This window comes from Caproiciproducens galactitolivorans (genome assembly GCF_026672255.1).
Classification (GTDB): Bacteria; Bacillota; Clostridia; order Oscillospirales; family Acutalibacteraceae; genus Caproiciproducens; species Caproiciproducens galactitolivorans_A.
Genome location: NZ_JAPOHA010000006.1, coordinates 57,672 through 115,342 on the forward strand (window position 1 = coordinate 57,672; position 57,671 = coordinate 115,342).

Sequence of the window (57,671 nt, forward strand, 5' to 3'; positions counted from 1 at the left end):
TGCACGGACAACCTTGCCGGCTTTTCCGATGCCATCGGGGCGGTATTCCCTAAAACGGAGATTCAGAACTGCGTGCTCCACCAGATCCGTAATTCCACGAAATACGTCTCCTACAAGGACCTGAAGGAGTTGATGGCCGGCCTGAAAGCGGTCTATGCCGCCGTGGACGAGCCCTCCGCTCTGGAGGCCCTGGATGCTTTCTCCAGCCGCTGGGATAGCAAGTACCCCAAGATTTCCGCCTCCTGGCAGGAAAACTGGCCGAACCTGAGCACCTATTTCAAGTATCCGCAGGAGGTGCGACGGCTGATCTACACCACAAACGTCATCGAAGGCTTCAACCGGCAGCTCCGAAAGGTGACAAAGTCGAAGTCGGTCTTCCCGACGGACGACAGCCTGCTCAAAATGCTGTATCTGGCCATGATGGACATCACGAAAAAATGGACCGGCCGGCGGCAGGACTGGAGCATGATCCACGCTCAACTGGCCATATATTTTGCCGACCGGATGCCGGATTAAACCCGCCGTATCTTGACATGCGGCCAGACTGCCGCTACTATGATGGCAAACGAAGCGGCAACTCTCATGCCGCTTCCCTGCAAATATTCTGCTCCACGTTACACCCGCATTTGACGTTTACACAGAATTCGGGAGACACCCAGTCCTGCCGCCGCGACGGCAGATCACGTCATCTGGCATACAAAAACACTCCGCTTTAGCTATTGATTATAGCTTTTCTTTGCCAGTCTTGATACTTGCGAGTATATCCAAATATCCCGTAATTGCTGAAGCATATACATCATAATCCACTTCATTTAGAAGCTGCCTCGGATCTTTTAACTCAATGATATTGGCCTGATCTCTTTTCTCAACGTCAAATGTTGAGTAGTCCATGGTGACCAGTATGATCTGTGGCAAGGTTTTTATACCAGAAATCATGTTAAGAATTTCAACGCTACTGGCAACACTTGGCTCCTTTGTCCGTGGGGAATCAACGACGAACGGGAATCGAATACTGCCTGCCCCAGTCGCTTCCATAGTTGAAAAAAGCGCAATATACTGAGCCAAAATAATCTTGCTGGAAAGCGTGCCTTGTCCCTTTAATGGCTTCAGCAGTCCTATCTTCCCCTCGTAGTCGTTGTCCCACGCTTCCAAGCGCATTATGTTTGCACGTGTATCGTCAATGTATCTTTGATCAACTTCTTTTTTATTTGGTAAATTTCTAAGGTCTTTATTCAGTTCCCTGTTTTCTGACTTATACGCATCTTGACTGGCCGTTGCCCCGCCGATAGTCTGGTGCATTCGGCTGATTGTGGTTGTCAATCCGCGCTGTTTGACGTAGGTTTCATATTCGTCATGCGCTTGTGAGGTTGTTTGTTCTTCTTTACTAAGTTGGCTCATTAGTTCAACATATCGTTCTTGTTCCCCGGTAAGTGATTTTTCAATGGAGTCAATAATAAACCGAATTTGCTGTAATAGATATTCGGAATTTTCAATATTGTAAATTTTTCTAACTCTTGCATTCAATTCAATTCCAAACTCATAACCGCACTTTGGACATGTTGTGAGTGCCTTTTCTTCTTGCATATCGGCATAATTTACGTGCGCGGTTACGGAATTAAGGTTCTTTTTATGTTGAAGGAGGTCGGATTGCAATTTTTGAATTCGGGTACGGGCTTCTGATAATTCACCAATAATGCGATTAATTCGTTCCTTCGATGGCAACAGCATCTGTTCGAGTTCCTCGACATTTTGTGCAGGGACAAGTTGCTGCACTTCAGGCAAAATTGTTTCTAGCGTTATTTTGGCACGATCAATAACACCTTGCAGGCGCTCAATTTCGGCTTTGTTGGCATCAATTTTTGCCTGAATGTCAACCGAGTGTTTATTGTACACGCCAAGGTGGTAATAAAGTGACTTTATACGGTCAGGTTTTTTGAACTGATCAAGGCTCGCAAAGCTTTCATAGGGTTCTGTACCCCACCCGTGATCCTGATCAATGTAGTATGGTAAATAAGTAAAAACCGGGGGTGCCAGTACATGTTTCTTTGTATTTTTATCTGGCAGATACACTGAGAAGCCAAAAATCTCTTCAAGTTTAGGCGCAAGTTCTTTGAAAACACTTGTGCATTCGGCAATTAAATCTGTGCCATTAAAAATGAGAAAATTATTTTTCTGGCGCACTATACTGTATGGTTTGTCGTTTACCAAAAATTCGAGGCAATATAACTTTGTTTTTTTGTCCCAATGTGGATCATAGTCTATTTCCGCGCCAAGACTGAAGTACAGCGATTTTGCCAGCGACGATTTCCCGACGTGATTTTCGCTGCTGGTGATCACATTCAAGCCCGGTAAGAATGAAACATATTTTGCTTTATGTTTATCGGTATCCACGATGAGGATACTCTTAAAAATAACATTTATCATCGGTTTTCCTCCTTGGCAAGATAGATACACATGGCAAGAATCTCGATATAATAACCATTTCTATAGACGACTATCATACGCTTCTTTTGCCGAAGTAATCCTCTTTTGCATCTGCAAGCGAAGTCCCACAGCGTTTCTCCGTCCGAAATTGAAATGCTAGAAACGACACTTTCGAGAGAATCGAACACATCTATAAAGCTGTCTGTATTCCCATTACTATCCGCAAGAACACTCGTATATGCCAGAGCAGCTTGATCTTTCTTCTCACTGGGTATTTTGCAATGATCTACAAGCCAATAAAACTCCGGAATATTTACCTTCATAGAAGCTCGGATAATACGATCAAACATAGTCCGCGAAAATCCTTTTTTATTAGCGACTTCCTCATATGACGCGTTTTCAGGAAGTCTTTCATACGCTTGCCGCCGGCCCAGAACGTCAAACACAGCTGCCACTATTGTCTTAACAACCTGCACTTTTATTTGTGGAAATCGTCGAACTAGAAAATCCGATGCCTCATCTGATACAATCCTTTGGTGAGCATCGATACTTAATGTTGTTCTCATATGTACCATTTTTGACAGGTCTACATCATCCAGAGCAATGCCTCTGCGCCGTGCAATATCTGTTTTGATCGCTTGAATATGGGTCTGCCCGAAGTCGCCGAATGGTGTTCTATCTGCAGAGAGCAGTTGCCTATCTAGCTTTAATGGACAATTTGTAATCAAGCCCAATTCTTTGACGAATACATCTGGCGTGTCCATGTGACTATATAATTTTTCAAGCCAACCTTCTGTAATAGCGGTGGTTAGTGATATTGAATCGTCTTTAGTTTTCATCTGGTAGAAACTTACCGAATCATGTAGAAGTTGGTCATCGTAAATAGTGATGTCATCCTCGTGATCAAGCACCATTAGATAATCGGATGTGTCATAGAGTTCTATCGCCAAGTGGAAAACTTGGCTTACTTGCATATCAAGCCTGTTGTATGCAAGACTTCCGGATTTTTTGTCCACCAACGCGATTTTCCCCTTTCACTTCTTATCCGATATTTATGTATTACAGTCACGCCGACCATTTTGCGATAATCCCGTCCACATCCGCCACATTGGTCGACATATCCGAAACCCACTCGCCGTAATCGCCAAGTTGATTCACTGCGGCAATCCATTCCTCAAGGGCCTTGCGCTTTTCGGTCACTTGCCGTGTCACTTGTCCCTTCGTTTCAAGAACGAGCATTTTTCCGTTTTTAAGGCGGATGAGAAAATCAGGATAATATTTTCTCACAACGCCGTCAAAGACATAAACAATCTCAAAGCCCAGATGGTCGTTCTTCACCCATGCCGCGACATTCGGATTTTTCTCCAGCTTAAACGCTTCGGTAGACTCCCAGCCGCTATCAAACACACAATGGCTGATATGGGAGTGCTGGGTAATATGGCACGGTTTACTGGTGTACCATGTGGGCATATCTCCGGTGGAGCGCACTTTTTTATTGACGTCAAAGATAGGAACAAGGCTTTCGGTCTGCTCCAACTTAATAAAGCTCCAGAGGTGCTGGACGATCTTGTTCATGTTCATCATCAGTACAATACGCTGGCGAACCGGATCGGTGTTGAAGAGCGGTGGATTTATGACAATTGCACCTGAAGCAAGATATTTTTCTACCAATCGGATCACCTGACCGAGCAAGGCAAACTTCGTCCCCTCGCTCTGCCAGGAGGCTTTCACCAGATCGTAAACCTGACCGGCAGTCTCGAAGATAATTTTTTGCATCCGGAGTTCCCGGTCAAGTTTTTCAAGATCAATATCGGTGCATTTCATAAGATCGGTTTTACCGTCGACTACGGGTGCGAGCTCAGCGCGGATGCGCGTTTCGGACGCTTCCAGCACGAGCGTATCCATTTTATCAATATCCAAATTTAGCGTAGGTTTGAACTTGCGGTCGATGCGGATGATATTGGGAAAGCTGATCTGATAATCAATCCGTTCCGGAAGAGGTTCAATCTGCGTCTTCGGCTTGGGAGGCTTTGGTATACCCGCCTCGTCCGATTCATGCGGCAAAAATGTAAAGGGTATCCCGAAAATGTTCACATACTCCGGCGTGAACATATCGCTTCCCTCTTCAAGATCGTAGGATGTGCGACGCAAACCGCGCCCGACCACCTGTTCGCAGAGAAGCTGGCTGGAGAACGCACGGAGTCCAAGGATATGGGTCACTGTCTTCGCATCCCAGCCCTCGGAAAGCATTCCTACCGATATTACATTCCGAATCTGCTCGCCGCGTTTGCCGCGCTGACCGACGGTATTTACCGTGTCGCGCAGGATGGCCGCGGCTTCTTTTTTACTAAGTTTGCGTTTACCAAAGCCTTCATCGCCATCCTTATTGGACGGAACGTCCTCCACATCAACGCCTTCCGCTTCATCCATCGTTTTGGAGTCGATATGCAGCAGATATTCCGGCTCGCAGAGCTCGTCCACCGGGATGCGATTGTGTTTAAACGCATATTCAATACGCGCTGCCGTTTCTGTTCGATTGGCAACGGTGATCATGACTGGCGGGATGGTCTGACCTGCATTCTGCCACTCTTTATAAGTTTCAAGCCAGTCTTTTCCAAGCAGATAGTACGCCTGCCTAAGTAAGTCTGGCAGGGGTTCCTCCGGTTTGGCGGAACGATTTATGTCTTCGCGTACGGTTTCGTCGGCGTAGATATGATATAGCTTGGAACGAAAAGTCACGGCATCGGGCGTACCGTCGTCGCGCACGACTACGCGAGGGGTTTTGACCAAACCGGATTCGATGCCATCGTTCAGGCCAAAATCACTGACGATCCAGCTGAAGAGGGCTTCTTCATCGTTCTTTTTTCCACTCGGAGCAAATGGCGTGGCAGAAAAATCGTAGCACGTTAAAATGCCGCGAGCCTTATGAATCCGGTCAAGGCCGCTCACCCAGACAGTAGCTTCTTCAGCGGCTTCTTTCGCTTCTTTGCCGCTTACTTTTACTTCCGGGTTTTTGCGCCATGCATGGTGAGCCTCGTCGTTTATGACAAGAATATTCCGGGCGTTTGCCATTTCGCCCAGCACTTCACGCGCATAGGCCTCATCGGATTTTACGCCGCGTTTGTCGACACTTTTTTTCTTTGCAAGGGCCTCCTCGGAATCCCAGGCCAGCGACTGCCAGTTGTTGATGATTACTTTGCCTTCGCGCAGGCGAGGCATCAGACCCACCGGGACAACATTAAATTGCGCATAGTAATTATCGTCTCCGCCCGTCATCAGGACCTGCAAACGGCTCTTGACCGTGAGACCGGGAGCCACGATAAACACATTTTTTGAAAAACGCTTGTCCTGCGGATAGGTTGCTTTATTGCACACCTGCCATGCGATAAGCATCGCCATAACCGTGGTTTTGCCGCCGCCTGTGCAAAGCTTGGTACATATGCGTTGGAACGGGCCGCCGTCTCCGGGAATGGTGATACCCACGCAATCTGCCTCCGGAGCTTCCACCAGCCAGATAATCGTTTCGATTGCGTCCATTTGGCACCAGAAAAACTGGTATGTCCGCGCATCCTTATCGTTCCAATGCTCAAGAAGTTTTTTCGTCACGCCTGTAACGCCGGGATACCCGACGGAACGCCACTGTGCAACACGGGTGCGAATCCTATTCACAAGCGGAAGCTCAACAAATTGCCCTACATCGTTATAGGCATTTGAGCCTTGCCCGGCGATAAAATATCCCGCCGGGCGGCGACCGGGTTCCTTTTCAAACGTCTGCTTGTTCAGGTTATATTTCCAATGGCATTCCGGCTCCCGAAAGGCGGAGTTTATAATAAGTTTGTCGATACCCGCCATACGTCAGCCCCCCACTTTCAGAACCTTCAGGCTCTCAATTCCGCGATCGTCAATGATTTTTACAGCAATCATTGCGCCGCCGTCAATCGAAAACGGAAGAGATTCCGTTCCCGCATATTGCTCGATGAGCTCCTGATCGATTTCGGCCTTCAATGTTTTGGCAAGCTTATTCCATCCGTCTTTTTTGCCGCCCAGTGGGAAAAACACCTGCATTGGTTCAATGCACATGCCGTCGTAATTGGTGTCCAGCATCCACATGGCGATCCGCCCGGAGTTGCCGCTTTCCACGGTGCCTTTTTTCACGTCATAATAGTCAAAGCCGTTCACCTTGACTTTATATTTACCCTTATCCTTGCCTTTTTCGATATGGATCAGTTCCACATCCGGCTGACCGACAAGCCAGAAGCTCTGGTTGCTGGAACGCTTTTTCTTAAGATCTTCCGTCATCAGGTCGGTGTTCATCTGCACTTTCAAGCAGGTGACGCCGCTCCAATTCGTATTATCGATATCTTTCGCCGCCTCGGGGTCAAATTGGAACGCCGCGAAGATGATCAGCTTTGGCGAGGGACGCAGGTCTTCCGCTTCCGTGAGCGCGAGCGACACAACGCGCGAATCCATCGGCTTTGTTTCGTCTGCAAAGCAAATGACAGCGCGGCGCGGAACATCCTCTTTCGTTTCGGCCTCGGCTTGCAGATAAGTGGTGCCGGAAAGCGGCTCCACACGGCTGAATTCAATTTTCGCGCCGCCGCGTCCGAGGATACCGGTCGCGAGAAGTTCATCCCGCCAGTCGCTCTGCTTGGCGGTATCGTCTTCAGTGATTTCAAAAGCATCGTCTAACGGCTTCACCACGGGCGCGGGCAGGGCTTCCACCGTAAACGGCCCGGAAATCCGTATTTTGGACTTATCCACTTCCGGCTGGTCATAAAGCGTTTCCGTCGCGGGCGGCTCGTTATTGGCGATGGATTTCAATGTGATATGCGGCACGGTCTTGTAGACGAAGCCTCCGGCTACGCCCTGCTCTTCGTGAGCCAGCTTGTAATAGTCAAACGTCGCGGTCATCAGCCTTTTTTTAGCGAGCGTAATCGCCACCCGCGAGGTGTCGCAGGTGATCCACCGCCGTCCCCACTGCTCGGCGACATAGGCCGTCGTGCCGCTGCCACAGGTGATGTCGAGGACAAGGTCGCCGGGATCGGTTGTCATGAGGAGACAACGCTTTATTGCTTCAAGAGACGTTTGAACAACATATATTTTGGTTTCTGTAAATCCTGTCATCTTTGTATCATTCCAAATATTTGATATTGGAACAACTGGAAAGTCATCAAGAAAACGCTTGTACATGAGAGAATTTCCAATTGCTTTTAGTCTTCCTTTTTCTGCTAATTTCTCCATTCCTTGAGGATACACAGGCTTCCAATGTGCGTTGCTACTTGGATAATATGTGATACCTTGATAGTCAAATGGTTGCTCTGAGTTTGCTTTTCCTGTGCTTGTGCAATTGTCTGCGGCAAAGACCTTTCCATTGCAAGGAATAGTAGAGGGTGCAAGAATTTCTTCTCGAGTTAATCTTCTATCTTCTCCATTTATATCAAGCCACACATATTGTGTTGCTCCTTCTTTTCCAAGTTCCTTTGCTTTGTAAAGTTGTCGATACTTAATGTCTTTTGTCTTTCCATACCACACAATATAGTCGTTTATTGTGGCTAGGTAGTTTGAAGAAGTCCCAGAAGTCTTTTCGACGCCTATAAGACATATGAAATTATCTTTTCCAAATATTTCATCGCAAATTTCTCGCACATGATGCACATTCTCATCGCTGATCTGCACAAATACGCTTCCATTTTCGGAAAGCAGTTCGCGGGTAAGCAAAAGGCGATTGCGGAGGTAGGTTAGGTAGGAGTGAATGCCAAGTTCCCAAGTGTCACGGAAAGCTTTGATCATTTCCGGCTCTTGTGTGAGATCATCGTCTTTTTTATCTTTCACATCCCGTTTATCCACAAACGGCTGAAAATTGGAACCGTATTTGATGCCGTACGGCGGGTCTATGTATACCATCTGCACCTGCCCGGCCATGCCCTCTTTTTCAAGCAGGGAGTTCATGATGACAAGGCTGTCGCCCGCGATCAGGCGGTTCGTCCAGTCCACGCCGTGTTTATAAAATTCGATGGATTCTCTGCGCCGACGCATGCGCTCTGCAGGAGTTTCGGCTTCAAACATTGACTGTTGCCCGACTAATTGGCCTTTTAATGCCTCACTATATTGATTTTGTACTCTCCCAATAATTTTATGTGGCTTGATAGATTCGTGAATATGGATAGAAGAAGTGGGTACATCGAAAGAAAGCCCTTCCTTCTTGCCCGCCCACTCCAATGTTGGATCGATATGCGGATCAAAAGCGTAGGTTTTCTTCGACTCCGGCGCAGTGTCGTGCTGCGCCATCCCCACTGGCGGGTTGTTTTTGCGTTTTTTGTCCTTATGTTCATATGTTTCGATGTCACGCATTTTGCTGACATCAATTTCCTCTTGTTTCTTACGTCCCCGTGGCATTTTTCTTCCTCCCCGAATACATTATATCTCAGCATAAATAAATCAGAACTGTTATTTGTTTTGTGTGTAAAAGGCCTTTCTTCGCAAATCGCCGGGCTTGGAGGCTCCCGGAGGCAACAGCCATGTTTTTCCCGCCTTTACAGCGCCCTCAATACGCCCCTGCTCGCATAAAATTGCGACGCGCCTTGCTGAAATTCCCCATTCTTTGGCGGCCTGTTTCGTTGTTTTAAATTCCATTATTGTACCTCACGGCGGAAATCATAATACTAAAATTTATTGTATTCTTTTATCTGAATAAAAGCAATCCTGAAATGTAAATTTCTTTGAAGCCATTTCTTTACTTGGACAACATAAGATTTTCCCTGAGTCAGCATAAAATTTATTCTGGTGTATTACTGAGGGGGAATTTTATGCCATACCGATCCATCCTGTCCCTGCCGGACTTACAAACCTATCTTTCCAGCACAGCCGTCGCCGCCTTCGACTTTGAGACCGCGCCGGACGACGCATACCGAAGCGACGACCGCGCCGCGCTGGACGCGCACAAATCGCATATCGCCGGCATCAGCTTCTCAGTGGCGGAGGGCGACGCCGTCTACCTGCCACTGGCGCACCGCGTCGGAGAGAACGCCGCCAAGCAGGACGCCATCTGGGCCTGGCTGAAGCCGGGCTTTTTCATGAACCCCGCCGTTATAAAGATCGCCCACAACCTGGCATTCGAGAGCGCGTTCCTGTACGCCAAAGGCATCGTCGTGCAGGAGCCGTGCTACGATACCATCGCGGCGGCGCAGTTGGTGTATAAAAATGAGAAGGAATTCCGCTCCCTCGGCGACTGCGGGCTGAAAACGCTGGTGCCGGAATACTTCGGCGAGCAGCTGCCGTCCTATACCGAAACGGTCGGCGGCCACCATTTCGACGAGCTCGACCCGCAGGCTGAGCGCACCGTCCGGTATGCCTGCGCGGACTCGGATTACGCCCTGCGGCTGTACCATTTGTTCAACGGTTGGTTCGACCGGTTTCTGCCGAAGCACCGGTTCATCACGGGAAAAATCGAATCGCCCACCGCCGTCTACGTCGGCCTGATGCGGTATAACGGGCTTCCCATCGATCGCCCTCTGATGGAACAGAAAGGCTTGGAAGCCGAAAAGAAGCTGGCGGAGCTGCGCCGGGACATCGCGTTCATCATCGGCGACGTCCCCATCGGCGCGAACGCCAGCACCGCAGCTTTTAAGAAATACCTGTTCGACCGCCTGAAGCTTCCAAAAGTGAAGCAGACGGAAAAGGGACGGGGGGTTACGAAACGCGCCGGTGGCGCGTTTCTCCCAGACCCGCCCGAGCGGGTCGCGCTGGATGACGAAGCCCTGATCCTGCTCAGGGAGTATTGTGAGAAGAACCGCCCGGAACTGGTGCGCCTGTTCGAACTGGTGCAGGAGTACCGACGCTGGGGGAAAATCAAGTCCACCTACATAAACGGATATCTCAAATATGTAAATACGGTCACTGGTCGCATCCACCCCGACCTGCTGCCGCTGGCCACCGAAACGGGGCGCTTCGCCTCGAAGAATCCGAACTGCCAAAACATGCCGCGCGCCGGCGCGGACGATATCGGTGTACGCAATTTTATCGTCGCGCCGGAGGGGAAAATCCTGCTGTCGCTGGATTTCTCGCAGATCGAGCTTCGTGTCGGCGCGTTCTACTGCAAGGACGAAAAGATGCTGGAAACCTACCGGTCCGGCGGGGATATCCACGCCCAGACCACCTCGGTCATTTATAAAATCCCGCTGGAGCAGGCCAAAGACAAAAACGCCCCGCAATACAAGGAGCGGCGTACCATCGCCAAAAGCTGCAACTTCGGCACCTTTTTCGGCCTGTTTCCGAAAGGCCTGCAAAAGACGCTGAAATTCAAGGCCGGGCTGGACGTTTCGCTCGACGAATGCGACCGGATCATCCGCAGCCTGAAATCCGGGTACCCGCGCCTGTCCCGCTGGCAGGAGGAAACGAAACGCCGGGCCGAGTTCCGTAAATACACCGAAACCTGGCTCGGCAGGCGGCGCTCCCTGCCCGGCATCACGTCCGCGAACTGGAACGTGAAATCTTTCGCCCAGCGCGTCGCCTTGAACACACCGATACAGGGCACGGCGGCGGACATTCTCAAACTTGCTCTCGGACGGATTGTCCGGGGCCTGCCCGAGCACCCGTGGCTTTGTCCTTTACTGCAGATTCACGATGAACTGGTCTTTGAACTGCCCGAAAACCAGCTGAAAAAGGCCGTACTTTTCATCAAAACCTGCATGGAAACACAGCCTTTTGAGGCGTTTTCAGTGCCGATTATGGCGGAAGCAGCCGCCGGAAAGCGCTTCGGCGAATTACATGAACTGGAGGGATGCCTGTGAGCGAATATTCCCTGCGCGGCGTCAACATCCCGCCGGAGGAATTCCTGCGCCCGTTTTTCGACCCAAAAGAAAAAGTCTGCCTGCGCGTGTTCAGCGACAAGTCCGACAGCGCGTTTTCCGGTCAGAAGCTGGAAACGGTGCTGGAGGATTTCGACGACCTCGCCGATTCGCTCAAAGCACATAACGATCAGGGGCGCGGCATTTATTTTGTCATCAACTACGGCGGGCATGAGGATTCGGACATCACCCGCGTCAACGCCCAGTTCATGGAATGCGACAATATTCCGCTGGAGGAACAGCTGGAAAAAATACGGGCCTTTCCGCTGGAGCCGTCTCTGATCGTCAAAACCCGGAAGTCGCTCCACTGCTACTGGCTGATGAAGAACGCCAAAGTCGAGCGCTTCCGGTCCATCCAAAAACGGCTCATCGCTTATTTCGGCGCGGACCCGGCTTGCGTGAACGAAAGCCGGGTTTTTCGCCTGCCGGGATACTTTCACTGCAAGGAAGAGCCCGTCCTCGTGGAATGCGTCAAATTCAATCCTGAACTGCGCTATACGCAGCGGCAGCTCGAGGCCGTTCTTCCGGAGCTTCCCGATGAAAGCCCGGCTCAATCCACTCCGTCCCCCGTCAGGGAGCGCGGCACCCAGAAGGGGCTGGTGCTGGTGGGCCGTCGCTGTGCGTTTATCCAGCACTGCAAGCGCAACGCTAAAACCCTGCCGGAGCCGGACTGGTATGCCATGATCTCCAATCTGGCGGTTTTCGAGGGCGGCGAGGCCGTGATCCATAAACTGTCGAAGCCGTACCCGAAGTATGATTTCAAGGTTACGCAGGCGAAGATCGACCATTTTCATAAATCAGGCACGAAACCCATGACCTGCCGGAAAATCGCGGAACACGGCTTCGTCTGTCCAAAAATGGAGAATGCTTCCTGTACCTGCAAATCGCCGGCGGGGCTGGCGTTCCGGCCCATGAAACTGACGGAACTCAAAAGAATCCTCGCCGGCCTGAAGTTGAGCCATGATCCTTCCACCGACCTGCGAACCGCCCAGCGCTTTATCAACGATTACCTGTATAACGCCGACGCGGGCCTCGCCGAAATTTTCCTCAAATACGACGTCCGCCAGCATTTCGGCTTCAAGCTGGATGACATTAAGCCCCTAACCGCGCTGTACCGCGACCTGTACCGCCGGTTCTCCGAAACGCGCGAAGCGCAGCGCGAGAGATCCGGCAAAGAGCTGCCGGACTGGTATGAGCAATCGGCGAAAGGCGGACTGCGCTTTTTACCGGGCATTCTGGCAAACCACCTCGCCGAACGGTTCCACGCGTTTTACACCGCCGAGCAGTATTATTTTTATAACGGCGGCGTCTACACGTCACAGGGCGACAAAGACGCGAAAGCAGCGGTGCGCACCTACTTGATTCCGCGCGACGCCACCATGAATCAGATCAACGACGCCGAAGGCCAGTGGCAGCTGATCATCCGCAAGCCCATTCGGGAGATCAACCCGAACCCGTACATCATCAACACGCAGAACGGCCTGTATAACGTACTCGACGACACCTTCCGCCCGCACGACCCGCAGTATTACTCGACCGTGCAGATCAAGGCGAAATATGATCCGGAGGCCGAATGCCCGCGCTTCATGGCGTTCCTGCGCGGCATCCTCGAGGAACCGGAAATCGAGCTGCTGCGGGAGATCTTCGGGTATTTCCTCGTTCCGATCACGAAGGCGCAAAAGTCCTTCATGCTGGTGGGACTGGCGAACGTGGGGAAATCCACAATTCTGCAGGTGGTACAGGATATCCTGCTGGGCGCGGAGAACGTGTCCAACATCCCGCTGCAGCACCTGTCCGAGCGCTTTCAGCCGGCGGAGCTTTTCGGCAAGCTGGCGAATATCTACGCCGACCTTTCCAACAAAAGCATCGACGACGCCGGCATGTTCAAGGCTGTCACCGGCGAGGACTATATCACCGGAGAGCGCAAGCATAAAGACCCGTTCAGCTTCAAGCCCTACGCCCGCTTCCTCTACTCCTGCAACGACATTCCCCGCAACTACGGCGACCGCAGCGAGGCCTTTTACCGGCGGCTGATCATCATCCGCTTCTCGAAACCGGTGCCGCCGGAGAAGCGGGACTTTCAGCTGAAGGAAAAGCTGGCGGAGGAGCGCGACGGTATCCTGGCGTGGTCGATCGCGGGGCTGAAGCGGCTGATCGCGCAGAACTACCAGTTCGGCGAAACCGAACGCACTCTCGCCGAGCTCAAGCAGTACAAGATCGAAAACAACAGCGTGCTGGCGTATGTGGAGGACTGCTGCACCGTCGCGGCGGGCGCGGCCTGCTTCCGGCAGGAGTTGTACGACAGCTATAAAGACTACTGCGAGGATGGAAACCTGAAAGCGGTCTCCCAACGGCGGTTCAACAGCGAGGTGGCCGGCTTGCCCGGCGTGGCCACTGCCGACGAGCCTGTGACCCGCCGTCGTATCTTTCGCGGTATTAAACTCCTGTAAGAGGATGCAACGGTTCTGCGCGTTGTCACGAGCGGGTTCCGGCTACCGGTTATCGGCATTGGAGCTGGTGGAGCGGGTTTTTCTCACATATTGCGTTACGCGAAGCCAAAAAGAGGTTTAGAGCGATTCCTTAATAATAAGAAAAAAATATATGGGCTTCCGCTCACTTGTTCCTTTCCGCTCATAAGCTGTCCCATATTTTCAACCGGAGGTGCCTTTATGCCACACAAGCCGAAGAAACCCTGCGCCTTCCCCGGCTGCCCGAACCTGACCGACGGCAGGTACTGCGAAGCCCACGCTTCGCAGGCGAACCGCGAGTACAACCGGTACCGCCGCGACCCTGACTCGAACAGGATTTACGGGCGGCGGTGGAAAACCATCCGCGCCCTGTACCTCGCGAAGCATCCGCTTTGCGAACGATGCCTCAAGGCCGGGCGCACCGTCCTCGCCGAGGAAGTTCACCATATCGTTCCCGTCGCCGAAGGCGGCGGCCATGAAGAATCCAACCTGATGGCGCTCTGCAAGTCCTGCCATTCCGCGATCACCATCGCGGCTGAAAACTCCCGCCGCTGACCCCCAGGGGGCGGTCTGATCTCTGTGATTCTCTCTCGCGGACAGCGCGGCAGGCCTCCGTACGCTATACGCGCGAATTCAAAAAAATCAGAAAAGCCCTGAAACGCTGATGTTTCGGGGCTTCTTTCATTTTGAAAAACAGGCCTGACAGGCTGTTTTTTCAAAGAGCCGGCTTTTTTCAAAACGTGTACAGGCTGTTTGCACGGAAAATCCCGGAGCTTTCCGTGAATCTGGCGGAAGCGGACGCGGACGGCGGCACGGCGGCAAAGGACAGGCCGCGACGAAAACGGCCAAACTGCGGCAGAAAGGTTGGAAAAATTGGGCACATTTTGAAAAAACGCCGCATATACATGCAAAGACACTGTCTGTGCGGAAGGAGTGACGGGATGCCCAGCGGAGGAGCGAGAAAAGGCGCGGGCCGCAAGCCGAAGCCGCTGGCCGAGAAACTGGCGGTGGGGAATCCGGGCCGGCGGCCTTTGAAAAAAATCGAGTTCAGCGGCGGAAACACCGGTCGACCGAAGATGCCGGAATACCTCCGGCACATGGAGAAGCCCGCGCTGAATTTTATCTCCATCGAGGAAATTTTTGAAAAAACCCTTGATCACCTTGAGCCGTCCGGGTGCCTGAACCTCATCCCGGTTGAAAATATATGCGACTACGTCATGGCCAAATATTATCTCATCGACGCGCAGTATGCCCTGTCCAAAACGGCCATCGTCGGCTACAACGAGAAGCATGAGCTGACGGTCACCAGCTTCACCGAAGCGATGCTCAAGCTGCAGAAAAACGTCGCGCTGACCTGGGGCGTGATCTGGGATGTGGTGTCCCGCAACAGCGAGCATATCATCAAAAACCCGGAGGAAGACCTGATTGCCGCGATTATGAGCGGGCGCGTCCGTAAGAAGCGCCCAAGGGAGGAGCCTGACGATGGACGCGATGAACATACGGAAAATCCCGGCGGCAAAACTGAATCCGGCGAAGTATAACCCCCGGAAGGATTTGCAGCCCGGCGACCCGGAATACGAAAAGCTGCTGCGCTCCGTGGAGGAATTCGGCTATGTGGAGCCGATCATCTGGAACGAGCGCACCGGGAACATCGTCGGCGGGCACCAGCGTTTTAAGGTGCTCGTCCAGCTGGGCTTTACGGAAATCGACTGCGTGGTGGTCGACCTTGACGGGCAACGCGAAAAGGCTCTCAATGTTGCGCTAAACAAAATCAGCGGCGAATTCGACGCACCGAAGCTGACGGAGCTTCTGCAGGAACTGGAGAAAAGCGGGTTCGCCGTGGAGCTGACGGGCTTCGAGGCACCGGAGCTCGATAAGCTGTACCAGCAGTACAGCCGCCAGACGGGCGGCATCGTCGAAGACGATTTTGACGGCGAGGCCGAGGTGGCGAAAATCACGGAGCCAGTGACGCGGGCCGGCGACGTATGGCTGCTCGGTCGTCATCGGCTCCTGTGTGGAGACAGCACGGATTTGGGCGCGGTCGCGCGGCTGATGGACAGCGCGAAAGCCCGGATGGTTTTCACCGACCCGCCGTGGAACGTGGACTACGGCGGTGATGCGAAACACCCCAGCTGGAAGCCCCGGCAGATTCTCAACGACAAAATGACGGAGGAGCAGTTTTACGCATTCCTGCTCTCGGCGTTCAAGGCGATGGCGAACGCCTGCGAACCGGGCGCGATGGTCTATGTGGTGATGTCGGCGCAGGAATGGGGCACGGTGATGACGGCGATGAAGGAGGCCGGCTTCCACTGGTCGTCCACGATCATCTGGGCGAAAGACACGCTTGTTCTGTCGCGGAAGGATTATCACACGCAATATGAGCCGATCTGGTACGGCTGGCTGGACGGCGAGAAGCGGCTCTGCCCCCTGCAGGACCGCCAGCAGAGCGACCTGTGGCAATTCGACCGCCCGAAAAAGAGCGTGGAGCACCCGACCATGAAGCCGGTCGCGCTGGCGGGGCGGGCCATTGCAAACTCCTCCCGCATCGGGGACGTGGCGCTCGATCTGTTCGGCGGCTCCGGCACCACGATGCTCGCGGCGGAGCAGTCCGACCGCGTCAACTGCTCCATGGAGCTTGACCCGAAATACTGCGACGTGATCGTGAAGCGCTATATCGAGTTCCGCAAAAGCGACGAGGGCGTATTTCTCCTGCGCGGCGGCGAAAAGCTGGCGTACAACGAAATTGAAGAATAAAGTCCATGTATTTCAACTTGATGTTTTCCCCGAAAAGAGTGATTACTATAACTGCGGAAACGCGAAAATCACGATTTTACGGAGGAAACGAAAATGGAAGTCAAATTCAATGTCACAGGCGCGGAGCGCAAAAAACTCGTCGGGGCAATCAGCGAAATCCTCAACACGCCGATGAAATATCTCGGCGCGCCGGGTTTTGCCTACAAAGTCGGCGGATACACGGTGGATAAAAACGGCACGGTCAGCGGCGAGCGCAACGACGCCCTTTTGACCGCCCTCGCCGCGCGAGGCTTTGAAGCCGAGTCGGCAGTCAACGCGCCCAGCGCGGATGAACCCGAGGTCGCTGAAACGTCGGAAGTGCCCGACCGCCTCGCCATTGAGATGCCGATGGACGGTTTCACGCCGGAAAAGCTGGAAAATCTCACGAAGCTGGTAGAGAGTAAGTCCGCGCTCATCAAAACGGCCCTCGGCACGGATGACCTGCCCGTCGAATCGACCGGGGGTACCCTCCGCTTCCCATGGTTCCCCGGCAACCTTGACAGCGGCACGGCGAAGGCCTGCGCGCAGTTTATCGCCGCCCTGTGCAAAACGGCGAAGGAGAAAAAGCGCGTGACCGCGAAGGCGCGGGACGAATTCGAGAATCCGCGCTTCGCCATGCGGGTGTGGCTAATTGGTCTCGGCATGGTGGGCGGCGACTTCAAGCTGGCGCGGAAGCTCCTGCTGAAAAACTTGAGCGGAAACGCCGCGTGGCGGTACGGCGCGCCGGAAAAAAAGGCCGCGAACGGGGCCGCTGACGGCGCGGACGCAGGCACGGAAACCCCGGAGGCGGTACCCGCCCCGGTGGGAGAGGAAGCCCCCGTCGGCAATACGGGCGCGAACTGCACCGGGGAAGCGAGTACCGAGCAATGAATAACTTCCCTTCCAAGGAAACGGTCGAGCGTCTCCGGCGGGAATATCCCGCCGGGACGCGGGTGGAGCTCATTGCAATGTATGACCCTTACAGCAAGCTGAAGCCCGGCGACCGCGCTATGGTTCGCGGCGTGGACGACGCCGGCAACATCCTCTGCAAATGGGACTGCGGCTCCACGCTGAGCCTCATCCCCGGCGTCGACCGGTTCCGGATTGCCGGCGCGTTCACCGAAAAAATACGGGAACAGATACTGGCAGTCCGGGCGACCGGAAAAGCGAATATGTTCGATATTTCCGCTGTCCAGCGCATTGCCTATGAGAACGGCTTTTATGAACTGGTGGACTACCTCGAAACCGACCGCACGGCTTATGCTCGGTTTATCCTGACCGGGGAATAGAGAAAATTTATACTTTCTTAATCTTTCGCAGATACACAACCATAAAAAACAGGCAGACGAGGCTGAAAACGGTAAACACGCCTGCCAGCGGCAGGCCGTTTGCACCCGATTTTACCATGGTTACAAGGGTCAGGCTGATGATATTCACGCTGGTGATCAGGGTAAAAACCAGCATCATGGGCGCAAGAAAATAACCGAGACGTTTTTTCCGGATCAGCAGCACACCCGCAATCACGATCAGCGGCAGGAAAAAGGAATAATCGAGCGCGTGGACAGGGTTTGTCGGCAGCGCGCCGCTGACAACGGAGGCGGGCACTCCGCCCGTGACTGCCGCCGGCAGCGACTGCGAAAGCCACAGGAAATAAAAGGCAGCCGCAATAACCAGCAGGAAAACACCGACCGTTTTCACGGGAACCTTCTGTTCAAACCAGGCCTTAAAATCAAGGCGGAACTGCTTTGCGCCGAAAACAAGCAGCGAATAGACCGACAGGCCGAGGATGATGCAATAGAAATGGAAGAGTTCGTTGAAATGCACGTCAAAGCTGTAGAGGACATAGGAATAAATATTCGTAATCATCGTTCCGGCCCAGATGATTTTGGCAATCCGGCCACCCTTTGCCGAAAGAAATGATGTAATCAGCAGAATGGGCGCGATAAAGAAAACATTTGAGAAATCCTGACCCACGCACTGCGCCAGCCAGTCGGCTGTTTCCCTTTTGTAAAAATCCGGCTTGAGGATACCAATCCCGCTGCAAATCAGGATCAATAGCACAATAGGCAGGGTGAAATATAGAAAATAGTTCTGGCGCTCTGTTCGTTCCCTCATGTGTTTTCCTCCCTGTGATCGATGGCTTCGATATTCACCAGCAATTTTTTCATCACGTTTCTTACGGTTCCCAGCTCCTGTTCGCTGATTCCGGCAAAGAGCTTTTCGTGAAAAGTATCCCGCTGAGCCCTCACCCTTTCCCAGAGCGAGCGGCCTTCCCCGGTCATCTGCAGCCGCGTCGCACGGGTGTCCCGCTCATCCTTCTCAAGCCTAAGCAGCCCCTTGCCGCTCAGCTTAAGCGCGAGCTGCTTGACATTCTGGTGCGAACTGCCCATTGCGCGCGCGGTTTGCTTGATGGTGGGAGGCTCATCGAAAAGCCTGTCAACGACAATGGACAAAAACCACTGCTTTGCGGTTACCCCGAACTTGCTAAACTCCCTCTCGAGGATCGTTTCAAGCCTGTTGGAAGCCACGAACAACGCACCGAAAAAATACTGCGTATCCGTCAAACGATCAAGCCGGCCCATAATACCCCTTCTTATGATCTATATAGGTAATGTGTTACCTATATAGATCATATACACTTTTTTTATTTTGTCAATAGCTATTCCTGCTCGTCTATCAATTTATATTTTTACAGTCTGTCCGGCGTGCTAATGGAAAAAAAGCCGCATAAAACGGAAACAGTCTGCCGGGAGCCCGAAGAGGGTTCCCTTTGTCTATTCGGAGGTGGTGCTATGGATGATTTCAAAAACCTGATGAATTACAAACTGCCCGGTTTTAGTGTGACCAAAGAACGCTGGTGCGGCGAGCCGTTCGAGCTCATCGACTGGCAGGAGCAGATCATCCGCGACCTGTTCGGCGTCGTCCGCAAATTTGACGAGTGCCGCCAGTTCAAAACCGCGTATGTGGAAATTCCGAAAAAGCAAGGAAAATCGGAGCTTGTGTCGGACGTTTGGGCGTATTTCCGGCAGCTTTCGGGCAAAGAATTCTATGCCGCCGCAGCCGTTCAAGCAACCGAGAAAGCATTATTCACTATCGGCTATCGGACGGACATTACAACGGCTAACTTTATCCGTTTTCGCGGCGTGGACTATGATATTACCCGCATTGACACGTTCGAGGGGTACAAGGCGGATTTGACGCTCTATTGCAAGAAAAAGGCGTAGGGTATCCGTAAATTGCGGATACCTACCTTACCATTTTTATATTGGTTTATTATCCTCTACCTTTTTATATTCTAGTATATCTCCCGGTTGACAGTCCAAAGCATCACAAATTCCTTCTAAGGTTGAAAATCGAATAGCCTTTGCCTTTCCATTTTTCAATATAGAAAGATTAGCCAATGTTATACCCACTCTTTCTGAAAGTTCTGTTACACTCATTTTCCTTTTTGCAAGCATTACATCAATATTTATTACAATTGCCATGCCATTCACCTCAGATCGTTAAATCATTTTCAGATTTTATATCAATGGCTTCTTGCAAGAGCTTTTGAAGAATGGCCGCAAAAGTCGCTATTACAATTGGTGTAAAGCCAATAACTAAACCCATTAAAACTAAGCCGGGGGCATCATCCAGCTTTGCAAAACAATATATGATTGGCATAACACCTGCCATATACAAGGCACAAATTGCGAGTGCACAGTATTTTATATTCTTCAATATCTTTACAGAAAGTTCTGAAAAGGCTTTCTTCTTGTCAATATAGCTTAAAAGTTTCAATGTTTGATACAGAGCAATGAAAAAAGGTATAGACGCAGCATATAAACCAATTGGAAAAGTAAAGTTTATAAAAGCGAACCAAGGTGATATTTGCAGTGATGCAGCCGCCGCTATAATTGCTGTTTCTCTTAATATTTCTGGAAATAGGAAAATACTGAATATAAGCACCACAATTCCAATGAATAAAACTACCGCTCTCATAAAAAATGTTGCTTTAGATAACATGAAAACACCTTCCTTAATATTATTGTGAGTTTAATTATAGCATATATTTATTGTTTGTCAATAAATAATTTCTGCAATACGATACATCTTTCATTTAAGCGTGTCAAAAAGTGGTCAAGCACAAGCATAATGCCAAAACGCAATTATACATTACCCGTCTGTTCGCTGTCTATCTCGTTATTTTAGTAGTGGTAGGTTGCTTCCATATGGACACTGCCCTTTCTCAATTATCTTAAAGTAACACTAAGCGGATTTAAGCGACAAATAAGCGATTTTAAGAGCATATGAAAAGCCAAAATTCCTTGATATTACAGGGGTTTCGGCTTTTCATATGCTGTGGGGGAACGCATACGCCCAGATCATCCGGGACGGCGGCGGGCGCGTGCTGGCGCTCTATCCTTTGCTCCCAAACAAGACAGATGTCTGGCGCGGCCCGGACGGGCAGATTTACTACACCTACTGGTGCAATACGGACGAAAGCCGCCCCGACGGGAAAAGCGGCGGCGTTACGCTCTCCAAGGACGACGTTCTGCACATCCCCGGCCTCAGTTTTGACGGGCTGGTCGGCTATTCGCCCATCGTCCTCGCCAAAAATGCCGGTTTAGAGTCTGTCCGGTGTGCTAATAGGAAAAAACGCCGCATAAAATAGAAGCAGTCTGCCGGGAGCCCCAAGAAGGACCCCCGATTTTTTATCCGGAGGCGATGCGGGTGGACGATTTCCGAAGGCTGAAAAACTACAAACCCTCCCGCTTCAAGGCGGCGGAGTCGGTATATAAAGAGCGGTTCGCGGACGCGGCGGTGTATTTCGTCAACAACCTGCGGCACACCAAGGGGCGCTGGTACGGCGATCCGTTCGAACTCATCGACTGGCAGGAGCAGATCATCCGCGACCTGTTCGGCATCGTCCGTAAATATGACGAGTGCCGCCAGTTCAAAACCGCGTATGTGGAGATTCCCAAAAAGCAGGGCAAATCGGAGCTCGCGGCGGCGGTCGCCCTGCTGCTCACCTGCGCCGATCTGGAGCACGGCGGCGAGATCTACGGCTGCGCGTCCGACCGCAGCCAGGCGAGCATCGTGTTCGACGTCGCCGTGGAAATGGTCGACCAGTTCCCGCAGCTCAAACGACTGATGAAGCTGAACCTCGGGCAGAAGCGCCTGACGTTCACGCCGCTCGACAGCTTTTATCAGGTGCTTTCCGCCGACGCGTATACCAAGCACGGCCTCAACGCCCACGGCGTGATCTTCGACGAGCTCCACGCCCAGCCGAACCGGCAGCTGTTCGACGTCATGACGAAAGGCTCCGGCGACGCGCGCGAGCAGCCGCTGCATTTTATCATCACCACCGCCGGCGTCGACCGCAACTCCATCTGCTGGGAGATGCACCAGAAAGCCGAGGACGTCCTGCGCGGCAAGCGGATCGACACGACCTTCTATCCGGTGATCTACTCCGCTGCCGACGAAGAGGACTGGACATCCGAAGAAGTGTGGCGCAGGGTCAACCCGTCCCTGGGCATCACGGTGACGATGGAAACCATGCGTCAGTCTTTTGAAGACGCGAAGCAAAACCCGGTCAACGAGAACATCTTCCGCCAACTGCGGCTCAACCAGTGGGTGAAGCAGTCCGTCCGCTGGATGAACATGGAGAAGTGGGACGCCTGCTCCTTCCGGTTCAACCCGAAATCTCTGGAAAAGCGCATCTGCTATGGGGGCTTGGATTTGTCCAGCACCACGGACATCACCGCGTTCGTGCTGGTGTTCCCGCCCGAGGACGAGGAGGATAAATATATCATCCTGCCGTTTTTCTGGATACCGAAGGAATCACTCGAAACCCGCGTCAAGCGCGACCATGTGCCCTACGACCTGTGGAAAGCACAGGGCTTTCTGCAGACCACCGAGGGCGACGTGATTCATTATTCCTTCGTGGAGCAATTCATTGAAGAACTCGGAAAGAAATACAACATTAAGGAAATCGCTTTTGACCGCTGGGGCGCGTGGGAGCTCACGCAGAATCTGGAGGGCATGGGCTTTACCGTCGTGCCGTTCGGGCAGGGTTTCAAGGATATGTCCCCGGCGACAAAGGAACTGATGCGCCTGACGCTGGAGCGGAAGATCGCTCACGCCGGGAACCCGCCCCTGCGCTGGATGGCGGATAACCTCTGCGTCAGCACCGACGCCGCCGGCAACATCAAGCCCAACAAGCAGAAGGCGACCGAGCGCATCGACGGCGTGGTGGCGCTCATCATGGCGCTTGACCGGGCCATCCGCAACGAGGGCGCGCTGCCCGGCAGCGTATACGATACGCACGGCCTGCTGATCTACGGAGAGGACGGGTGGGTGTGATGGGCTTTTTCTCGCGGAAAAAGAAAGAGAATCCCCAAAACAGCCTTTCCACCTCGAAAAGTTTCTTCTGGGGCGGCTCCACCTCCGGCCCCTTTGTAAACGAAAACACCGCCATGCAGAACGCGGCGGTGTACGCCTGCGTACGGGTAATTTCGGAGGCCATCGCGAGCCTGCCGCTTCATGTGTACCGCTATGAGGATACCGGCACAAAACTGCTGCCGGGGCATTATCTGTATAATCTTTTGCATAACGCGCCGAACCCGGAGATGACCAGCTTCGTGTTCCGGGAGACGCTTATGAGCCACCTGCTCCTGTGGGGGAACGCATATGCCCAGATCATCCGGGACGGCGGCGGGCGGGTGCTGGCGCTGTATCCGCTGCTCCCGAACAAAACGGACGTCTGGCGCGGCCCGGACGGGCAGATTTACTACACCTACTGGCGGAACACGGACGAAAGCCGCCCCGACGGCAAAAACGGCGGCGTTACGCTCTCTAAAGACGACGTCCTGCACATCCCCGGCCTCAGTTTTGACGGGCTGGTCGGCTATTCGCCCATTGCCCTCGCCAAGAATGCCGTGGGCATGGCGATCGCCACTGAGGATTACGGCGCGTCCTTTTTCGCCAACAACGCGAACCCCGGCGGCATTCTGGAGCATCCGGGGACGCTGAAGAATCCCGACCAGATCCGCGCGGCGTGGGAAACGCTCTACAAGGGCGGAAGCCGGTCGCACCGTATCGCCGTGCTGGAGGAGGGGCTTAAGTTTCACGCGATTTCGGTTCCGCCGGAGGAAGCGCAGTTTCTGGAAACGCGCAAATTCCAGCTGAATGAGATCGCCCGCATTTTCCGTATCCCGCCCCACATGGTCGGCGATCTGGAAAAGTCCAGTTTTTCCAACATCGAGCAGCAGTCGATGGAATTCGTGAAATACACGCTCGACCCGTGGGTAGTGCGGTGGGAGCAGGCCATGCACCAGTCGCTGCTGCTTCCATCTGAAAAGACCACGCTGGTCATAAAATTCAACCTCGACGGCCTGCTGCGCGGCGATTACGCGACCCGCATGAACGGGTACGCCATCGGGCGGCAGAACGGCTGGCTGTCGGCGAACGACATCCGGCGGCTGGAAAATATGAACGAGATTCCGCCGGAGGACGGCGGCGATCTGTATCTGGTCAACGGCAACATGGTGAAGCTGGCCGACGCGGGCGCGGCGTATACAAAACAATCCGCAGAAAACAAAGGGGGTTCCGGTTCATGAATGAACAGTCGCGGGCAGACGGCTCACAGAACGCACCAACCCTAAAGCGCGAATTGCCAGCGGCGGCTCGCCGCAAGTTTTGGAATTTCGTAAGCAACGACGGCGAGGAGCGCACGCTCTATCTGGAAGGCGCGATCGCCGATGAGACGTGGTGGGGCGACGAGGTCACGCCGAAGCTGTTCAAGGACGATCTGCTCTCCGGCTCCGGCGACATTACCGTCTGGATCAATTCCCCCGGCGGCGACGTGTTCGCGGCGGCGCAGATTTACAATATGCTCAAGGAGTATTCCGGGAAAGTGACCGTAAAAATCGACGGCATCGCGGCGTCGGCGGCCTCGGTCGTCGCCATGTCGGGCGATCAGGTGCTCATGTCGCCGGTTTCCTGCATAATGATACACAACCCCGCCACCATCGCCATCGGGGACGGCGGCGAAATGCTCCGGGCCAAGGCGATGCTCGACGAGGTCAAGGAATCCATCATCAACGCCTATGAAGCCAAGTCCGGGCAGACGCGCGCCGTGATCTCCCACATGATGAACGACGAAACGTGGATGAACGCCAAGAAAGCGGTGGAGCTCCGCTTCGCGGACGGCATCCTGTTTTCGGAGAGCGCGCCGCAGGACGCGGCGGGCGGCCTGATCTTTTCCCGTATGTCGGTTACGGCGTCGCTATTGCGTAAAATCCCGACGGAGAAGCCCGGTATTCCCGCCGACCAGTTGGAACGGCGGCTCAAATTAATCAAACGCTGACTGGAGGAAAAGTATGAGCACAATTTTAGAACTGCGCGAGAAACGCGCCAAGGCATGGGACGCCGCCAAGGCCTTTCTCGACAGCAAGCGCGGCGCAGACGGCATGGTTTCGGCGGAGAACGCCACCGTCTATGACAAAATGGAGGCCGACGTGATCGCGCTGGGCAGGGAGGTCGAGCGTCTGGAACGGCAGGAAGCCCTTGACCGGGAGCTGTCCGCCCCCACCAGCCAGCCGCTGGCGGCGAACCCCGGCGGCGCGGCGGCTTCATCCGGCAGAGCGTCCGCCGCGTATAAACAGAACTTCTGGAATGCCCTGTGCGGAAAAAAATTTGTGAAAGACTCTCTCAGCATCGGCACGGACGCGAACGGCGGTTATCTGGTGCCGGACGAATTTGAGCGCACCCTCATCGAAGCACTGGAAGAACAGAACATTTTCCGACAGTTCGCCCGGATTATACAGACAGCAAGCGGAGACCACATCATTCCGGTGGTGGCGACCAAAGGCACCGCCAGCTGGGTGGAGGAGGAAGGCGAAATTCCCGCCAGCGATAACACGTTCGCCCAGATCACGCTCGGCGCGTATAAGCTGGCCACGCTGATCAAGGTCAGTCAGGAGCTGCTCCAAGACTCCGTGTTTCCGCTCGAGAGCTACATTGCGAACGAATTCGCCCGGCGTATCGGGGCCAAAGAGGAAGAAGCTTTCTTCGTGGGCGACGGCGTAAAAAAGCCCACCAGCATCTTCGCCGCGACAGGCGGCGCGCAGGTGGGCAAAACGACCGCTTCCGCGACCGCCGTCACACTGGACGAAATTCTCGATCTGTATTACAGCCTGCGGTCGCCCTACCGCACAAAGGCGGTGTTCATCACGAACGACACGACCGTGAAAGCCATCCGGAAGCTGAAAGACGAAAACGGGCAGTACCTCTGGCAGCCGGCAATCACCGCATCCGCGCCGGACACGATTCTGGGCCGACCGATTTATACATCCGCCTACGTCCCGGCCATCGCGGCGGGCGCGAAAACCGTGGCGTTCGGGGATTTCAGCTATTACTGGATTGCCGACCGGCAGGGCCGCACGTTCCAGCGGCTGAACGAACTGTATGCCGCCACCGGGCAGGTGGGATTTATCGCCACACAGCGCGTGGACGGCAAGCTGATACTGCCGGAGGCGGTACAGGTATTGCAGCAGGCGGCGACGTGATATGTCGGATCTGCTTGACCGGGTCAAGAAGAATCTGATTCTGGAGCACGATCAGGACGATGCTCTGCTGGAAAGCTTCATCGCCGCCGCGACGTCCTATGCCGAGAAATACCAGCATGTGGCGGACGGATTCTACGCCAGCAATCCCATGCCGGCGACCACGGAGCAGGCGGTCGTCATGCTGGCGAGCCATTTCTACGAAAGCCGGGACGGCTCCACCGGGGGCTTCTTCGCCGACAATGTCCCGGCGGCGGCACAGGTCTGGGACACGGTCAACACACTGCTGCGCCTTGACCGCGAATGGAAGGTGTGACCGTGAGCTTCGGCAAAATGAACGCTTTTATAGACATCATCCGGACTGACCAGACCAAAGACGCCGACGGCTTCGTCATCTCCACCGACACAGTGCTGGCAAGCGTGCGCGCCTACCGGGAAGATCGCCACGGGAACGAACTATGGGCAAACCGGGCGGCGTGGTCGGAGGCGACCAGCCTGTTCCGTTTCCGCAAAATCCCCGGCGTGGAAATCCGCCCGTCACTTTTCATCACCTGCTCCGGCGAACGCTTCCGCATTCTCAGCGCGGAGGATGTGCGCGGGCGAGGCATGTATATCGAGGTTCTGGCGGAACGGCTGGAGCCGAGCAAGTATTGAGGTGGTTCGACGTGGCAAAGGTTAATTTTAAGATGCCGGACGATTTTCTGCGGAAAGTCTCCGCTCTCGGCGAGAAAACCGACGAGATCATTCCCCGCGTGCTGGAAGCGGGAGGCGAGGTCGCCCTTGAGAAGGTGCGGGATAATCTTCGGGAGGCCGTCGGGCGGGATACCAAGTTCCCCTCGCGTTCCACCGGGGAACTTGAAGCGGCGCTGGGCCTTTCCCCGGCGAAGATGGATAAGAACGGCAATTTTAACGTCAAGGTTGGTTTTTCAGAGCCGCGTTCAGATGGAGAGAGCAACGCAAAAATCGCCAACATCCTCGAATACGGGAAGCACGGCCAGCCGCCGAAACCGTTTCTCCAGCCCGCTAAAACGCAGGCACGCAAGCCAGGCATAGAGGCGATGAAACAAAAACTGGAGGAGGAAATCGGCGGCCTATGAATATTCTCGGGGAGCTGACCGCTCTGATGGCTGGACTGGGGCTGGCGGTGGAAACCGGCGTTTTCTCCGGCGAAGCTCCCGCCGAATACACCGTCATTACGCCGCTGACCGACTCGTTTGAGCTGTTCGGCGACAACCTGCCGGAATTTGAAACGCAGGAGGCGCGGCTGTCCGTCTATTCCAAAAGCAACTACCTGGATGTCAAAAACCGCATCGTCCGCGCGCTTCTGGACGCGGGGTTCACCGTCACCGACCACCGGTATATCGCGCACGAGGACGATACCGGCTACCACCATTACGCCATCGATGTGGCGAAACCGTATGCATGGGAGGAATGAGGATGGCCACTATCGGCATGGATAAACTCTACTACGCGAAAATCACCGAAGCCGAAAACGGCGAGGAAACCTACGCAACGCCGGTTCAGCTGGCGAAAGCGATCAAGGCCGATCTGACGATCGACCTGGCGGAAGCGACACTCTACGCCGACGACGGCACGGCTTATGTCGTCAAGGAGTTCAAGTCCGGCACGCTCTCCCTGGGCGTGGACGATATCGGCGTGACCGCCGCGCAGGATTTGACCGGGGCCATCGTAGACGACAACGGCGTGCTGGTTTCCACCAGCGAAAACGAAGGCTCTGCTGTGGCTGTTGGTTTCCGGGCGCTCAAACCGAACGGGAAATACCGCTATTTCTGGTTGTACCGCGTCAAATTCGGCATTCCCGACACCAATCTGGAAACCAAGGGCGATTCCATCACGTTCCAGACGCCCACCATCGAGGGCACCGTGATGCGCCGGAACAAGCCGGACGGCAAGGGAAAGCACCCGTGGAAGGCCGAGGCGACCGAAGGCGACGCCGGTGTGTCGGATACCACCATTTCCGGCTGGTACACGCAGGTTTATGAACCGGTTTATGAAACCACTCCGCCATCCGGCGGATGAAAAGGGGGATGACGTATGGAGAATGAACGCGGCGCGGTGATCGGCATCGGCGGCGAGGAATACGAGCTGATCCTCACCACAAAAGCGACCAAGGCCATCGCGGGCCGCTACGGCGGCCTAGAGAACCTGGGCGAGAAGCTGATGCGCTCCGAGAATTTCGAGCTGGCGCTGGATGAGATCGTCTGGCTCCTGACTCTACTGGCGAACCAGTCCGTCCTGATTTACAACCTCAAGCACAAAGACGCACCGAAGGAACTGCTGACCGAGGAGGAAGTGGAGCTGCTCACCTCGCCCCTGCAGCTGGCGTCATACAAAAACGCCATCACCGAAGCCATGTTCAAGGGCACCGCCCGGAACGTGGTCAGCGAAGGCGCAGAAAATGCGTTAAAAAACCCGCAAGCCGGGTAAGCGACGAAGAGCTTTTTACCCGGCTGTATTATTACGGAACCGTCCAGATGCGCATGGAGCCGGAGCAGTTCTGGCTCACGCCCATCGGGCTTTTTCTGGATTTATGGGCCTGCCATAAGCAGTTCCTGGGGATTGAGAAGCCGTATCGGGAAAATTCAATAGATGAAATAATACCAAATGGACTCTAACTATTTTCGGAAAGCATTTCGTAAAATACATTTTCTGAAATGATTTCGATATCCCTTCCAGAAGCCTTATATTTTTCGGCCTTCTTTTGTTTGGAGCTCTTGCCGTCTTTAATACTTGAACAATAATCGTTATTACCGAGGACTAAGTAATTTGTATCTTTCGTTACTCCATCTCCACATTTCCCGCCCATATTCACCACTAATTGCATGGCATCCTTACGAACCATTCTTTGTAATGCGCCCGTAAATACAAATATCTTTCCAAATATCGCATTGGTTTCGTCAAATTCAGAAGTGGTCGCTGTAATGTCTGAAGCTCTGACCCCGGTTTTGTGCAGAGGATAAAGAGATTCGAAAAGGATTCCAGAATTTTTTGCATAGCGTTTCATGTAGTCATAGCATTGATTTGTTTTAATTACATCGGATAGTGCTCTATGCTCAACACTCCCTTTAATGCCAAAACGTTCCGCTAGGTCTGACAATCGATGATGGCGTTCCTTTACGAACAGGCGGCGGCTTAACCGCATTGTATCAACAAAATCATTCTTAAAATACATCGAGGGTTTCAAACAGCCACAGGCATCATAAAGAAAATTTATATCAAAGTTTGCATTATGGGCAACGATTACGCTATCCCCGATAAAGGATAAAAATTGAGGCAAAACATTCTTTACACCAGGAGCGTCTTTAAGCATCTCGTTTGTTATTCCAGTTAGATCAGTAATAAAGTCATCAATTTCATAACCGGGATTTACAAGGCTTTGAAACTGATCAACAATGTTCTTATTTTCAACCTTGATAGCGGCCATTTCAATAATATCGTCATAATCAGGGTCAAGTCCAGTGGTTTCCAAATCAAGTACAACATAATCGTCTAACTCTTTTAATAAGCTTTTCCCTTTGAATTCACGCTGAGCGATACTCTTTTCGTTATTTCCAAATCCAAAACTTATGCGTATATCCACAGAAAATCACCATCCTTAAATCCTTTTTTTCATTATATATCGAAAGCTCGGCTTTTTCAATTTCCTTTGATTGGAGGTGACCGCACATCGCTGACGATTTCGGCCTGCGGATCGGCGTTGAAGGCGAAAAAGCTTTCAAGGACGCGCTCCGCGACATCAACCAGAGTTTCAAAGTCCTCGGTTCGGAGATGACGCTCGTCACCAGCCAGTTTGATAAAAACGACAAGTCGGTAGATGCCGTCACCGCCCGGAACGCTGTCCTGAATAAGGAAATCGACGCGCAGAAGGACAAAATCACCACTCTGAAAGCCGCGCTGGACAACGCCGCCTCCTCCTTCGGCGAGAATGACCGCCGCACCCAGAACTGGCAGGTTCAGCTCAACAAGGCGCAGGCGGAGCTCAACGGCATGGAGCGCGAGCTGTCCGGGAACGAAAAAGCCCTCGCAGCGACGGGCGGCGAGTTTCAGAATGGGGCGAAGGACGCCGACAAATTCGGCGACGAGGTGCAGGACAGCGGCAAACAGGCGCACGACGCGGGCGGCAAATTCGAGAAGCTGGGCGGCGTCCTCAAAGGCGTGAGCGCGGCGATGGGCACGGCTTTCGTGGCGGTCGGCGCGGCGGCCGTCGGGGCGGCGAAATCGCTGACCGACATGACTGTGGGCGCTTCGGAGTATGCCGACAACGTCCTGACGATGTCCTCGGTCACGGGCATGAGCGCCGACAGCCTGCAGGCTTACCAATACGCCGCCGAGCTGGTGGATACGTCGCTCGAAACACTCACCGGCTCTATGGCGAAAAACGTGCGCTCTATGTCATCGGCGCAGGCGGGCACCGGCAAAATGGCTGACGCATACAAGGCGCTCGGCGTTTCGGTAACTGATTCCAACGGAAATCTGCGCGATTCCGAAACGGTCTATTGGGAAGCGATCGACGCGCTGGGCAACGTTTCGAACGAAACCGAGCGGGACGCCCTTGCCATGCAGCTTTTCGGCAAATCGGCGCAGGAGCTCAACCCCCTCATCGAGCAGGGCTCGGCGGGCATCGCCGCGCTGACCGACGAGGCCGAACGCATGGGCGTGGTCATGAGCACGGAATCGCTGGAGGCTCTCGGCAAATTCGACGACAGCGTCCAGCGGCTCAAATCCGGCGGCGCGGCGGCAAAAAACGTCCTCGGCATGGTGCTTCTGCCTCAGCTGCAGGTGCTTGCCGACAGCGGCGTCTCCCTGCTCGGGACTTTCACCAGCGGGCTGGTTGAGGCGAACGGCGACTGGACGAAAATCAGCGCGGTCATCGGGACCACAGTGGGCAGCCTTGTTTCCACGCTGATGGCGCAGCTGCCGCAGATCATCCAGCTCGCGCTGAGCATCGTGTCTAGCATCGGCGGCGCGATCCTCGAGAACCTTCCCCTCCTGGTGGGCGCGGCGTCGCAGATCGTCATGACTCTGCTTCAGGGGCTGATCAGCGCGCTTCCGCAAATCACGCAGGGCGCTTTGCAGCTGATTTTGGTGCTGGTCAACGGGATCGTCGCAAACCTGCCGCAGCTGGTGAGTGCCGCGCTGACGATGGTGATTACGCTGGCAGCGGGTATCGGCGACGCGCTCCCGGAGCTCATCCCCGCGGTCATCGACGCGGTCCTCACGATCGTAAACACGCTTCTGGACAACATGGATCAGGTGCTCGCCGCCGCGTTCCAGATCATTGAGGGGTTGGCGAGGGGCCTGATCGGCGCATTGCCGCGCCTGATCGACCGGCTCCCGCAGATCATCGACTCCATCGTGAATTATATCGTCAACAACCTGCCCTTCATCATCGAAACGGGCGTCAGGATCATCGTCGCGCTGGCAGCCGGCCTGATCCGGGCGATCCCGACGCTGGTGGCGAAGCTGCCGCAGATCATTTCCGTGATGGTGAGCGGGTTCGGCAGGCTGCTCGGCGCGTTCACGAACATCGGGAGCAATCTTGTCTCCGGCATCTGGCAGGGCATCGCCGGGATGAGAAACTGGATTTATGCCAAGGTGAAGGATTTCTTCGGCGGGATCGTGGAGAGCGTGGAAGGCCTGCTCGGCATCCGCTCGCCGTCCACCGTGTTCGCCGGGATCGGCGGGAATATGGCGCAGGGCATCGGGCAGGGGTTCAGCAAGGCGATGGACGGCATTTCCGCCGATATGCGGGCCGCAATCCCGACGAGCTTCAACCTATCGTCCGCCGTCAATCAAAACGGCGCATCGAACGGTTCCACCGGCACTTCTCCTGCGGGCGGCGGCTTTACGCTGCACATCGAAACTTTCGTCAACAACTCGGAAAAGGACATCCAGCGCCTTGCCTACGAATTCGAGTTCTATCGGCAGCAGGCAGCGGCGGCAAGGGGGAACGCGTGATGCTGAGTTTCGAATTCGGCGGGAAAGACAGCTTTCGGGATTTCGGCGTCTATGTGGAAAAGCGCCCCAACATTCCGTCGCCGGAGCGCCGGGTAACCTACATCGACGTGCCGGGGATGGACTCGAGTCTCCGCCGCGACGAGGGCACCTACGGGGATATCACGCTCTCCGTGGAATGCTCGCTTCTCGGCGACCCCGTTTCCAAAATCAGCGCCATAAAGGGCTGGCTTCTGGGCGCGGGCGAAGCCGATCTCATTTTCAGCCACATTCCGGGCCGGAAATACCTCGCGCAGGTGGTCAACAGCATCGACTTCGAGATCGTGCTGAAGGTCACCTCTCATTTCATCATCGTGTTCAGCTGCCGGCCGTTCCAGTACGCGACGGACAATACTCCCGTCACGGTCAGCGAAAGCGCGACGCTCACCAATCCCGGAACGGTGAAGTCTTTTCCCATGATAAAGGTAACCGGCTCCGGCGCGGGAGCTCTGACCGTGAATGAAAACAGCGTGTCTTTCAGCAACATTGACGAGAGTATCATCCTAAACTCTGAAATACAGGAAACGTATCAGAACGCCGGCGTGGAACTCATCAGCAAAAACTCCATCATGACAGGCGAATATCCGGCGCTCCTGCCGGGAGAAAATACAATTTCTTTTTCCGGCGGGATCACATCCCTTGAAATCACTCCGAATTGGCGGTGGCTGTAATGATTCTGGTCTACGATTCCAATGCGCGGGAATTCGATAACAACGGGCTGGGGACAGTCGCTCCCATCTCGTGCGTCGTTTCGGAAGAAATCAACGGTGCGTTCGAGCTGGAACTGACGCATCCGGTCGACTCGTTCGGCAAATGGAAACGCCTGCAGAAAAACAACATCGTCCGGGCAAACACCCACCGGGGCGCGCAGGCGTTCCGCATCTACCGGGTGGTGAAGGACGCGGTCGACGGCACTATCAGGGTGAACGCCCGCCACATCTTCTACGACCTGCTGGCGAATTTCGTGGAGGACGTCAGGCCGACCGGAAAAATCGGCGCGGAGGCCGGGCAGCAAATTCTGGACGGCTGCCAGTACCCGACGCCGTTTACTTTTTCGAGTAATATCATGCATACTTCCACCGCGTACTTCATTCGGCAGTCGCCGGTGCAGGCTTTCCTCGGCGACACCGATCAGGCGTTCATCTCCCGGTGGGGCGGCGAGATCGTCCGGGACAACTACAATATTGCGGTCAACACACGGCTCGGCGCGAACAACGGCGTGCGGATCGCCTACGGGAAAAACATGGCGGGGCTGGAATTTCAGGAGGACGCTTCCGGCGTGGCGACGCGGATTCTGCCGACGGCGCTGACCGAAGACAATCAGGTTCTCCTGCTCCCGGAAAAGTATATCGACAGCCCGCGTATTTCCGATTACCCGTTTCCGGTCATCACAGCAATGGACACTGGATACCAGGTGGGCAAGGAAGTTGACGGCGCGGTCCCATACCCTACGGTTGAATCCTGTTACGACGCCATGCGGCAGTTTGTAACCGACCGGTACCTCGCCGGGGCCGACATTCCGACGCTCTCCCTATCCGTGGATTTCGTGGACTGGAAAGACATTTCCGGGTATGAAAAATATAAATCCCTGCTGACGGTGAACCTCGGCGACGACGTGACGGTCGACTACGCGCCGTTCGGCGTCAGCGTGAAGCTCCGGGTGTGCGCGGTTTCCTACGACTGCCTGACCGACCGGTTCGAAACGCTGACCATCGGAGAAAAGCGCATTTCCGTCGTCAATTCCATCAACTCCGCCTCCCGGCAGATCAGCGAGGTGAAGCAGGAGATCACGGTTACAAACCAGACGGTATCTGCCGTCACAGGCAGCGTGGAGGACATCAACAGCGACGACAAGCTGACCCCGGGCGAAAAGAGCGCCGCCCTGCGGGAATGGAGCGCCTTCGCCAATGAAAAAGAGACTCTCGCTGCGCAGGCGGCGGCGCTCGGCATTTCAGCCGAGCTTTCCGATTACAACGATGCGTTTCAGCTTCTGTCGAACTATCTGAACGGCGGCGCGCTCTATACGTCCGGCGTTCCGCTCTGGCTGGACGATGAACACCGGGATATTACCACCGATATCAGCGGCGAACAGTACCGGCAGAAATTTGCGGAGTATTACGCCGCCCGGAACACGCTGGTGCGGGCGATCACCGCAAAGCTCAAGGCGCTGGCCGACACCGCGCAGAACGGCGTCGATTCCAACGCCGGGGAAATCACGACGATCAATTCGACGCTCACCACCATCCAGACCGACGTCGGCGGCCTGCGGACCACCGTTTCCAGCATCGACAACCAGATTTCCAATACCGAGGACGGCATCGCGCTCCGGCTCTCCAACGCGGAATCGACCATCGAACAGCACGATTCCTCGATTCAAACAAAAGTCGAAAGCAGCACGTTCGACGGGTATGTCACGGACAACGATTCCAAACTGGAGGACGTAGAAACACAGATCACCGTCATGCGGCAGGCGGTGGACGGACTGTCTCTTTCGGTCAGCCGGACCGGCTACCGGAACCTGCTGAAAAACTCGGCGGGCCGGAACGGGCTGACGTTCTGGGACACAGCCGGCACGGTCGCCACCGTTTCCAATACGGACACCTCGAACAACACGGTCAGCAATTCGGCTTTTCTCATGGCTGCGGGCAGCGCCATCTCGCAGGAGTTCTCTTTGAAATTCAACGCGGCGCACACGGTGTCTCTGCTCTTCCGGTCCTCCGGTTCCGGCGGAGAAGTGAAAGTGAGCATCGAGCAGAACAGCGCCGAAGCCGTCCTATACGACAACACCGACACCGGCACGGACTGGACGTTCGTCACGTTCCAGTTCAATTCCCTCGATACGGTCTGCACCTTAAAAATTACCGCATCCGTCGAAATCCTTGCGTCCGACCTGATCGTTTCCGAAGGCACGAACGTCGCGCCGTGGGTGCAGTCCGACGAGGAGCTTTATACGACGAATTTCATCGCGGATGGCACGGGCCTGACGATCGGGAGCAATACGACCGACATGAAGGCGCACATCTCCACCTCGGCGTTTGAGATTTACCGTGGGGACGATCTCCGCATCAACGTCGCGCCGGACGGCACGCGGCTGCAGAAAACCATCATCGAGGACGATCTCACCGTCGGCAGCGTCAAAGAAATCGTGCGGGCCGGGGCCGGCGTCGATTTCGTGGTACTATGAGGGGGGATGTTTGAATGGCTGAAATCATCAGCGCCCTGAAAAACGGCTCGCAGGTCAAGGTGGTCTATTCCTACATGCAGAACATCTCCGCGAACACGTCGTCGATCACCGCTTCGCTGTATGTCCACCGCGACAGCTACGGCCCGTCTTACGACGATTCCTGCCTTGCCTATATCAACATCAACGGCTCGAGGGCCATGACGTATACTTCCGGCTTTACGGTCGGGTCAAGCTGGGTTCACATCGGCAGCACGGTAACCGTGACCGTTCCGCACAATTCCGACGGTACCAAGATCGTCAACATCGTCGGGTATTTCCATTCGAGCGTCACCTCGAAGCTGGAAAACCTCAGCGTTTCCCGGAACATCACGCTGACAACGATCCCGAGGGCAAGCCGGATCACGGCTTCCTCGAGCTCGTTCAACATCGGCGGCTCCATTACGATCTACACGAACCGGAAAAGCGCTTCGTTCACGCACGCGGTCAACCTGTATTTCGGGAGCTATGCCGCAACACTCAGCTACGACATCACCGACAGCTACGTCTGGGACACGTCCGGGTGGGCTTCGGCAATGTACCAGCAGATCCCAAACACGAATGTGGGGACCGGAACGCTTCGCCTGTATACCTACGATACGGATGGCAACGTGGTCGGGTACACGGAGCTTTCCATCACGGCCCGCGTCGTGAACAGCAACCCGTCGTTCACCGGCTTTTCCTATGAGGACGTGGACAGCAACACGGTCGCGCTGACCGGCGACGCTTCGCAGATCGTCCGGACAAAATCGAACCTCCGGATCACCGTAACCGGCGCGGCGGCGCAGAATTACGCGGCGGTCTCAGGCTACCGGGTGCAGTACGGTTCCAAGACGGTGACGAGCAGTTCCAATGTGATCAGCTTCGGAACCGTATCCGCAGACGACAGCCTGACCGTGACCGTCGTCGACAGCCGGGGCAACACGGTTCAGCAGAGCGCCGCGCTCACGACGATCCCCTATTCCCCGCCGGCGATTTCTTCCGTATCGCTCTCCCGTGTGAACGACATCGAAGCCGGAACCATCCTGACCTGCGCCGGAACCTACGCGGCCTACATGTTGACAAAGAACCAGTATTCCCTGAAATTCCGGTACAAGGCGACTTCGTCGAGCTCGTGGAGCGATTATGTCCCGATCTCTCCCGCCTTGGACGGCGGTTCCTTTTCGTTCGATGAAAACATCGGGGATTTCGATATCGACTCGTCGTTCAACTTTGAGATTGTTGCGTCCGATTACTATATCTCCACCACGCTGCCGGCCCTGCTGCCCACGGCAAAGCCGGTTTTTTCGATCCGCGACGGGCAGGTGGGCGTCAACAAAATTCCGGAGAACGGGGCGCTGGATGTGGGCGGAGACGTCTATATCAGCGGCTCCAAGGCTTACAGCGACGCCTACCATCCGAGCGCCGACGCCGTGGGCGGCCTGCGCCTTCTGCGGGGCGCTGTCTCCGGCACGACGGCCACGCAGACGGCGTACGGCTCGATTTACTACTCCCCGGAAATCAATATCAGTTTCGGAGCGACCCTGCCCGAGGTTCCGTATGTCCTGACCTCACTCAACACCAACGGGTTCGGCTACTGCAACATCAAAAGCATCAGCGCGACGGGGTTCAGCGTGATCATCACGAATGAAGTTTCCTCGTCGGATTTAAGGTGGGGAATCCACTGGGTCGCAATTTATGAATCGTAACGGCGAAAAATTCTCATCCGGCGATTCTTTCGCATTCACTTGATGTTCCTGCCTTTCAGAGTTATACTATCATGACAGGATTTTACGGTTTGCCTGGTTCTATCAATCCGGACACCGGGACTTCGGGCAATCCTCGTACGGACAATCTGTAAAAATTTTACTTACTTAGCAAATTTTTCCTTTATGGGACCGGAAGGACCGGGCAAGCATGGCAAGCGGGCTGGAAGTCCGCGTTCCCTACGCCGATCACCGAATCGTCCAGTACGTTTTCAATACGCCATGGGAATATAAAAACCATGACGGCGTCGTCAAAGGTTTGCTGCGTGACGCAGCAAAGGATTGGCTGCCTGAAGATGTTTTGGCACGCAAAAAAAGCCCGTACCCCAAAACCCATAATCCCGCTTATGAGCTGATCGTCAAGCAAAGGCTGGCCGCCGTACTTTCAGACAGCGACGAACCGATCCATCAGCTGATTGATAAAGCCGCCGCCGCGCAGCTTCTGGGCGAAAAATCTGATTACGGAAAACCCTGGTTCGGCCAATTGATGGCCGGTCCGCAGCTAATGGCTTACTTACTTCAAATCAATTTTTGGCTGAAAAAGTATGAAATTGTAATTAAATTGTAATGAAACTGTAATGATTGGAAAACACCGATAATTTCCATATAATAACAATAAAAAAGGCGTATTTGCGCGATGCAATGCGCTTTTTTTAATTTTTAACTTTTTTTTCGTTCGAATTGGGGTTAATTGACAAAAAGAAAAACGCTTACTATAATGTTGAAAGCGAATGGGATTTTCTTGAAGAAATTCCCAAATATATCCAAAAGGAGACTTTGCTATTGGTTAATATTCTTTCTTATTTAGAAAACAGCGCAAAGGCATTTCCTCAGAAAATTGCTTTTGCAGACGACGAAACCGAAATCACATTCAGCGGTCTGAAAAACGCCGCAATGGCGATTGCTTCCCGCATTCTGGAATTGACAAACAGCGAAAGAAACGTACCCGTTGTCGTTCTCCTGAAAAAGAGCGTAAACTGTATCACCGCTTTTATGGGAATCACCTATGCCGCTGATTTTTATACACCGCTGGACAGTACTTCCCCGCAGGCGCGGCTTCTGAAAATCAAGGATACGCTCCGGCCGCGTTTGATCATTACCACAAAAGAACTGCTGCCCGCCGCGCAATCCCTCGGGTTTTGCGAGGAGCAGATTATTCTGATTGAGGACGCGGTAAGCCACAGCATCGACAGCGGGAAAATCGAAGCGGCACTTTCCGGAAAAATCGACACCGACCCGCTGTATATTTTATTTACCTCCGGCTCGACGGGAACACCCAAGGGGGTCACCATCTGCCACCGCTCCGTAATCGATTATATCGAATGGGTCTGCAATACTTTTCATTTTGATGAAAACACCCGGTTTGGGAATCAGGCTCCTTTTTACTTTGACAACTCGATATTGGATATCTATTCCACACTAAAAACCGGCGCAACCACGTATATTATCCCGGAAAAGCTGTTTATTTTCCCCGTTAAACTGATCGAATACCTGAATGAGAAAAAAATCAACACCATCTTCTGGGTACCGTCCGCGCTTATCTACGCGGCAAATTCCAAAATTCTATCGAAACAGATTCCGCAGTACTTGACAAAAATTTTATTCTGCGGCGAAGTGATGCCCAACAAGCAGCTGAACATCTGGCGCCGGGCGCTGCCGGACGCGCTGTATGCAAACCTGTACGGGCCGACGGAAATCACCGATGTCTGCGCGTATTACATGGTTGACCGTGAAATGTCCGACGACGAACCTCTGCCGATCGGTTTTCCCTGCGCCAATACGGATATTATCGTACTGAACGAAAAGAACGAAGCGGTAAAAGGTTCGGAGATCGGTGAGCTGTGCGTCCGGGGAACATCGCTTTCCCTTGGATATTACAACAATCCGGAAAAAACAAGGGACGCTTTCGTGCAGAACCCGCTGAACCCGTATTATCCGGAACTGATTTACCGCACGGGCGATTTGGTGAAATATAACGAGCGCCATGAACTGATTTACCTTTGCCGGCGCGATTTTCAGATTAAGCATATGGGGCACCGGATTGAAATCGGAGAAATCGAAACAGCGGCGCTCTCTCTGCCGAACATGGAAAACGGATGTATCGTCTACGACGAACAGGCAAATAAAATTGTTCTGTTCTACCAGTCCGAAACACTGGATGACGCGGCGGTGCTCGTGGGAATGAGGGACTTGCTTCCGAAATACATGCTTCCGAACCGGCTTATAAAGCTTGACCGCATGCCAATGAACGCAAACGGAAAGATTGACCGGGTGACATTAAAGGAATCTCTAAAAAAATAAATGAAAGAAATGCAGGTTGAAATATATGGAAGAAATTATTAAAATACTGAAGCAGTTCCGGCCGGACATTGACTTTGAAAATCAAAAGAACCTGATCGGGGACGGCCTTCTGGATTCACTCGATATCGTCAGCATTGTATCCGAGTTCGATTCGGAGTTCGATATCGAGATTCCCGTAGAGGAAATCACCCCTGAAAACTTTAATTCGGTACAAGCCATGAAAGAACTGATTGAACGCCTGAAAGACGAGGCATGATGGTTTATGACATTTAACTCGCTGAACTTTTTTCTGTTTTTCCCGGCCGCCGCCATGCTTTATTTTCTGGTGCCCCAAAAATACCAGTGGGTGTTTCTGCTGATCTCCAGTTATTTCTTTTATTTGTTTGCCAACATGAAATTCGGCTTCTTTTTAATCAGCACCACGGCGACAACCTTTTTTGCCGCGAAAGCGTTAGGCGCTGTTTCGGATTACCAGAAAATCACCCTTTTGCAGAATAAGGGCGTTTTTTCAAAGGAGCAGGCAAAAGAATGCAAAGCGATCTGTAAAAGCAGAAAGAAACGGATTGTCGCTGCCGTTGTCATCTTAAACTTCGGCATACTGGCATTTTTAAAATACTTTAATTTCCTGTCGGCCAACTTTAATTTTTTTGCAAAATCCATCCACAGTTCAGCCGGCCTCCCTGTGCTGAAGCTGATTCTTCCTCTTGGAATTTCCTTCTATACCTTTCAGGCAATGGGCTATCTGATCGACGTTTACCGCGGGAAATATCCTCCGGAGCAAAACCCTGCGAAGCTGGCTCTGTTCCTTTCGTTTTTCCCCCAGATTATGGAGGGGCCGATCGGGCGATACGACGACCTTGCCCATCAGCTTTACGAACCGCACGAATTTGATTATGACAACGCGAAATACGGCTTACAGCTCATGCTCTGGGGCTATTTTAAAAAAGTTGTCATAGCGGATCGGGCGGGAATTCTGGTAAATACCGTTTACAGCAGCTATCAAAGCTACAGCGGTTTTCAGCTAGCGATTACGGCCGTTGTTTACGCTATTCAGATCTACGCCGATTTTTCCGGCTATATCGATATTGCAACCGGCGCGGCGCAGTTTATGGGAATCCGTCTTGCACAGAACTTCAACCGGCCGTACTTTTCAAAAACCGTCTCCGAATTCTGGCGCAGATGGCATATCACGCTTGGAACATGGTTTAAGGATTATTTATTTTATCCGCTCTCGCTGTCCAAAGCGGGACTGAACCTCGGCAAATTCGGCAGAAAGCATTTTCACGCGGACTTTGCGAAAAATCTGCCGGCCATCTTTGGCCTTTCGATTGTGTGGCTTACGACGGGACTATGGCATGGAGCCGACTGGCACTATATTGTGTACGGCGTTTATTACGGCCTTTTGATTATTCTGAGTATGCTGTGCAAACCGGTATTTGAAAAAATCAATAACCGACTGAACGTTCATCCCGAGCAGTTCGGATGGAAGCTGTTCCGGGTTGCCCGGACATTCTTCCTGGTATGCCTCGGGTTCATCCTCTTCCGTGCGGATAATCTGCCGACAGCTTTCGGCGTCATGCGTTCTATTTTCTTGATGAGCCGCCCGGCAGTGGGAACTTCTCTTCTGAACGGGGATTTTACAAAGACCGATCTGCTCTTCTTCGTCTTAAGCACCGGTATTCTGCTGGCAGTAAGCCTGCTGCAAAGGAAAATGAATCTGCGCGAAACGCTTGCGCAGAAGAGCACCGCCGTGAGGTGGGCTGTTTACTGTACCGCGGCCCTCTCGGTTGTTTTCCTCGGCGTTTTATCCAGCAACGACCCCACACAGTTCATCTATTTCCAGTTTTAAGATACGGAGAACTCTATGAAAAAATTTATTTGTAAAAGTATATTGTTTTGTTTTCTGATGGTGGCTCTGATAGGCTGCACGGCCGCTTTTATTACCTTCGGCCTGCCGATACAGTTCCATAATACCTATCAGCATGCGTTAAGCGTGCAGTACGATTCCCTGCGGAGGATGCGTTCCCCCAAGGTGGTCATTATGGGGGACTCCGCCGTTCCGTTCAGCCTGAACGCGTCTTTAATGGAAAAGAAAATCGGAATGCCGGTTCAGACGCTTGGCATCCATTCCGGGACGGGTCTCGAGTATATCTTAAATCTTTCAAAAGCCAATATTCAAAAAGGGGACATTATGGTTGTGGAACTGGAGCCTTCCACGGAGGATTCCTTTTCCCCCGGCATCGTTCTGACAGCCTGTGAAAACAATTTTTCCATGTACCGTTATTTTTCTTCCAGCGACTGGAGAAAGGTGGCTCTGTATTATCCTTCTTATTTGATAAAAAAGCTGAAATACTGCATGAATATCCGGGACGGGCAGACGCCCGCCTACAACGGCAATTCCTTTGACCGCAACGGGAATTATGATTATTACCGCGGAAGCTGTACGCTTCCCCGTCATTTGAGCCTGAATAAGGCAAACGAGAAAACCACATTCAACAGGAAAGAGTACAGCGGCCAATTTCTTTCCTTCCTGAACGATTACAACCGTTATTGCAGGGAAAGAGGCGCTACCTTCCTGATTTCCTTTCCGCCGTATCTGAACGAATCGCTTCAATCCTCCGCGCATGACATTGACGATTTACAGCGCAGTCTTTCCCAGCAGCTTGACGCGCCGATCATAACAAAGATTGCCGACCGGAAATATCCCCGCAGGTACATCTATAACAATATCGCCCACTGCAACTCGGCGGGAGCGGATGCCGCTACAAAACAGCTTGCGCGTGAAATTACGATTTATCTGCGCAAGCACAATCAGGAGAGAAAGCCGTTCCGTCAAAACGCAGCACCGGCGAATGGCAGGAAACCCCTTGGAAACGGTTGGCAGATAACCTTTCCGGTCTGAAACAGAGAGAATAAATCGGCGGCAGGAATCACCTGCCGCCGATCTTTATGATCAGGATTTATTTTTAATCATCCTGTTTAATTCTTCCATAAACGTATTGATATCTTTAAACTGGCGGTAAACCGAAGCAAAACGGACATACGCCACTTCGTCTATATCCTTTAGTTTCTCCATTGCATATTTCCCGATCAAGCTGGAAGGGACCTCGCGATCCAGCGAATTCTGAAGCATATTTTCAATTTCATCGACAATCCGCTCCAGCATATCGATTGAAACCGGTCTTTTTTCGCATGCGCGCAGCAACCCGTTTAAAAGCTTGTTACGGTCAAAGGTTTCTCTCGATTTATCCTTTTTAATCACCACAATGGGTACCGTTTCAATAACTTCATAGGTGGTAAAGCGTTTCGAGCATTTTAAGCACTCTCTGCGTCGCCGGATTCTTTCGCCTTCATCGGTCGGACGCGAATCGATTACCTTTGACTCCTCATGGCCGCAAAAAGGGCACCGCATCGTAGGATCACCTCAACAATTCATATTTTGTGTAATTATAACATATTTTATAATTCATTTTCAAGCATTTAATAACAATTATTAGTAAATCAGCGATTCTACTACTTTTTTTGCGGAGGTAAGTTCTTCTACATCCTTAAAATCGCGCCGGTAAACTTCGACAATCAAATCTCCCGCGTAATGATAATCCAGCATCATTCGTGTCAGCGCATCAAAATCCATGATTCCCTTTCCGGGCAGCAGGCAGTCATTTCCCGGCTTATTGTCATTGATATGAACATGAACCAGCCTTTCACCCATTGCGGCGCACATTTCAAAGGGGTCTTCCCCTCCCCGCACAGCCTGTTTAATATCGAGAACAAACGCGCACTCGTCTCTGAGATATTCCCGCATTCTTGTAATAAATTTCGGGTCGTCGCTTCGGAAAAGATTCACATTTTCCTGCGCCACCGTTACGCCGAAGGATTCTCCCAGTTCAAATAACCGGGCATAGTGCTCAAAATATTCATTTTCACTGATCCGGCTGCGCTTATCGTTGCGCTGACCGTGAAGGACCAGAATTTTCGCGCCCAAAAGGTTTGCCGCCTGAAAATACTGCTTATAAAATTCAAGGCCGTCGTTAAAGCGGCGCTCGTAGTCGGAAAACAACAGAAAACTTTCAAAACCGGAGGTGAATGGATGAATGGATTTCACGCAACTGCCGCTCTCTTCCGTCATCTGTTTTAGCTCCCGGAGATAACCCGGCTTTAATTCACTGCTTGTATTGATAAACACCTCAAAAAGGTGGAAATCGATTCCGATCAGCGTTGAGAGTGCCTGTTCCAAATTCATAGGATAAAGGCAAGCTGTTGAAATACCGGAACGCATAAAAAAATCACCTCAAATGAAATTATATCCTGCTAAAAAGGAAATGTCCAGTTTAATCGCGGAAGGACTGGAAACGATAATTGCAGGCAGAGCGCCAATACAGCTCATGGAGAGGATGTTATGCAAAGAAAAAATTTAGATGAAAACGCTTCTCTGCTCAATCACATTTACAAAACGACGCAGTTACGGCTGGATGCAGCGCAAATGATCCTTCCTCAGGTTTGGAACGAACCGCCGCTTCGCCGCCAGGTGGAACGCCAGAAGTCGGATTATCTTACCCTTGCCGAGAAAACAAAGCAAATGCTGCGTGAAAACGGAAGAATGCCCGATTCGGAAAAATTTCTGAAAAAAGCAGTTCTTCGGAGTTCTATCCGGATGAACACGCTTGCAAATAAAAAACCGACGCACATGGCGAAAGTGATGATTTCCAGCACTGCGGCGGGAATTTCGGAGATGACAAAAAGCCTGAACCGCCTTGACGGTGCCGAAATTTCAACGAAAAAGCTTGCGGAAGATTATATTTTGAACGAGCAGAAAAACATTGATGCGTTAAAGAAGCCCACCTGGTACGCTTGATTTCACCGCGTCATTTCATTATAATATGTGAGCGGGGCCTGTACGCTCCGCACTTTACATATAGAGGGGTAAATTTTCATGGGTTTGCTGAGCGCAAGCAATTTAAATAAATCTTTTGGCACGGATGTGATTTTCAGCGGCGTTTCTTTTGAGGTGCAGGAAAACGACCGGATCGGACTCGTAGGCGTGAACGGCTCGGGCAAGACCACCCTGCTGAAGCTTCTGACCGGGGAACTCCAGCCGGACGCGGGCGATATTTTTAAAGCGAACGCAACGGTGCTCGGCTACATGGAGCAGCACGTCTGCCGCGATCTTGACCGCAGCGCCTATAACGAAGTATTAACCGTTTTTTCGGATTTACTGCGGCTGGAAAAGGAACTGGAGGAAATCAACCTCCGCCTTCAGGCAAAGCCGAAGGATCTTGACCGGCTGGTGGAAAAACAGGCGCTCCTGAACGACCGTTTTGTTGCCATGGGCGGCCTTACCTGCCGCGGCAGGGCGCGTTCGGCTTTATTGGGGCTGGGATTTGACGACGAACAGATGGCAATGCCGATCGGCGTGTTAAGCGGCGGGCAGAAAGCGAAGCTGCAGCTCGCAAAAATGCTTTTGTGCGGCGCGAACCTTTTGCTTTTGGACGAGCCTACCAACCATCTGGACATTCCGTCCGTGGAATGGCTGGAAGACTTTCTGCGCTCCTATTCCGGCGCCTATCTTGTTATTTCCCATGACCGTTATTTTCTGGATAAAATCACCAACCGCACGTTTGAAATGGAAAATCAAAGGCTTACCGTCTATAAAGGGAATTACAGCACTTATCTTTCACAGAAAGAGGAAAATGACCTGGCGGCACAGCGAAAATACGACAATACGCAGAAAGAAATCAAGCGGATCGAGGGAATCGTTACTCAGCAGCGCCAGTGGAACCGGGAAAAGAATATTAAAACCGCGGAAAACAAATTAAAGATGATCGACCGGCTGGAAAAGACGCTGGAAAAACCCGATGAAAAACCGGACAGCATCCATTTTGATTTCGGCATCAGCCAGCGCGGCGGAAACGACGTTCTGTCGGCGGAAAACCTTGCGTTAAGCTTCGACGGCAAAAAGCTGTTCGAAAACGTAAATCTGGAAATTCACCGCGGGGAGAGGGTGTTTCTGATCGGGCCGAACGGCTGCGGAAAAACTTCCCTGCTAAAAACGATTTTAGGAATTTATACGCCGGATGCGGGGGAATTCCGCTTCGGCGCGGGAATCGACGCAGGCTATTACGATCAGATTCAGGCAGGCCTCCACCCGGAAAAAACCGTTATCGACGAAATCTGGGATTCCTACCCCCGCATGACGCAGACGGAAATCCGAAACGCGCTCGCCGTATTTTTATTTAAGGGCGACGATGTATTTAAATCGGTCTCGGCGTTAAGCGGCGGCGAGCGGGCCCGGGTGCTGCTGCTCCGGCTGATGCTCTCCCGCGACAATTTCCTGCTGCTCGACGAACCGACAAACCATCTAGACATCGGGTCCTGCGAAGCGCTGGAAGCCGCGCTGCAAAGCTATGAGGGCACGCTGTTTATTGTGTCGCATGACCGGTATCTCATTAATAAAATCGCGGACCGGGTCTATCATCTGGACGAAAACGGGACGCAGGAATTTATCGGCAATTACGACCAGTACATAGCGGCAAGCCGCGAAAAGACAGCAGAGGAAGCGGAAAACACCGTTGTTAAGCCGAACGAATACAAGCTGCAAAAGGAACGGAACGCGGCGATCCGGAAAGAAAAGGCGGAAATGCGGCGCCACGAAGCGCAGATTGACGAAATCGAGACGGAGATCGGCGAACTGGAGCAGGAGCTGTTAAAGCCGGAAGTGGCGAGCGATTATCAGGCCGCTATGGAAATTACGGAAAAAATCAGCGCGTTAACCCGGAAGAACGATGAATTGTATCAGCAATGGAGCATTCTCGCCCAAAAGTATGAAGAATAAAAAAGAGCCCGGCTTCCGCCGGGCTTGTCTCAAGCGATTCAGTTTTGTTTTACGGGTTTAAATTGATCAAGCTGGGCAATAAAATCTTTTCCTTCATCGCTCGGAACCTCAATGGTTACCGGCTGTGAAAGGTCCATGCTGAAAACGCCCATTATGGATTTGGCGTCGATCTTGTATTTATCTGTAGTCAGGTTTATCGGAAAGGTATAGCTGTTTGTCAATGTAACAAATTTTTTTACAGCCTCAATGCTTGACAATACGATAGAAGTTGTGTACATCAGATTACCTCCATATACAAAATTCGTATCTTATGATATAGCACTACGGCATTTTGGTCAATATCAATAATCACCAGACATTTTGACAAATAGCAAAATTAAATATTCAAATTTTTAAAAGGGGAAAAAATGAAAGTTTCTGTTATTACGCTCGGATGCAAAGTAAATCAGTATGAATCGCAGGCAATGTTGTCCCAGCTTACTTCCGCGGGTTTTTGCGCCTGCGACACGGAAGAGGAAAGTGACGTTGTGTTAATTAATTCCTGTACCGTAACGGCCATGAGCGACCACAAAGTTCGGCAGACGCTTCACCGCGCGCGGCGCAAAAACCCGGACGCCGTCATCGTGCTGACCGGCTGTATGCCGCAGGCTTTTCCCGAAGCCGCAGAGGAACTGCACGACGCGGATATTGTCCTTGGGAATTCCAACCGCTCCTCGCTTCTTCCGGACATTCTGAAATACCTCTCCTCGCGGCAGCGTATTGTGGATATTGTCCCCCACGAAAAGGCGGCCGGTTTTGAGGCGATGAACGTCAGCCGGTTTTATGAACGAACCCGCGCTTTTATAAAAATTGAAGACGGCTGCAACCGCTTCTGCTCCTATTGTATTATTCCCTACGCGCGCGGAAGGGTGCGCTCCAAACCCATGGACGAGCTGAAAAAGGAGATCGGCGAAATCGCCGCAAACGGATATCGGGAGGTCGTATTGACCGGAATAAACCTTTCCGCTTACGGACAGGAGATCGGAATGCATCTCTGCGACGCCGTAGAAGCCGCCTGCGCGCCCAAAAGCATTGCAAGGGTACGTTTAGGCTCCCTGGAGCCTGAACAGCTCAGCGAGGACGTGATCGCCCGTTTGAGCCGCCAGAAAAAGCTCTGTGCGCAGTTCCACCTGTCGCTGCAAAGCGGCTGCGACGAAACGCTGCGGCGCATGAACCGGCATTACAATACGGATGAATACCGTACCATCGTTAAAAATCTTCGCGCGGCATTTCAAAATGCCGCCATAACAACGGATATTATGGTCGGATTCCCCGGGGAAACCGAGGAGGAATTTCAGAAATCACTGGACTTTGCGAAGGAAATCGGCTTTGCGAAGGTGCATGTTTTCGCGTATTCCCGCCGCCCGGGAACCAAAGCGAACGACGCGCCCGGCCAGATAACGCAGGCGGTAAAGGAACAGCGCAGCCGCCGGATGATCGAAGTAACCCAAAAAACAAAAGAGGACTTTTTCACCCGGCAGATCGGTTTAACCGAACCGGTTCTCTTTGAGCGCGAATGTGAAAAAGGGGTTTACGAGGGCTACACGGAAAACTATACCCCGGTAAAAACGCACAGCGGCGAATCCCTTTCCGGGCGTATTGTCCCGGTAAAAATCACGCAGGCACTGAACGACTTCTGTATTGGGGAACGCTAAGACTTGTTTACAAAATAAACAAAACTGTGGCCGACAAGAAAACAGGAACTTTTTGTATTCGGGTATTTCGGACGAAAGCAGGATTTTAACCGAAACAAAATTCTGGATTTCATAAACAAAACTTATTTCAGCATTTTCATCACATTCTGAACTTCTTCCTTTGTCTGATCGGTATTCAGGTAATCCCAGGAATAAAACATAAATCCGTCACAGGAGGCCTTTCGGCCCGTTTCAACCTGCCGGGCCAGAATATTATTCGACTTTTTCCAGGTCCCGCTGTCCGCGTCGGAACCGCTTTTGTAAACGGCAAGCCCGAGGTACAGTTTTACATTTGTGTTCACCACCATCTTGCGCCAGCTCTGCGCGGCCGTATCGAACGGCAGAACCGGATTTTCGAAGTTCACATAAAGCTGGGGGCAGATGTAATCGACATATCCGCGCGCACTGCACCAGGAGACAACGTCGGCACCCATATTTTTATCGTTCTGAACGTTGCCCTGCGGCGCGATTCCGAACGGCAGGTTCGGCTTGACCGTCTTGATTTCACTGTACACAAGCGACACCAGCGCATTGATATTCCCCTGCCGCCATTCCAGAAGGCCGACCGGCGTACCGCTTTTGGAAGCGCCGGCGCAATAGGCGTCATACGCGCTTTTATCAAAGGAAGCGTCCTGCGTCGGATAAAAATAATCGTCGAACTGAATCCCGTCTACATCATAGTTTTTCGCAATCTCCTTGGCGCCGTCCGCAATAAGCCTGCGAACCTGCGGGTAGGCGGGATTGTAATATTTGCCGTTCGGGCAGTCCACCGTCCAGCCGGCTTTTGAAGGATCGCTCTTCCATGTATTATAATAGTTCCCCTGCGCCAGAATGGACGGCGTTGCCGACGTTTGTATACGCAGCGGATTCACCCACGCGTGAAGTTTCATGCCCGCCTTATGCGCCGACGCGGCCATTACCGCGAGCGGGTCGTAGCCGGGGTTCACCCCCTGTGTACCGCCGACCACATGGCTCCACGGATAATACGCCGACTTATACAGAGCGTCGCCGAACGGCCGTACCTGCACAATCAGCGTGTTCATTCCGCAGTTTTTCGCTCCGGATACGATCGCATCAAATTTCTTTTGAAAGGCCGCCTCGCTTTTATCGTCGCTTTTGCTCATATCCAGACTCATATACGGCACCCATACCGCGCGCATTTCATTGGCGGGCGCCTTTACCTCCTCGGTTGGAACAGATGCGGCCGCAGGCGCCGTATCCGGTTCCGGTATGCTTTGTGCTTCGGCGGAGGCCGTACCGATATTCGGCTGAAAAGCGGAAGGCGCGGCCTGCGAAGAAACAGCGGAAATCGCCCCGCCCTTTCTGTTTTCAATATTCAACGCCATGGAAACGGCAATCGCCGCCGCAAGCAGGCATACGCAGACAAAGATGCTGTGCCGGTCGAAAAGCTTGATTACCATAGAAACCCCGTCCTTTCATTTTGCTGTTCCGCTTTCTGTTTCCCCGGGATATTTGTTGACAGAAATGGCTCCATAGTGTAGGATACAATTTAATACATTCCGTTGGGGGCATGCTTATGTTTTTTATCGTTGGAATAACCACCGGTACGCACGATCTGGGAAGAAGAAAATGCGGATTTTTTTCCTGCTGTTCAACAACCGGAGCGATGGCGGCGGTTATCTGTACCTTTCAGCAGTTTACCTTTTTCTTCATTCCCCTGTTCCGTTTCAGCAAACGGTATTTTGTCACCTGCCCCAACTGCGGCGCGGTTTACGAGCTTTCGGTCGATGAAGGAAAACGCATTGAAAAAGAGTATACGGCCGAAATTGATCCGGGTAAAATGTATCTCGTGCAGGGCGCTTACCGAAGGACCTGTCCGCATTGCAACAGCCCTGTTGACCAAAGCTGCAAGTATTGCCCCAACTGCGGCGCAAGCCTGCGATAAAAGGGAGGAAAAGACATGCCTTATTATATATACTGGTGTACTTACCTGATTATTATTAATTTCATTGCGGTCATTGTAACAATCATCGACAAACAGAACGCGAAAAAGCAGCGGTGGCGCGTTCCGGAAGACGCCCTGCTTTTTCTCTCCGTTATCGGCGGCTCCGTCGGCATGCTGCTTACCATGTATGCGATTCACCATAAAACGCATCACAAAAAGTTTATGTACGGTATCCCGGTTATCATCACGCTGCAGCTGGTGGTAGCAATGTATCTGTTAATCCGTTGAAAATCCGTCCGGATTCATACATAATCTAGGGAATACGCTGGGAGTGTCGAAAAACTTGTCAGGCATCGAGAAATCGTGCAAGACAAGGCGGCAAGCGCGGCAAATGAGGGAGCATACTTGCTGTATGTGATCATAGCCACTACAAAGCAGTTTTTTTGCAGACCCCTCGCGAAGCCGTTTGGACGAGCAGAAGGCTCGATGTAACCGTCCCGTGGAGGAGCGCCGCTTTTGCGGCGCGGGGGAACGGCGAAAGACGCTGTGCGTCCGACTTTATCGACAGCCTGAGGAATACCCCGCCTCCGGATTTCATATACTGTTAGAAACGGCATCTGTTAACAGCCGTACGGTGATTATGAATGAAAAGGTGTGATGGGTTTGGTAATACATACTGTCCGACAGGGTGATACCCTATATGCTTTATCGAGAAAGTACGGTGTCACCGTTCAAAAAATCATAGCCGATAACAGTCTGGAGAATATCGACCATCTTGTAATCGGCCAGGCAATCGTGATTGACGTGGACAGTGTGCGCCACACGGTATTGCCCGGTGAATCGCTGTATTCCATTGCGCGGATGTACAATACGACGGTCTTCCGGATATTAAGCGCAAATCCGGGGATTACCGACCCTTCCGCAATCAGCGTTGGCCAGATTATCATCATTCCGTTTGCTACTGAAAAATTAGGAACGATGGAAGCAAACGGCTACGCGCTAACCGATATCGACAATGCTACGCTGGAAAAAACCCTGCCGCATCTAACCTACCTAAGTATCTTCAGCTATCGTGTCAAACCGGACGGCAGCCTGGCTCCCATTCAGGACGGCCCTCTTATCGAGGCGGCCCGGCGGCAGAGCGTTGCTCCTATGATGGTCATTACAAACACAAAAGAAAGCGGGGGCTTCGGAAGCGAACTTGTGAATACCATTCTGACGAGTGAATCCCTTCAGAACACCCTTCTGGATAATGTTGCAAGCATTATGAAGGAGAAGAATTATTACGGGCTGAATATTGACTTTGAATACATATTCCCGAGGGACAAAGAGAATTACAATAACTTCCTCAGAAAAACGGTTAACCGCATGCATTCCCTCGGGTATATTGTAGTAACGGCTCTTGCGCCGAAGACGAACGGAAGCCAGCCGGGGCTTCTGTATGAAGCGCACGACTACGCGACCCACGGAATCCTGGCCGACCATGTCATCCTGATGACCTACGAATGGGGATATCTGATGGGGCCGCCCCGGGCGGTTGCCCCTGTTAATCTGGTGGAAGACGTACTGGTGTACGCTGTGTCTGTCATGCCGAGCAAAAAGATTTTCATGGGAATCCCGAATTACGGTTATGACTGGACACTGCCCTTTGTCAGAGGTACCGCGGCGCGCCCGCTGACCAACGTCGGCGCGGTCAATCTTGCCGCACAGGTCGGCGCGCGCATCCAGTTTGACCAGACGGCGCAGACCCCGTTTTTTAATTATTACGACAAAAGCGGGCGCCAGCACATCGTCTGGTTTGAAGACGCCAGAAGTATCGAAGCGAAACTGAAGCTGGTCGGCAAATACAGTCTCGGCGGGGTAAGCTACTGGACGATCAACAGCTTCTTCCCGCAAAACTGGGTGGTACAGGACAATATGTTTGACACAAAAAAAGTTTTATAGCAAAAAAGGACTTGGCCGGCCGGCCAGGTCCTTTTTTATTTACAGCCACGAACGGTTGACTTTAATATAAATCATTTTCACAATTTGAGCAAGGGCAATATAACCCAGAATAATTGCCGCAAGCCAGCCGAAGTATGCCGCGGGAAGGCTTGCAAGCCCCAGGTAAGCACCGAGCGGCGTAAATGGAATCAGGATGCCGATTGCCATAATAACGGACGTCAGAAGCACAACAGGGGCCGCTGCGCGGCTTTGTATAAACGGAATCTTGCGCGTGCGGATCAAATGGATAATCAAAGTCTGCGACAGCAGGCTCTCGACAAACCATCCGGCATTGAACAGAGCAACCAAAGCGGGGTTCGACGCGGTATTGCAGCCGAACACGAACCACATCAGAAGATAGGTTGCAATATCAAAAACGGAACTGACCGGCCCAATCCAGATCATAAACTTGCCGATGCTCGAAGCATCCCATTTTCTCGGCACACGCAGGTATTCCACGTCCATGTTGTCCCATGGAATGGAAATCTGGGAAATATTATAAAGCAAATCCAGTACAAGAATCTGAACCGGCATCATGGGCAGGAACGGAAGGAATGCGCTCGCGACCAGCATGGACAGCATATTCCCGAAGTTGGAGCTGGAGGTCATCTTAATATATTTAATGATATTTCCAAAGATTTTGCGTCCTTCGATGACGCCGTGCTCCAGCACCATTAAATCCTTTTCCAAAAGGATGATGTCGGCGCTTTCCTTGGCGATATCCACCGCCGTATCCACGGAGATGCCCACATCGGCCTTGCTGAGTGCCTGCGCATCGTTGATGCCGTCACCCATAAACCCGACCGTATGGCCGATTTCCTGCAGCGCGTTGACAACGCGCGCCTTCTGAATCGGAGAAAGCTTGGCGAAAACAGTGGTATCCCCCGCCTGCCGCATCAGTTCTTCCTCGCTCATTTCCTCTATTTCCGAGCCGAGAAGAATTTTATCGACCGACAGACCAACGTCGCCGCAGATTTTCCGCGTTACGCCTTCGTTGTCGCCCGTAAGCACCTTTACTTCAACGCCGTATTCTCCCAGCGCACGAATGGCGGCAGAGGCGGATTTCTTCGGCGGGTCCAAAAGGCCGAGGTAACCCATCAACGTCATTTCGCTTTCATCCTTCACTCCGAAAGTGCCTTCGTCGGACGGGTCCCTTTTCTGTGCGACGGCAATGACCCGCATTCCCTGGGAATTCAGCTCCTGCGCCATATCGACAACCTGTTTGCGCAGTTCTTCGGTCAGCGGAAGGACTTCGCCCTGATATTCACAGTAGGAACAAATCTGCAAAATTTCCTCGACCGCGCCTTTCGTAATAACCTGCGTTTTCCCCTCGCGGTTTTTCAGCACGACGCTCATGCGGCGGCGCGCAAAGTCGAACGGGATTTCATCCACTTTGATATATTCATTATTTAAATACGTTACGCTTTCTTCCCCGGCTTTATCGATCACCGCCAGATCGATCAGGTTCTTCAGCCCGGTCTGGAAATAACTGTTCAGGTAAGCGTATTTCAAAACCCTTTGGTCTTCAATTCCCTGTACGTTCAGGTGGCGTTCAATAACGATTTCATCCCGCGTCAGCGTACCGGTTTTATCGGTGCAGAGGATGTCCATCGCGCCGAAATTCTGAATCGAATTGAGATGCTTTACAACGGTCTTCTGGCGGGACATGCTGACGGCGCCCTTGGCCAGATTCGTCGTTACGATCATCGGCAGCATTTCCGGCGTTAAACCGATGGCAACGGAAATGGCAAACAGAAGCGCATCAAGCCAGTTGTGCTTTGTAAGGCCGTTCAGCAGGAACACAACCGGAACCATAACCAGCATAAAACGGATCATCAGGAAGCTGACGGAATTTACGCCCTTGTCAAAGCTTGTGGGCGCGCGTTCCCCGGACAGCGCCTTGGCCATGTTGCCGAAATAGGTGTCGTCTCCGGTGGCAAGCACAACGGCAAGGGCCGAGCCGCTTACAACGTTGGTTCCCATAAAGCAGATATTCCGAAGGTCAAACAGGTTGTCGTCCTTTTTCGTTCTGTCCGGATCGGGGAATTTTTCAATCGGTTCGGACTCGCCCGTCAAGGCCGACTGGCTGATAAACAAGTCCTTTGCCTTTAAAATCCGCAAATCCGCAGGAATCATATCGCCGCCCGAAAGAACGACAATGTCGCCCGGCAGCAGGTCGGCCATCGGAATTTCTTCGCGTCCGTTTTCACGGCGTATGACCGTGGCCGTCGTTTTTACCATGGATTTCAGGCTTTCCGCTTCTTTCCCGGAACGGAATTCCTGAAAGAAACGCAGGCCGCCGCTGATCAGCACAAGAGTAAGAATCACGATCACCGCCGCCGGGCTTCGGTCTTCCGGCTTTGCAAGCTCAACTTCGGTGAAAAAGGAGATGGCGGCGATTGCCAGCAATACAAAGGTAAACGGATTTTCAAACGCCTTGATTAATTGGATATACCAAGGCTTCGGCTTTTCATGCGAAATTTCATTGCTCCCGTACTGTTCAGAGAACACCTCAACATCAACAATGTCCAGCCCTTTTTCCCTCGTCTTAAGGGTGGAGAGCAGAATGTATTTTTCCATGTTCGAGTATTCTTTGAGCTTTTTCGCAATGGTCTGCGCGCTGCTATCCGTTATTTGGTTTTTCTTTTTCTTCATTTTCAACACCTCCCGCGGGATCTTTCGGAAAAAAAGTCCCCCGCCTGATTTCTGTGAGGCAGGGGACGATTTCATTGCGTCTGCTATCACAGCCTGTTTCATTCCCGGCAGATGACAGCTCTATTAAACAAAGCAAGAGAATTTAAAAATCATCAGTTCTTTAGGTACACAGGCTGAGCGGGTGCTTCTTCCGCATAATCCGGCACAAGGGAAGGCAGGCGAAGCTGACTTTCCAGGCACTCCGAACCGATCCCCATCGCTGAAAACATGAAAATAAACAGTAAACCGGTCTGAATCCAGAAGATCGTCACATCGGTCATCCCATGTACGGCTGTAGCAACCAACGCCGCCGTAAAAAGAATATTCATATTGTTGCCGATATTGTTTTTGAAACGAAGCCATAAAAGCTTCAGCTGAGTAAGAACATAAACTCCGATTGCTCCAAAACCGACAAAGCCGAAGTTTAAAAGGGTATCCAAAACAAGATTGTGGCAATGATAGGTTTTGTAGCCGCCTAGCTGTTCACAGATCATCTGATAGGAAAGCGCACCCGTTCCGAAGATAGGATGCCTTGCAATGCCTTTAATCGCGGTAGTCCAAATGGAGAGCCTTTGCCCGCAGGTGCTGTCGATCGCTTCCAGCCCTCTTGGGAAGATCGAAGGGAAAATAACCCCGATCGTCAAAAAAGACGCCGCAGCGAAAACCAACCCCAGCGCAAGTGCGTACCGGTTCTTCATCACCAGCATGATCATTACGGCGCATGCGGTAGCAATAAAAGCGGAGCAGCTGGCCGCCAAATAAAGGCCAACCAGGTTGGCGCCGATTACGGCAAGATAAAACTTCTTTCCGCGTTTGTTTGTAAAGATGCGATACATGGCAATAATGATGATAAATTCAATCATCATCCCGTAGCAGTTTGCGTTGTGGAATACGGAAATCGGGCGGTATTTCGGCGCAGCGCCGTAAGCGGTTACTTTTTGGTAAACGGCAATTACCGCGCACCAGATACTCGCAACGCAGGAGAGATCCATCACTTTGTCAAAAAGCGGACGGGTCATCACGCTCCGGACGTAAAACGCGCAGGTCGCCACTGCAAGAATAACAATTGCGTACAGCATGCCCCAGTAGTTGCTGTAGATCGCGGATATAAAAAACGGAATAATCAGAAAACCGAGAAGAAACTTCGAATAGGGAGAAGAAAATGCCTTTGATCTTACTTTACAGTTAATCATCGTCATAATTGCGATACCGCTGGTTACAACAACGCTGAAGTAAAAGGGCACAAATATGGAAGCCGCCAGCAATAAAACAAGCAGACTGTCGATATCCTGAACCGGAAGTTTTGATTTTTGAAAGTCAAATTTTATCATATTCAACATACTTGATAAGATTCAGACCCCCTTTTTTCATTTTACGATCTGTGAAAAAGGTATACTCAGCATTTCACATTTTTTTATTATACCATAATGCCAATATGAAACAAGATAAATTATGATCGAATATGTGGTCTTTCCTATTCATAATCTATACGTTTTGACGAAAATTGTTATGAAATTTTAAAGTTTTTTACAAATTGAGTTTCGTTCTGTCCTATATAGTATAATGAATTTCAATGCGAATCATACACGAATGGGGATAAATACATGATACTTGATGAAATTTGCTCCAAAGGGCTTACACAGGAGCAGGTGGAATCCCGCCGTCAGCGGGGACTTGTAAACGGAACGGATGAAATAAAAACCAAGTCCATCGGCCAGATTGTGCTGGGCAACGTTGTTACGCCGTTCAATATTTTAAACGTAATCCTTGCTTCTTTGATCGTTATGGTGGGATCCTATAAAAATCTTCTGTTTATGGGCGTGATCATCTGCAATGCTCTCATTGGTACGATACAGGAAGTCCGGGCGAAAAAAACAATCGACCGGCTAAAGCTGATTGCGGCGCCGAAAGCCGGCGTAATGCGGGACGGGATAAAAAAGGAACTTCCGGTCGGCGATCTGGTGCTTGACGATATCCTGATTCTGACGAGCGGCAATCAGATCTGCGCGGACTGCGTGATCGTCGACGGCGAATGCGAGGTCAACGAGTCTTTAATTACCGGCGAGCAGGACGCTATCTTGAAAAAGGAAAACGATCACCTTTTGAGCGGGAGTTTTATCGCCAGCGGAAGCTGCTGCGCAAAGGTTGAACATATCGGTTCGGAAAATTACGCGTCAAAAATTACAAAAAGTGCGAAATATTTAAAAAAGCCGAACTCGGAAATCATGAACTGGGTCAATAAAATCATCAAGTACATCGGTTTTTCAATCATACCGATCGGCATCCTTTTATTTTATAAACAGTACTTTTTTTCCGGACATCCCTTCCAGCGTGCCGTAGTCGGCACCGTTGCCGCCTTGATCGGCATGATTCCGGAAGGTCTTGTCCTCTTAACCAGTGTCGTTCTGGCCGTCAGCGTCATTCGTCTGGCGCATCATAAGGCGCTGGTTCAGGAATTGTATTCCATTGAAACGCTCGCGCGCGTCGATACGCTCTGCCTTGATAAAACAGGCACCATCACGGAAGGAAGCATGCAGGTGGACGCCATCCTTCCGCTCTGCGATATCACAAAAGAAGACACCGAAGACGCAATCGCCGCGCTGATCACCGCTGTAAACGACGAAAACCCCACCGCAAACGCGATCAAAGGGCTTGGCCTTACCCCGCCGTCCTGGGACTGCACCCGGGCGGTCGCGTTTTCATCCGCCCGCAAATGGAGCGGAGCCTCCTTCCGTGACGGGGGAACTTATCTGTTAGGCGCGGGGGAATTTATTCTGAAAGATGAATTCTGTAAAATCAGCTCGCTTGTCGAAGAACACTCCGCCATGGGACAGCGTGTCCTGCTTCTGGCGCACTCGCCGAATGCGCTGGAAGGGAACGAGCTTCCGTCCGACATTACCCCGCTTGCTTTGCTTCTGTTAAGCGATAAAATCCGTAAAAACGCGAACCGGACACTTTCGTTCTTTGCCGATCAGGGTGTGGATATCAAGGTAATCTCCGGGGATAACGCGGTAACCGTCGCAAATATTGCAAAGAAGGCGGGATTAAAAAACGCGGATAATGTGATCGACGCTTCCCTGCTTCTGAACAATGAAAATTTGAAGGCCGCGGCGGAAAAATACACCGTCTTCGGGCGCGTAACGCCGCAGCAGAAGCTGGACCTTGTGAAAGCCTTAAAAGAACA

The 57,671-nt window shown here is 52.3% G+C and carries 50 protein-coding genes and 2 pseudogenes (2 of these 52 cut by a window edge); 37 read left to right on the forward strand and 15 right to left on the reverse strand.

All coding sequences use genetic code 11. From position 1 onward, the window contains the following. Window positions 1-516 carry the final stretch of an IS256 family transposase gene (locus tag OUY18_RS07085; protein ID WP_268058069.1) on the forward strand. The gene continues 723 nt to the left of window position 1, outside the view, so 516 of the gene's 1,239 nt are visible here — the last part of the coding sequence; its start codon lies beyond the left edge, outside the window; it ends in the stop codon at window positions 514-516. 207 nt (window positions 517-723) lie between these two features. On the opposite strand, the gene OUY18_RS07090 is transcribed toward OUY18_RS07085, so the two are convergent. From OUY18_RS07090 to OUY18_RS07105, 4 genes are read right to left on the reverse strand one after another with little or no spacing between them, the layout of a single operon-like run. Continuing rightward, window positions 724-2,424: a hypothetical protein gene (locus OUY18_RS07090; RefSeq protein WP_268058070.1), complete on the reverse strand. Its 1,701-nt coding sequence runs from the start codon at window positions 2,422-2,424 to the stop codon at window positions 724-726. Continuing rightward, entirely contained in the window at window positions 2,421-3,440 is a 1,020-nt protein-coding gene (locus OUY18_RS07095) for a dsDNA nuclease domain-containing protein (protein ID WP_268058195.1), read from the reverse strand. The genes OUY18_RS07090 and OUY18_RS07095 overlap by 4 nt, the downstream gene beginning before the upstream one ends. Window positions 3,441-3,489: 49 nt before the next feature. Then, the gene (locus tag OUY18_RS07100; RefSeq protein ID WP_268058071.1) at window positions 3,490-6,276 is read right to left on the reverse strand and encodes a BPTD_3080 family restriction endonuclease; all 2,787 of its coding nucleotides are present in this window, start codon (window positions 6,274-6,276) and stop codon (window positions 3,490-3,492) included. Between the two features lie 3 nt (window positions 6,277-6,279). Next, window positions 6,280-8,820 (reverse strand): site-specific DNA-methyltransferase, encoded by a 2,541-nt coding sequence (locus OUY18_RS07105; protein ID WP_268058072.1) that lies wholly within the window; start codon window positions 8,818-8,820, stop codon window positions 6,280-6,282. Between the two features lie 410 nt (window positions 8,821-9,230). On the opposite strand from OUY18_RS07105, the gene OUY18_RS07115 reads away from it, so the two are divergent. The 8 genes and pseudogenes from OUY18_RS07115 to OUY18_RS07150 all read left to right on the forward strand — a co-directional run bounded on the left by OUY18_RS07115 (window position 9,231) and on the right by OUY18_RS07150 (window position 17,799). Further along, window positions 9,231-11,213, forward strand: coding sequence for a bifunctional 3'-5' exonuclease/DNA polymerase (locus tag OUY18_RS07115; RefSeq protein WP_268058074.1), 1,983 nt, complete (start codon window positions 9,231-9,233; stop codon window positions 11,211-11,213). After that, window positions 11,210-13,720, forward strand: coding sequence for a phage/plasmid primase, P4 family (locus tag OUY18_RS07120; protein ID WP_268058075.1), 2,511 nt, complete (start codon window positions 11,210-11,212; stop codon window positions 13,718-13,720). The genes OUY18_RS07115 and OUY18_RS07120 overlap by 4 nt, the downstream gene beginning before the upstream one ends. A 219-nt stretch (window positions 13,721-13,939) precedes the next feature. After that, window positions 13,940-14,293 carry an HNH endonuclease gene (locus OUY18_RS07125; RefSeq protein ID WP_268058076.1) on the forward strand — a complete coding sequence of 118 codons (354 nt, stop codon included), beginning with the start codon at window positions 13,940-13,942 and terminating at the stop codon, window positions 14,291-14,293. Window positions 14,294-14,424: 131 nt separating this feature from the next. Continuing rightward, window positions 14,425-15,279, forward strand: coding sequence for a hypothetical protein (locus tag OUY18_RS07130; RefSeq protein ID WP_268058077.1), 855 nt, complete (start codon window positions 14,425-14,427; stop codon window positions 15,277-15,279). After that, window positions 15,230-16,492, forward strand: coding sequence for a site-specific DNA-methyltransferase (locus tag OUY18_RS07135; RefSeq protein ID WP_268058196.1), 1,263 nt, complete (start codon window positions 15,230-15,232; stop codon window positions 16,490-16,492). Before OUY18_RS07130 ends, OUY18_RS07135 begins: the two co-directional genes overlap by 50 nt. A 93-nt stretch (window positions 16,493-16,585) precedes the next feature. Beyond that, window positions 16,586-17,401, forward strand: a complete 816-nt coding sequence (locus tag OUY18_RS07140; RefSeq protein ID WP_268058078.1) for a virulence protein — start codon at window positions 16,586-16,588, stop codon at window positions 17,399-17,401. Continuing rightward, window positions 17,398-17,613: pseudogene (locus OUY18_RS07145) on the forward strand (DUF4314 domain-containing protein); the annotation flags it as partial. The gene OUY18_RS07140 and the pseudogene OUY18_RS07145, both read left to right, overlap by 4 nt. A gap of 24 nt (window positions 17,614-17,637) precedes the next feature. Beyond that, window positions 17,638-17,799 carry a DUF5049 domain-containing protein gene (locus tag OUY18_RS07150; protein WP_419196128.1) on the forward strand — a complete coding sequence of 54 codons (162 nt, stop codon included), beginning with the start codon at window positions 17,638-17,640 and terminating at the stop codon, window positions 17,797-17,799. Window positions 17,800-17,806: 7 nt separating this feature from the next. Here the strand turns inward: OUY18_RS07150 and OUY18_RS07155 are convergent, their stop codons facing one another. Beyond that, window positions 17,807-18,625 (reverse strand): hypothetical protein, encoded by an 819-nt coding sequence (locus OUY18_RS07155; RefSeq protein WP_268058079.1) that lies wholly within the window; start codon window positions 18,623-18,625, stop codon window positions 17,807-17,809. Then, complete coding sequence (locus tag OUY18_RS07160; protein WP_268058080.1) at window positions 18,622-19,092, reverse strand: MarR family winged helix-turn-helix transcriptional regulator; 471 nt, start codon at window positions 19,090-19,092, stop codon at window positions 18,622-18,624. The genes OUY18_RS07155 and OUY18_RS07160 overlap by 4 nt, the downstream gene beginning before the upstream one ends. Window positions 19,093-19,302: 210 nt before the next feature. Between OUY18_RS07160 and OUY18_RS13875 the strand changes: the two genes are divergently transcribed. Then, entirely contained in the window at window positions 19,303-19,734 is a 432-nt protein-coding gene (locus tag OUY18_RS13875; protein WP_419196126.1) for a phage head closure protein, read from the forward strand. Between the two features lie 36 nt (window positions 19,735-19,770). On the opposite strand, the gene OUY18_RS07175 is transcribed toward OUY18_RS13875, so the two are convergent. Together OUY18_RS07175 and OUY18_RS07180 are read right to left on the reverse strand one after the other, a co-directional pair. Continuing rightward, on the reverse strand, window positions 19,771-19,995 hold the full coding sequence (locus OUY18_RS07175; RefSeq protein ID WP_268058081.1) for a helix-turn-helix domain-containing protein: 225 nt from the start codon (window positions 19,993-19,995) through the stop codon (window positions 19,771-19,773). A 10-nt stretch (window positions 19,996-20,005) separates the two neighbouring features. After that, window positions 20,006-20,515 (reverse strand): DUF2975 domain-containing protein, encoded by a 510-nt coding sequence (locus OUY18_RS07180; protein ID WP_268058082.1) that lies wholly within the window; start codon window positions 20,513-20,515, stop codon window positions 20,006-20,008. A 331-nt stretch (window positions 20,516-20,846) separates the two neighbouring features. On the opposite strand from OUY18_RS07180, the pseudogene OUY18_RS07185 reads away from it, so the two are divergent. From OUY18_RS07185 to OUY18_RS07235, 11 genes and pseudogenes are all read left to right on the forward strand, one after another. Further along, window positions 20,847-21,134 (forward strand): annotated as a pseudogene (locus OUY18_RS07185) (phage portal protein); the annotation flags it as partial. 89 nt (window positions 21,135-21,223) lie between these two features. Continuing rightward, window positions 21,224-22,855, forward strand: a complete 1,632-nt coding sequence (locus tag OUY18_RS07190; protein WP_268058083.1) for a terminase large subunit — start codon at window positions 21,224-21,226, stop codon at window positions 22,853-22,855. Further along, entirely contained in the window at window positions 22,855-24,111 is a 1,257-nt protein-coding gene (locus OUY18_RS07195; RefSeq protein ID WP_268058084.1) for a phage portal protein, read from the forward strand. The genes OUY18_RS07190 and OUY18_RS07195 overlap by 1 nt, the downstream gene beginning before the upstream one ends. Further along, the gene (locus OUY18_RS07200; protein ID WP_268058085.1) at window positions 24,108-24,860 is read left to right on the forward strand and encodes a head maturation protease, ClpP-related; all 753 of its coding nucleotides are present in this window, start codon (window positions 24,108-24,110) and stop codon (window positions 24,858-24,860) included. The genes OUY18_RS07195 and OUY18_RS07200 overlap by 4 nt, the downstream gene beginning before the upstream one ends. 13 nt (window positions 24,861-24,873) lie before the next feature. After that, complete coding sequence (locus OUY18_RS07205) at window positions 24,874-26,061, forward strand: phage major capsid protein (RefSeq protein ID WP_268058086.1); 1,188 nt, start codon at window positions 24,874-24,876, stop codon at window positions 26,059-26,061. Window position 26,062: 1 nt separating this feature from the next. After that, entirely contained in the window at window positions 26,063-26,374 is a 312-nt protein-coding gene (locus OUY18_RS07210; RefSeq protein ID WP_268058087.1) for a head-tail connector protein, read from the forward strand. Window positions 26,375-26,376: 2 nt separating this feature from the next. Next, complete coding sequence (locus OUY18_RS07215; protein ID WP_268058088.1) at window positions 26,377-26,712, forward strand: head-tail adaptor protein; 336 nt, start codon at window positions 26,377-26,379, stop codon at window positions 26,710-26,712. A gap of 11 nt (window positions 26,713-26,723) precedes the next feature. Continuing rightward, complete coding sequence (locus OUY18_RS07220; RefSeq protein WP_128742276.1) at window positions 26,724-27,155, forward strand: HK97-gp10 family putative phage morphogenesis protein; 432 nt, start codon at window positions 26,724-26,726, stop codon at window positions 27,153-27,155. Further along, on the forward strand, window positions 27,152-27,493 hold the full coding sequence (locus OUY18_RS07225) for a hypothetical protein (RefSeq protein WP_268058089.1): 342 nt from the start codon (window positions 27,152-27,154) through the stop codon (window positions 27,491-27,493). Before OUY18_RS07220 ends, OUY18_RS07225 begins: the two co-directional genes overlap by 4 nt. Window positions 27,494-27,495: 2 nt before the next feature. Then, window positions 27,496-28,098: a major tail protein gene (locus OUY18_RS07230; RefSeq protein WP_268058090.1), complete on the forward strand. Its 603-nt coding sequence runs from the start codon at window positions 27,496-27,498 to the stop codon at window positions 28,096-28,098. Window positions 28,099-28,113: 15 nt separating this feature from the next. Then, the gene (locus tag OUY18_RS07235) at window positions 28,114-28,506 is read left to right on the forward strand and encodes a hypothetical protein (RefSeq protein WP_128742273.1); all 393 of its coding nucleotides are present in this window, start codon (window positions 28,114-28,116) and stop codon (window positions 28,504-28,506) included. 184 nt (window positions 28,507-28,690) lie between these two features. On the opposite strand, the gene OUY18_RS07240 is transcribed toward OUY18_RS07235, so the two are convergent. Beyond that, window positions 28,691-29,659, reverse strand: coding sequence for an exonuclease domain-containing protein (locus tag OUY18_RS07240; protein WP_268058091.1), 969 nt, complete (start codon window positions 29,657-29,659; stop codon window positions 28,691-28,693). 188 nt (window positions 29,660-29,847) lie between these two features. Here OUY18_RS07240 and OUY18_RS07245 point away from each other — a divergent pair, with 188 nt between their 5' ends. From OUY18_RS07245 to OUY18_RS07285, 9 genes are all read left to right on the forward strand, one after another. Further along, window positions 29,848-32,037 carry a phage tail protein gene (locus OUY18_RS07245; protein WP_268058092.1) on the forward strand — a complete coding sequence of 730 codons (2,190 nt, stop codon included), beginning with the start codon at window positions 29,848-29,850 and terminating at the stop codon, window positions 32,035-32,037. Next, the gene (locus OUY18_RS07250) at window positions 32,037-32,744 is read left to right on the forward strand and encodes a distal tail protein Dit (RefSeq protein WP_268058093.1); all 708 of its coding nucleotides are present in this window, start codon (window positions 32,037-32,039) and stop codon (window positions 32,742-32,744) included. Before OUY18_RS07245 ends, OUY18_RS07250 begins: the two co-directional genes overlap by 1 nt. Next, window positions 32,744-35,257, forward strand: coding sequence for a phage tail spike protein (locus OUY18_RS07255; protein ID WP_268058094.1), 2,514 nt, complete (start codon window positions 32,744-32,746; stop codon window positions 35,255-35,257). Before OUY18_RS07250 ends, OUY18_RS07255 begins: the two co-directional genes overlap by 1 nt. A 14-nt stretch (window positions 35,258-35,271) precedes the next feature. Next, on the forward strand, window positions 35,272-36,981 hold the full coding sequence (locus tag OUY18_RS07260) for a DUF859 family phage minor structural protein (RefSeq protein ID WP_268058095.1): 1,710 nt from the start codon (window positions 35,272-35,274) through the stop codon (window positions 36,979-36,981). Window positions 36,982-37,189: 208 nt separating this feature from the next. After that, a complete protein-coding gene (locus OUY18_RS07265; RefSeq protein WP_419196127.1) occupies window positions 37,190-37,606 on the forward strand; it encodes an asparagine synthase-related protein in 417 nt (138 codons plus the stop codon). 215 nt (window positions 37,607-37,821) lie between these two features. Further along, on the forward strand, window positions 37,822-39,339 hold the full coding sequence (locus OUY18_RS07270) for an amino acid adenylation domain-containing protein (protein ID WP_268058096.1): 1,518 nt from the start codon (window positions 37,822-37,824) through the stop codon (window positions 39,337-39,339). Between the two features lie 25 nt (window positions 39,340-39,364). Beyond that, entirely contained in the window at window positions 39,365-39,595 is a 231-nt protein-coding gene (locus tag OUY18_RS07275; RefSeq protein WP_268058097.1) for an acyl carrier protein, read from the forward strand. A gap of 6 nt (window positions 39,596-39,601) precedes the next feature. Further along, complete coding sequence (locus OUY18_RS07280; RefSeq protein WP_268058098.1) at window positions 39,602-41,188, forward strand: MBOAT family O-acyltransferase; 1,587 nt, start codon at window positions 39,602-39,604, stop codon at window positions 41,186-41,188. Window positions 41,189-41,203: 15 nt separating this feature from the next. Further along, window positions 41,204-42,241: a hypothetical protein gene (locus OUY18_RS07285; RefSeq protein ID WP_268058099.1), complete on the forward strand. Its 1,038-nt coding sequence runs from the start codon at window positions 41,204-41,206 to the stop codon at window positions 42,239-42,241. Between the two features lie 51 nt (window positions 42,242-42,292). Here the strand turns inward: OUY18_RS07285 and nrdR are convergent, their stop codons facing one another. After that, window positions 42,293-42,751: a transcriptional regulator NrdR gene (gene nrdR / locus OUY18_RS07290; RefSeq protein WP_268058100.1), complete on the reverse strand. Its 459-nt coding sequence runs from the start codon at window positions 42,749-42,751 to the stop codon at window positions 42,293-42,295. An 81-nt stretch (window positions 42,752-42,832) separates the two neighbouring features. Beyond that, window positions 42,833-43,618, reverse strand: a complete 786-nt coding sequence (locus OUY18_RS07295; protein ID WP_268058101.1) for a sugar phosphate isomerase/epimerase family protein — start codon at window positions 43,616-43,618, stop codon at window positions 42,833-42,835. A 120-nt stretch (window positions 43,619-43,738) separates the two neighbouring features. On the opposite strand from OUY18_RS07295, the gene OUY18_RS07300 reads away from it, so the two are divergent. Beyond that, window positions 43,739-44,194 (forward strand): hypothetical protein, encoded by a 456-nt coding sequence (locus OUY18_RS07300; protein WP_268058102.1) that lies wholly within the window; start codon window positions 43,739-43,741, stop codon window positions 44,192-44,194. Window positions 44,195-44,272: 78 nt separating this feature from the next. Beyond that, complete coding sequence (abc-f, locus tag OUY18_RS07305; protein ID WP_268058103.1) at window positions 44,273-46,171, forward strand: ribosomal protection-like ABC-F family protein; 1,899 nt, start codon at window positions 44,273-44,275, stop codon at window positions 46,169-46,171. A gap of 38 nt (window positions 46,172-46,209) precedes the next feature. Here abc-f and OUY18_RS07310 read toward each other — a convergent pair whose 3' ends face one another. Next, window positions 46,210-46,449, reverse strand: a complete 240-nt coding sequence (locus OUY18_RS07310; protein WP_268058104.1) for an HPr family phosphocarrier protein — start codon at window positions 46,447-46,449, stop codon at window positions 46,210-46,212. A 129-nt stretch (window positions 46,450-46,578) separates the two neighbouring features. On the opposite strand from OUY18_RS07310, the gene mtaB reads away from it, so the two are divergent. After that, a complete protein-coding gene (mtaB, locus tag OUY18_RS07315; RefSeq protein WP_268058105.1) occupies window positions 46,579-47,865 on the forward strand; it encodes a tRNA (N(6)-L-threonylcarbamoyladenosine(37)-C(2))-methylthiotransferase MtaB in 1,287 nt (428 codons plus the stop codon). A gap of 122 nt (window positions 47,866-47,987) precedes the next feature. Here mtaB and OUY18_RS07320 read toward each other — a convergent pair whose 3' ends face one another. After that, window positions 47,988-49,325, reverse strand: a complete 1,338-nt coding sequence (locus OUY18_RS07320) for a glycoside hydrolase family 10 protein (protein WP_268058106.1) — start codon at window positions 49,323-49,325, stop codon at window positions 47,988-47,990. Window positions 49,326-49,441: 116 nt separating this feature from the next. On the opposite strand from OUY18_RS07320, the gene OUY18_RS07325 reads away from it, so the two are divergent. The 3 genes from OUY18_RS07325 to OUY18_RS07335 all read left to right on the forward strand — a co-directional run bounded on the left by OUY18_RS07325 (window position 49,442) and on the right by OUY18_RS07335 (window position 51,754). Further along, window positions 49,442-49,810, forward strand: a complete 369-nt coding sequence (locus tag OUY18_RS07325) for a zinc-ribbon domain-containing protein (protein WP_268058107.1) — start codon at window positions 49,442-49,444, stop codon at window positions 49,808-49,810. A 15-nt stretch (window positions 49,811-49,825) separates the two neighbouring features. After that, window positions 49,826-50,098 carry a DUF1294 domain-containing protein gene (locus OUY18_RS07330; RefSeq protein WP_268058108.1) on the forward strand — a complete coding sequence of 91 codons (273 nt, stop codon included), beginning with the start codon at window positions 49,826-49,828 and terminating at the stop codon, window positions 50,096-50,098. 375 nt (window positions 50,099-50,473) lie between these two features. Beyond that, window positions 50,474-51,754, forward strand: a complete 1,281-nt coding sequence (locus tag OUY18_RS07335) for a LysM peptidoglycan-binding domain-containing protein (protein WP_268058109.1) — start codon at window positions 50,474-50,476, stop codon at window positions 51,752-51,754. A 39-nt stretch (window positions 51,755-51,793) separates the two neighbouring features. Here OUY18_RS07335 and mgtA read toward each other — a convergent pair whose 3' ends face one another. Both mgtA and OUY18_RS07345 read right to left on the reverse strand, forming a co-directional pair. Then, the gene (gene mgtA, locus OUY18_RS07340; RefSeq protein WP_268058110.1) at window positions 51,794-54,448 is read right to left on the reverse strand and encodes a magnesium-translocating P-type ATPase; all 2,655 of its coding nucleotides are present in this window, start codon (window positions 54,446-54,448) and stop codon (window positions 51,794-51,796) included. A gap of 152 nt (window positions 54,449-54,600) precedes the next feature. After that, on the reverse strand, window positions 54,601-55,818 hold the full coding sequence (locus tag OUY18_RS07345; protein WP_268058111.1) for an O-antigen ligase family protein: 1,218 nt from the start codon (window positions 55,816-55,818) through the stop codon (window positions 54,601-54,603). A 273-nt stretch (window positions 55,819-56,091) separates the two neighbouring features. Between OUY18_RS07345 and OUY18_RS07350 the strand changes: the two genes are divergently transcribed. Beyond that, window positions 56,092-57,671, forward strand: partial view of a cation-translocating P-type ATPase gene (locus OUY18_RS07350; protein WP_268058112.1) — the 5' portion only. Its footprint extends 757 nt past the window's final position; 1,580 of the gene's 2,337 nt are visible here — the first part of the coding sequence; it begins with the start codon at window positions 56,092-56,094; its stop codon lies beyond the right edge, outside the window.

Coding starts and splice junctions, on each gene's coding strand:
- OUY18_RS07090 (WP_268058070.1), bottom strand. CDS start 2,424: ATGATAAATGTTATTTTTAAGAGTATCCTCATCGTGGATACCGATAAA.
- OUY18_RS07100 (WP_268058071.1), bottom strand. CDS start 6,276: ATGGCGGGTATCGACAAACTTATTATAAACTCCGCCTTTCGGGAGCCG.
- OUY18_RS07105 (WP_268058072.1), bottom strand. CDS start 8,820: ATGCCACGGGGACGTAAGAAACAAGAGGAAATTGATGTCAGCAAAATG.
- OUY18_RS07115 (WP_268058074.1), top strand. CDS start 9,231: ATGCCATACCGATCCATCCTGTCCCTGCCGGACTTACAAACCTATCTT.
- OUY18_RS07125 (WP_268058076.1), top strand. CDS start 13,940: ATGCCACACAAGCCGAAGAAACCCTGCGCCTTCCCCGGCTGCCCGAAC.
- OUY18_RS07135 (WP_268058196.1), top strand. CDS start 15,230: ATGAACATACGGAAAATCCCGGCGGCAAAACTGAATCCGGCGAAGTAT.
- OUY18_RS07140 (WP_268058078.1), top strand. CDS start 16,586: ATGGAAGTCAAATTCAATGTCACAGGCGCGGAGCGCAAAAAACTCGTC.
- OUY18_RS07155 (WP_268058079.1), bottom strand. CDS start 18,625: ATGAGGGAACGAACAGAGCGCCAGAACTATTTTCTATATTTCACCCTG.
- OUY18_RS07160 (WP_268058080.1), bottom strand. CDS start 19,092: ATGGGCCGGCTTGATCGTTTGACGGATACGCAGTATTTTTTCGGTGCG.
- OUY18_RS13875 (WP_419196126.1), top strand. CDS start 19,303: ATGGATGATTTCAAAAACCTGATGAATTACAAACTGCCCGGTTTTAGT.
- OUY18_RS07175 (WP_268058081.1), bottom strand. CDS start 19,995: ATGGCAATTGTAATAAATATTGATGTAATGCTTGCAAAAAGGAAAATG.
- OUY18_RS07180 (WP_268058082.1), bottom strand. CDS start 20,515: ATGTTATCTAAAGCAACATTTTTTATGAGAGCGGTAGTTTTATTCATT.
- OUY18_RS07195 (WP_268058084.1), top strand. CDS start 22,855: ATGGGCTTTTTCTCGCGGAAAAAGAAAGAGAATCCCCAAAACAGCCTT.
- OUY18_RS07200 (WP_268058085.1), top strand. CDS start 24,108: ATGAATGAACAGTCGCGGGCAGACGGCTCACAGAACGCACCAACCCTA.
- OUY18_RS07205 (WP_268058086.1), top strand. CDS start 24,874: ATGAGCACAATTTTAGAACTGCGCGAGAAACGCGCCAAGGCATGGGAC.
- OUY18_RS07210 (WP_268058087.1), top strand. CDS start 26,063: ATGTCGGATCTGCTTGACCGGGTCAAGAAGAATCTGATTCTGGAGCAC.
- OUY18_RS07225 (WP_268058089.1), top strand. CDS start 27,152: ATGAATATTCTCGGGGAGCTGACCGCTCTGATGGCTGGACTGGGGCTG.
- OUY18_RS07230 (WP_268058090.1), top strand. CDS start 27,496: ATGGCCACTATCGGCATGGATAAACTCTACTACGCGAAAATCACCGAA.
- OUY18_RS07235 (WP_128742273.1), top strand. CDS start 28,114: ATGGAGAATGAACGCGGCGCGGTGATCGGCATCGGCGGCGAGGAATAC.
- OUY18_RS07245 (WP_268058092.1), top strand. CDS start 29,848: ATGACGCTCGTCACCAGCCAGTTTGATAAAAACGACAAGTCGGTAGAT.
- OUY18_RS07250 (WP_268058093.1), top strand. CDS start 32,037: ATGCTGAGTTTCGAATTCGGCGGGAAAGACAGCTTTCGGGATTTCGGC.
- OUY18_RS07255 (WP_268058094.1), top strand. CDS start 32,744: ATGATTCTGGTCTACGATTCCAATGCGCGGGAATTCGATAACAACGGG.
- OUY18_RS07260 (WP_268058095.1), top strand. CDS start 35,272: ATGGCTGAAATCATCAGCGCCCTGAAAAACGGCTCGCAGGTCAAGGTG.
- OUY18_RS07265 (WP_419196127.1), top strand. CDS start 37,190: ATGGCAAGCGGGCTGGAAGTCCGCGTTCCCTACGCCGATCACCGAATC.
- OUY18_RS07275 (WP_268058097.1), top strand. CDS start 39,365: ATGGAAGAAATTATTAAAATACTGAAGCAGTTCCGGCCGGACATTGAC.
- OUY18_RS07280 (WP_268058098.1), top strand. CDS start 39,602: ATGACATTTAACTCGCTGAACTTTTTTCTGTTTTTCCCGGCCGCCGCC.
- OUY18_RS07285 (WP_268058099.1), top strand. CDS start 41,204: ATGAAAAAATTTATTTGTAAAAGTATATTGTTTTGTTTTCTGATGGTG.
- nrdR (WP_268058100.1), bottom strand. CDS start 42,751: ATGCGGTGCCCTTTTTGCGGCCATGAGGAGTCAAAGGTAATCGATTCG.
- OUY18_RS07295 (WP_268058101.1), bottom strand. CDS start 43,618: ATGCGTTCCGGTATTTCAACAGCTTGCCTTTATCCTATGAATTTGGAA.
- OUY18_RS07300 (WP_268058102.1), top strand. CDS start 43,739: ATGCAAAGAAAAAATTTAGATGAAAACGCTTCTCTGCTCAATCACATT.
- abc-f (WP_268058103.1), top strand. CDS start 44,273: ATGGGTTTGCTGAGCGCAAGCAATTTAAATAAATCTTTTGGCACGGAT.
- OUY18_RS07310 (WP_268058104.1), bottom strand. CDS start 46,449: ATGTACACAACTTCTATCGTATTGTCAAGCATTGAGGCTGTAAAAAAA.
- mtaB (WP_268058105.1), top strand. CDS start 46,579: ATGAAAGTTTCTGTTATTACGCTCGGATGCAAAGTAAATCAGTATGAA.
- OUY18_RS07320 (WP_268058106.1), bottom strand. CDS start 49,325: ATGGTAATCAAGCTTTTCGACCGGCACAGCATCTTTGTCTGCGTATGC.
- OUY18_RS07325 (WP_268058107.1), top strand. CDS start 49,442: ATGTTTTTTATCGTTGGAATAACCACCGGTACGCACGATCTGGGAAGA.
- OUY18_RS07330 (WP_268058108.1), top strand. CDS start 49,826: ATGCCTTATTATATATACTGGTGTACTTACCTGATTATTATTAATTTC.
- mgtA (WP_268058110.1), bottom strand. CDS start 54,448: ATGAAGAAAAAGAAAAACCAAATAACGGATAGCAGCGCGCAGACCATT.
- OUY18_RS07345 (WP_268058111.1), bottom strand. CDS start 55,818: ATGATAAAATTTGACTTTCAAAAATCAAAACTTCCGGTTCAGGATATC.